Source organism: Pontibacter toksunensis, from assembly GCF_042686245.1.
GTDB lineage: Bacteria > Bacteroidota > Bacteroidia > Cytophagales > Hymenobacteraceae > Pontibacter > Pontibacter toksunensis.
Map to the genome: position 1 here is coordinate 1 of NZ_JBHUOX010000017.1, position 57275 is coordinate 57275.

General features: G+C 49.4%; 53 protein-coding genes, 1 tRNA gene and 1 pseudogene (1 of these 55 running past the window's edge). 28 read left to right on the plus strand and 27 right to left on the minus strand.

Translation table 11 applies throughout. The features are described from left to right. The 3 genes and pseudogenes from ACFS7Z_RS27430 to ACFS7Z_RS19020 all read left to right on the plus strand — a co-directional run. Nucleotides 1–114, plus strand: a pseudogene (locus tag ACFS7Z_RS27430) (IS1 family transposase); the annotation flags it as partial. A gap of 72 nt (nt 115–186) precedes the next feature. Next, entirely contained in the window at nt 187–870 is a 684-nt protein-coding gene (locus tag ACFS7Z_RS19015; protein WP_377487929.1) for a hypothetical protein, read from the plus strand. Nucleotides 871–1214: 344 nt separating this feature from the next. Further along, entirely contained in the window at nt 1215–2537 is a 1323-nt protein-coding gene (locus ACFS7Z_RS19020) for a hypothetical protein (RefSeq protein WP_377487931.1), read from the plus strand. Nucleotides 2538–2697: 160 nt separating this feature from the next. Here ACFS7Z_RS19020 and purE read toward each other — a convergent pair whose 3' ends face one another. Beyond that, entirely contained in the window at nt 2698–3225 is a 528-nt protein-coding gene (gene purE, locus ACFS7Z_RS19025) for a 5-(carboxyamino)imidazole ribonucleotide mutase (protein ID WP_377487933.1), read from the minus strand. A gap of 3 nt (nt 3226–3228) precedes the next feature. After that, nucleotides 3229–4359 (minus strand): 5-(carboxyamino)imidazole ribonucleotide synthase, encoded by a 1131-nt coding sequence (locus ACFS7Z_RS19030; protein WP_377487935.1) that lies wholly within the window; start codon nt 4357–4359, stop codon nt 3229–3231. A gap of 146 nt (nt 4360–4505) precedes the next feature. On the opposite strand from ACFS7Z_RS19030, the gene ACFS7Z_RS19035 reads away from it, so the two are divergent. Together ACFS7Z_RS19035 and ACFS7Z_RS19040 are read left to right on the plus strand one after the other, a co-directional pair. Beyond that, nucleotides 4506–4754, plus strand: coding sequence for a hypothetical protein (locus ACFS7Z_RS19035; protein ID WP_377487937.1), 249 nt, complete (start codon nt 4506–4508; stop codon nt 4752–4754). A gap of 39 nt (nt 4755–4793) precedes the next feature. After that, nucleotides 4794–5417, plus strand: a complete 624-nt coding sequence (locus ACFS7Z_RS19040; protein ID WP_377487939.1) for a MarC family protein — start codon at nt 4794–4796, stop codon at nt 5415–5417. Here the strand turns inward: ACFS7Z_RS19040 and ACFS7Z_RS19045 are convergent. After that, a complete protein-coding gene (locus ACFS7Z_RS19045) occupies nt 5389–5571 on the minus strand; it encodes a hypothetical protein (RefSeq protein ID WP_377487941.1) in 183 nt (60 codons plus the stop codon). The two genes, ACFS7Z_RS19040 and ACFS7Z_RS19045, sit on opposite strands and share 29 nt — an antisense overlap. On the opposite strand from ACFS7Z_RS19045, the gene hemE reads away from it, so the two are divergent. After that, on the plus strand, nt 5570–6619 hold the full coding sequence (gene hemE, locus ACFS7Z_RS19050; protein ID WP_377487943.1) for a uroporphyrinogen decarboxylase: 1050 nt from the start codon (nt 5570–5572) through the stop codon (nt 6617–6619). The two genes, ACFS7Z_RS19045 and hemE, sit on opposite strands and share 2 nt — an antisense overlap. Nucleotides 6620–6812: 193 nt before the next feature. On the opposite strand, the gene ACFS7Z_RS19055 is transcribed toward hemE, so the two are convergent. From ACFS7Z_RS19055 to ACFS7Z_RS19085, 7 genes are all read right to left on the minus strand, one after another. Next, on the minus strand, nt 6813–8612 hold the full coding sequence (locus tag ACFS7Z_RS19055) for a TrkH family potassium uptake protein (RefSeq protein ID WP_377487945.1): 1800 nt from the start codon (nt 8610–8612) through the stop codon (nt 6813–6815). Next, entirely contained in the window at nt 8590–9612 is a 1023-nt protein-coding gene (locus ACFS7Z_RS19060) for a bifunctional heptose 7-phosphate kinase/heptose 1-phosphate adenyltransferase (protein WP_377487947.1), read from the minus strand. The genes ACFS7Z_RS19055 and ACFS7Z_RS19060 overlap by 23 nt, the downstream gene beginning before the upstream one ends. Then, nucleotides 9613–10827, minus strand: coding sequence for a pyridoxal phosphate-dependent aminotransferase (locus ACFS7Z_RS19065; RefSeq protein WP_377487949.1), 1215 nt, complete (start codon nt 10825–10827; stop codon nt 9613–9615). It lies immediately after the preceding gene. Between the two features lie 194 nt (nt 10828–11021). Continuing rightward, nucleotides 11022–12023: a PorP/SprF family type IX secretion system membrane protein gene (locus ACFS7Z_RS19070; protein ID WP_377487951.1), complete on the minus strand. Its 1002-nt coding sequence runs from the start codon at nt 12021–12023 to the stop codon at nt 11022–11024. Between the two features lie 8 nt (nt 12024–12031). Then, the gene (locus ACFS7Z_RS19075; protein WP_377487953.1) at nt 12032–14038 is read right to left on the minus strand and encodes a lectin-like domain-containing protein; all 2007 of its coding nucleotides are present in this window, start codon (nt 14036–14038) and stop codon (nt 12032–12034) included. Between the two features lie 476 nt (nt 14039–14514). Further along, a complete protein-coding gene (gene recR / locus ACFS7Z_RS19080) occupies nt 14515–15123 on the minus strand; it encodes a recombination mediator RecR (RefSeq protein WP_377487955.1) in 609 nt (202 codons plus the stop codon). A 13-nt stretch (nt 15124–15136) separates the two neighbouring features. Continuing rightward, entirely contained in the window at nt 15137–15424 is a 288-nt protein-coding gene (locus ACFS7Z_RS19085) for an ATP-dependent Clp protease adaptor ClpS (RefSeq protein WP_377487957.1), read from the minus strand. 548 nt (nt 15425–15972) lie between these two features. Between ACFS7Z_RS19085 and ACFS7Z_RS19090 the strand changes: the two genes are divergently transcribed. Beyond that, the gene (locus ACFS7Z_RS19090; protein ID WP_377487959.1) at nt 15973–16518 is read left to right on the plus strand and encodes a hypothetical protein; all 546 of its coding nucleotides are present in this window, start codon (nt 15973–15975) and stop codon (nt 16516–16518) included. A 37-nt stretch (nt 16519–16555) separates the two neighbouring features. On the opposite strand, the gene ACFS7Z_RS19095 is transcribed toward ACFS7Z_RS19090, so the two are convergent. The 5 genes from ACFS7Z_RS19095 to ACFS7Z_RS19115 all read right to left on the minus strand — a co-directional run bounded on the left by ACFS7Z_RS19095 (nt 16556) and on the right by ACFS7Z_RS19115 (nt 20941). After that, a complete protein-coding gene (locus ACFS7Z_RS19095) occupies nt 16556–17320 on the minus strand; it encodes a DUF6503 family protein (RefSeq protein WP_377487961.1) in 765 nt (254 codons plus the stop codon). A 128-nt stretch (nt 17321–17448) separates the two neighbouring features. Further along, on the minus strand, nt 17449–18138 hold the full coding sequence (locus ACFS7Z_RS19100; RefSeq protein WP_377487963.1) for a YceI family protein: 690 nt from the start codon (nt 18136–18138) through the stop codon (nt 17449–17451). Nucleotides 18139–18599: 461 nt separating this feature from the next. Beyond that, nucleotides 18600–19283 (minus strand): YceI family protein, encoded by a 684-nt coding sequence (locus tag ACFS7Z_RS19105; RefSeq protein ID WP_377487965.1) that lies wholly within the window; start codon nt 19281–19283, stop codon nt 18600–18602. A 42-nt stretch (nt 19284–19325) separates the two neighbouring features. After that, nucleotides 19326–19775: a MarR family winged helix-turn-helix transcriptional regulator gene (locus tag ACFS7Z_RS19110; protein WP_377487967.1), complete on the minus strand. Its 450-nt coding sequence runs from the start codon at nt 19773–19775 to the stop codon at nt 19326–19328. Between the two features lie 176 nt (nt 19776–19951). Continuing rightward, nucleotides 19952–20941, minus strand: a complete 990-nt coding sequence (locus ACFS7Z_RS19115) for a dipeptide epimerase (protein WP_377487969.1) — start codon at nt 20939–20941, stop codon at nt 19952–19954. Between the two features lie 313 nt (nt 20942–21254). Between ACFS7Z_RS19115 and ACFS7Z_RS19120 the strand changes: the two genes are divergently transcribed. From ACFS7Z_RS19120 to ACFS7Z_RS19130, 3 genes are all read left to right on the plus strand, one after another. Then, on the plus strand, nt 21255–22694 hold the full coding sequence (locus ACFS7Z_RS19120; RefSeq protein ID WP_377487971.1) for a dicarboxylate/amino acid:cation symporter: 1440 nt from the start codon (nt 21255–21257) through the stop codon (nt 22692–22694). Nucleotides 22695–23201: 507 nt separating this feature from the next. After that, complete coding sequence (locus ACFS7Z_RS19125) at nt 23202–24140, plus strand: hypothetical protein (protein WP_377487973.1); 939 nt, start codon at nt 23202–23204, stop codon at nt 24138–24140. Between the two features lie 4 nt (nt 24141–24144). Next, the gene (locus ACFS7Z_RS19130) at nt 24145–25689 is read left to right on the plus strand and encodes a phosphatase PAP2 family protein (RefSeq protein WP_377487975.1); all 1545 of its coding nucleotides are present in this window, start codon (nt 24145–24147) and stop codon (nt 25687–25689) included. Nucleotides 25690–25801: 112 nt separating this feature from the next. On the opposite strand, the gene ACFS7Z_RS19135 is transcribed toward ACFS7Z_RS19130, so the two are convergent. Next, the gene (locus tag ACFS7Z_RS19135) at nt 25802–26080 is read right to left on the minus strand and encodes a hypothetical protein (RefSeq protein WP_377487977.1); all 279 of its coding nucleotides are present in this window, start codon (nt 26078–26080) and stop codon (nt 25802–25804) included. A gap of 460 nt (nt 26081–26540) precedes the next feature. Between ACFS7Z_RS19135 and ACFS7Z_RS19140 the strand changes: the two genes are divergently transcribed. From ACFS7Z_RS19140 to ACFS7Z_RS19165, 6 genes are all read left to right on the plus strand, one after another. Further along, on the plus strand, nt 26541–27491 hold the full coding sequence (locus tag ACFS7Z_RS19140) for an NmrA/HSCARG family protein (RefSeq protein ID WP_377487979.1): 951 nt from the start codon (nt 26541–26543) through the stop codon (nt 27489–27491). Nucleotides 27492–27715: 224 nt separating this feature from the next. Further along, nucleotides 27716–29071, plus strand: a complete 1356-nt coding sequence (locus tag ACFS7Z_RS19145) for a M16 family metallopeptidase (protein WP_377487981.1) — start codon at nt 27716–27718, stop codon at nt 29069–29071. 37 nt (nt 29072–29108) lie between these two features. Further along, nucleotides 29109–30761: a M16 family metallopeptidase gene (locus tag ACFS7Z_RS19150; protein ID WP_377487983.1), complete on the plus strand. Its 1653-nt coding sequence runs from the start codon at nt 29109–29111 to the stop codon at nt 30759–30761. 212 nt (nt 30762–30973) lie between these two features. Then, the gene (locus ACFS7Z_RS19155; protein ID WP_377487985.1) at nt 30974–31951 is read left to right on the plus strand and encodes a c-type cytochrome; all 978 of its coding nucleotides are present in this window, start codon (nt 30974–30976) and stop codon (nt 31949–31951) included. Nucleotides 31952–32063: 112 nt separating this feature from the next. Beyond that, a complete protein-coding gene (locus ACFS7Z_RS19160; protein ID WP_377487987.1) occupies nt 32064–32525 on the plus strand; it encodes an RDD family protein in 462 nt (153 codons plus the stop codon). A 180-nt stretch (nt 32526–32705) separates the two neighbouring features. Further along, nucleotides 32706–33134, plus strand: a complete 429-nt coding sequence (locus ACFS7Z_RS19165) for an RDD family protein (protein ID WP_377487989.1) — start codon at nt 32706–32708, stop codon at nt 33132–33134. Here ACFS7Z_RS19165 and ACFS7Z_RS19170 read toward each other — a convergent pair. From ACFS7Z_RS19170 to ACFS7Z_RS19190, 5 genes are all read right to left on the minus strand, one after another. Next, complete coding sequence (locus ACFS7Z_RS19170; RefSeq protein WP_377487991.1) at nt 33126–34412, minus strand: DUF389 domain-containing protein; 1287 nt, start codon at nt 34410–34412, stop codon at nt 33126–33128. The two genes, ACFS7Z_RS19165 and ACFS7Z_RS19170, sit on opposite strands and share 9 nt — an antisense overlap. Before the next feature lie 123 nt (nt 34413–34535). Then, nucleotides 34536–35120: a histidine phosphatase family protein gene (locus tag ACFS7Z_RS19175; protein ID WP_377487993.1), complete on the minus strand. Its 585-nt coding sequence runs from the start codon at nt 35118–35120 to the stop codon at nt 34536–34538. A 44-nt stretch (nt 35121–35164) separates the two neighbouring features. Next, on the minus strand, nt 35165–38026 hold the full coding sequence (locus ACFS7Z_RS19180) for a tetratricopeptide repeat protein (protein ID WP_377487995.1): 2862 nt from the start codon (nt 38024–38026) through the stop codon (nt 35165–35167). Nucleotides 38027–38461: 435 nt separating this feature from the next. Beyond that, nucleotides 38462–38543 (minus strand) — tRNA-Leu (locus ACFS7Z_RS19185). Between the two features lie 115 nt (nt 38544–38658). Further along, nucleotides 38659–39372 carry a phosphatase PAP2 family protein gene (locus ACFS7Z_RS19190; protein WP_377487997.1) on the minus strand — a complete coding sequence of 238 codons (714 nt, stop codon included), beginning with the start codon at nt 39370–39372 and terminating at the stop codon, nt 38659–38661. A 108-nt stretch (nt 39373–39480) separates the two neighbouring features. Here ACFS7Z_RS19190 and thpR point away from each other — a divergent pair, with 108 nt between their 5' ends. The 8 genes from thpR to ACFS7Z_RS19230 all read left to right on the plus strand — a co-directional run bounded on the left by thpR (nt 39481) and on the right by ACFS7Z_RS19230 (nt 48474). Further along, nucleotides 39481–40026, plus strand: a complete 546-nt coding sequence (gene thpR, locus ACFS7Z_RS19195) for an RNA 2',3'-cyclic phosphodiesterase (RefSeq protein WP_377487999.1) — start codon at nt 39481–39483, stop codon at nt 40024–40026. Between the two features lie 51 nt (nt 40027–40077). Continuing rightward, nucleotides 40078–40581 (plus strand): CinA family protein, encoded by a 504-nt coding sequence (locus ACFS7Z_RS19200; protein ID WP_377488001.1) that lies wholly within the window; start codon nt 40078–40080, stop codon nt 40579–40581. 37 nt (nt 40582–40618) lie between these two features. Further along, nucleotides 40619–41284, plus strand: coding sequence for a class I SAM-dependent methyltransferase (locus tag ACFS7Z_RS19205; protein WP_377488003.1), 666 nt, complete (start codon nt 40619–40621; stop codon nt 41282–41284). A 233-nt stretch (nt 41285–41517) separates the two neighbouring features. Beyond that, nucleotides 41518–43368, plus strand: a complete 1851-nt coding sequence (locus ACFS7Z_RS19210) for a M61 family metallopeptidase (RefSeq protein WP_377488005.1) — start codon at nt 41518–41520, stop codon at nt 43366–43368. Nucleotides 43369–43460: 92 nt separating this feature from the next. Then, a complete protein-coding gene (locus ACFS7Z_RS19215) occupies nt 43461–44135 on the plus strand; it encodes a hypothetical protein (protein ID WP_377488007.1) in 675 nt (224 codons plus the stop codon). 157 nt (nt 44136–44292) lie between these two features. Further along, nucleotides 44293–45306 (plus strand): MBL fold metallo-hydrolase, encoded by a 1014-nt coding sequence (locus ACFS7Z_RS19220; RefSeq protein WP_377488009.1) that lies wholly within the window; start codon nt 44293–44295, stop codon nt 45304–45306. Nucleotides 45307–45364: 58 nt separating this feature from the next. Next, a complete protein-coding gene (locus tag ACFS7Z_RS19225) occupies nt 45365–46825 on the plus strand; it encodes a sodium:solute symporter (RefSeq protein WP_377488011.1) in 1461 nt (486 codons plus the stop codon). A 41-nt stretch (nt 46826–46866) separates the two neighbouring features. After that, the gene (locus ACFS7Z_RS19230) at nt 46867–48474 is read left to right on the plus strand and encodes a S8 family serine peptidase (RefSeq protein WP_377488013.1); all 1608 of its coding nucleotides are present in this window, start codon (nt 46867–46869) and stop codon (nt 48472–48474) included. A gap of 159 nt (nt 48475–48633) precedes the next feature. Here the strand turns inward: ACFS7Z_RS19230 and ACFS7Z_RS19235 are convergent, their stop codons facing one another. Further along, nucleotides 48634–49278 (minus strand): fasciclin domain-containing protein, encoded by a 645-nt coding sequence (locus tag ACFS7Z_RS19235; protein WP_377488015.1) that lies wholly within the window; start codon nt 49276–49278, stop codon nt 48634–48636. 153 nt (nt 49279–49431) lie between these two features. On the opposite strand from ACFS7Z_RS19235, the gene ACFS7Z_RS19240 reads away from it, so the two are divergent. Together ACFS7Z_RS19240 and ACFS7Z_RS19245 are read left to right on the plus strand one after the other, a co-directional pair. Next, complete coding sequence (locus ACFS7Z_RS19240; RefSeq protein ID WP_377488017.1) at nt 49432–49890, plus strand: peptidylprolyl isomerase; 459 nt, start codon at nt 49432–49434, stop codon at nt 49888–49890. Nucleotides 49891–50172: 282 nt separating this feature from the next. Beyond that, nucleotides 50173–51477: a dicarboxylate/amino acid:cation symporter gene (locus ACFS7Z_RS19245; RefSeq protein WP_377488019.1), complete on the plus strand. Its 1305-nt coding sequence runs from the start codon at nt 50173–50175 to the stop codon at nt 51475–51477. On the opposite strand, the gene ACFS7Z_RS19250 is transcribed toward ACFS7Z_RS19245, so the two are convergent. Then, on the minus strand, nt 51455–52180 hold the full coding sequence (locus ACFS7Z_RS19250) for a hypothetical protein (protein ID WP_377488021.1): 726 nt from the start codon (nt 52178–52180) through the stop codon (nt 51455–51457). The genes ACFS7Z_RS19245 and ACFS7Z_RS19250 overlap by 23 nt on opposite strands. A gap of 211 nt (nt 52181–52391) precedes the next feature. Between ACFS7Z_RS19250 and ACFS7Z_RS19255 the strand changes: the two genes are divergently transcribed. Further along, entirely contained in the window at nt 52392–52682 is a 291-nt protein-coding gene (locus tag ACFS7Z_RS19255; RefSeq protein ID WP_377488024.1) for a hypothetical protein, read from the plus strand. 58 nt (nt 52683–52740) lie between these two features. On the opposite strand, the gene ACFS7Z_RS19260 is transcribed toward ACFS7Z_RS19255, so the two are convergent. The 3 genes from ACFS7Z_RS19260 to ACFS7Z_RS19270 form a co-directional block, all read right to left on the minus strand. Beyond that, entirely contained in the window at nt 52741–54264 is a 1524-nt protein-coding gene (locus ACFS7Z_RS19260) for a sigma 54-interacting transcriptional regulator (protein ID WP_377488027.1), read from the minus strand. Nucleotides 54265–54355: 91 nt separating this feature from the next. Beyond that, on the minus strand, nt 54356–54877 hold the full coding sequence (locus ACFS7Z_RS19265) for a hypothetical protein (protein ID WP_377488030.1): 522 nt from the start codon (nt 54875–54877) through the stop codon (nt 54356–54358). A gap of 6 nt (nt 54878–54883) precedes the next feature. Further along, nucleotides 54884–55984: a vWA domain-containing protein gene (locus ACFS7Z_RS19270; RefSeq protein ID WP_377488033.1), complete on the minus strand. Its 1101-nt coding sequence runs from the start codon at nt 55982–55984 to the stop codon at nt 54884–54886. A 178-nt stretch (nt 55985–56162) separates the two neighbouring features. Here ACFS7Z_RS19270 and ACFS7Z_RS19275 point away from each other — a divergent pair, with 178 nt between their 5' ends. Further along, nucleotides 56163–56444 (plus strand): DUF427 domain-containing protein, encoded by a 282-nt coding sequence (locus ACFS7Z_RS19275; protein ID WP_377488036.1) that lies wholly within the window; start codon nt 56163–56165, stop codon nt 56442–56444. Between the two features lie 210 nt (nt 56445–56654). Here ACFS7Z_RS19275 and ACFS7Z_RS19280 read toward each other — a convergent pair whose 3' ends face one another. Next, nucleotides 56655–57275 carry the 3' portion of an acyl-ACP desaturase gene (locus ACFS7Z_RS19280; RefSeq protein WP_377488039.1) on the minus strand. The gene runs 357 nt beyond the window's last position, so only the last 621 of its 978 coding nucleotides appear in the window; its start codon lies off the right edge, out of view; its stop codon occupies nt 56655–56657.

A 57275-nucleotide genomic window follows, 5' to 3' on the forward strand; every position in this document is an offset into this window, starting at 1 on the left:
AGGACCAGGAACAGAAGAATAGTGAGGAAAACAGCCTGCTTCTCCAAAAAAGAGCAGAATCACTACAATGCTATGAAGCTAATATTTTACTATAGAAACCATCATACATTATAGACCACAACCAAATTTTTTAGACCCTATATTTAATTCACTTTATATAAATATATTCACAGCAAATAATCTAAAATGAAAAGATACTATATTGCGATGGGTTTACTCTTGCTAGTAAGTCCGGCTTTTGCACAGCTAGCTCCTGGCAGAGTGTTTACAGGTGCTTATTTTGGAGGAAGTATGAAAAGGGATAACCCCTCTTCTAAAACCACCTCACTTAGTTTTTCGCCTGTCGCCGCTTATGTGGTTAGCCTGCATTGGATGCTTGGCCTGCAGGCCACAGGCAGTTTCTCCAAATCGGAGTCAGACCTGAGGAATTCGCTACCCATACCTTCAGGGTCTGGCTATACATATTATACTACACAACACACTGTTGATATAAAAACTACTGCCGTTGGCTTTGGCCCGGTGGCACGCTATTACAATACCCTAAGCCCCAAGCTTGCTTTCTTTGCTGAAGGTTCGGCAGGTTATCTGAACACGAAGTACAGGATGGAGAGCAGGATGGGGCAGTTTGTAGACCCAGGCGCCGGAACTACTATTGGTTCTCCTGTCAGTTGGAACCTGAGTTCAAGCGAGAACAGCCAGGGCAGCTTGCATGGTGCCTTTGCACCGGGCCTGTTGTACTTTGCTACGCCAAGACTTGGGCTTGAACTAAAGGCGAACTGGCTAAGCTATACCTACACGGATAAGGGAAGCGAATTTGATGTTGATTTGAGCCTAGCAAAGGCTGCAATAGGTGCTGGTTTCTATTTCTGATAACCTTAAAGGAACTGGGTAAAAAAGGAAGGCCGCTAAAAGAAAAATAGCGGCCTTCCTTTTTGAATTTGTATCAAGACCAGAACCACATCCTTCGCCTCATACTTAGATTCTCGGACTGCACTACGGTATCGCGCCTACTAATTGCATTTCCATAATCGGGCCTTGTTACGTGTATATAACACTTCCATAATATTTTTTTATTTATAATTAAACTTTATAATTTAGTAATAGTACAAGCTGCTTATTTAACATTGACTTAACATGAGCAGGCAGCGGAGATGAAGCGATAGGTATATAAGCAGGTTTTATGGTAAATCGATTCTTTTAGACACCCATCACATATGAAGAAATTTTTATTCATTATCCGCCTGTCACGCAATCAACTATGGTTGTGCCTGGGTGCAATGCTGGTTCTGAACCTGTTGGTGCTGGCAGGAACCTGGGTAGCCCGTACGCTACAGGTAACAGACCATGGCCTCCGATCAGGCCTACGACTGCTTGACCTGGCAAATGAAAATACCATTGCCACCTGGTATTCCTCTATGCTCCTGCTGTCTGTCGCGCTTATGTCGGCAATTTGCTTCAGAGCCGACTGGCAACGCTTTCAGCACTGGCGCGAAAAGTACCTCAGCTATGGGTGGCTTCTGTTCTGTATGATTTTTGTAACGCTCTCGCTGGATGAGGTCGGTTCTTTCCATGAAACAATTGGTAATACAGCAGCCTTCAAAGTCTTTGACAGCAACTCAGGGTGGATGCTCTTCTATGTAGTGATTTTACTGGTGGGAGGCTTCATGTTCACTTTCAGCTTTGTCAGGCTTATACGTTCGAAGTGGTCGGTGGCCTTTGCCGTAGCCGGACTGCTGCTGTTTCTGAGCAACCCGCTGCAGGAGCACTATGAGATTGCGGCCTACATGGCTGCCCCTGACCCTACACTTTGGGTAAGGCCTATTTCGCTGCTCCTGCTTGAGGAAGGATCAGAGATTTTTGCATCAAGCTGCTTTCTTGTCTCCACTGTAGCATATACACAATTCATTACAAAACAACAGACAAGCGATAAGTTGGGGGCTTCCTTACCTCAAATAAGCCTCAACTTTTCCTTCTCAAGAAGAACAGTTTTCGTAACGCTGCTTCTGGTTATTACTGTGCTGGCTGCTGTCTTTGCGGCAGTGGAGATAGGTATCACTGATACAGAGGGGCGCGATGCAGGTATACCGCAGAATTGGTTTCCGAGTGTTATTGCCTTTCTTGTCTTTGTAAGCAGCCTGTATATCTATTTTATAGCAGACCAGACAAATAACCATAACAGGTACTTTTACCTGTTACTAGCACTTGTAAGTGTCTCCATATCGATGTATTACGGCAGTAACCTTTATGCACACTATATATGGAAGACGGCAGCGGGAATACTACCTGCCAAGGCCCTTAAGGTATTCTTTTTGCTGGCTGCCACTATCTTGAGCCTCCGGCTGATTTTGGTGGTTAATGACAAGTGGAGCCGACTACGAACAGCCGCCTGGGCTATCTTTTTTTTCGCCTCTTTCAGCCTGCACCCTCTATATGCTGCCAAACTTGCGTTTGCGGCCTTTGCCTGCCTGCTGCTTGCCTTAACGGCACATGTTTATTTCTGGCAGGCCGCTCCACCCCAGGAACTGGTAAAGTCCTGAAACAGCTATAGCAGAACGGGCAGCTAAATCTTTAGCTAAAACCCCTGAGACCGCACCAATTTGGAACTGGTGCAGTCTCAGGGATTAAATGCAATAGTCCACTCTGGCTGGTGGTTTTGCAAAAGGGAGAGGTGCTGTTCTATCAGAAACCTACAAGGAATTAGTCCAGGTCTCTGTCCCCGCGCTTCAGTTCCTCTACCGAGCGCATCACTTTATCTTTCAGGCTGCTTTTATACTTCTCCAGCCTATCGGCCACTGCAGCATTGGTTGTGCCTAAAATCTGGGCGGCAAGTATACCGGCATTCTGAGCGCCATTTAGTGCTACAGTGGCTACCGGTATACCGCCGGGCATCTGCAAAATGGACAGTACAGAATCCCAGCCATCGATAGAGTTACTCGATTTTACCGGCACCCCTATAACAGGCAGCGTTGTAAGTGATGCCACCATGCCCGGTAAGTGGGCTGCTCCGCCTGCCCCGGCTACAATTACTTTAAGGCCTCGCTTGCGGGCATTCTCTGCATATTCGATCATGCGGTGCGGCGTGCGGTGCGCCGACACGATGGTCAGTTCATAAGGCACCCCAAGGGTTTCCAGTATCTCCGCAGCGGCATCCATCACCTTCAGGTCAGACTGGCTGCCCATGATAATGCCTACCAAAGGTTGTGTGGTCGTTTTTTCGTCGGCCATAGTTTATGCTTTAACTTTGATTATGTTTCTGATAGATGTTGCACGCTGCTGCGCCTCTTCAATGTTGTGCCCTAACACGGTAATGTGCCCCATTTTGCGGGCAGGGCGGGTATACTTTTTACCGTAAAGATGGATGTAAACCCCCGGCACGGCAAGTGCCTCCTGCAGCCCCTCATAAGCCGCCTCTCCGTCATAGCCGGGCTCCCCCAGCAGGTTCAGCATAACGGCCGCGCTCTGTATTTCTGTAGAGCCAAGGGGCAGGTTCAGGATAGCGCGCAGGTGCTGCTCATATTGTGAGGTGTAGTTAGCCTTAATGGTATGGTGCCCGCTGTTGTGCGGTCGCGGTGCTACTTCGTTTACCAGTATCTGCCCGTCTTTTGTCAGGAACATCTCCACGGCCAGTATTCCCACCATATCGAAAGCCTCGATTACGCGCGTTGCTATTTCGATGGCAAGTCGCTGCAACTTATAAGGAACATTGGCTGGCGCAAACAAGAAATCAACCAGATTATGTTCCGGATGAAAGCTTAGTTCCACCACCGGAAAAGCGGTAACCTCACCCGAGGCATTACGGGCCACAATCACCGATATCTCTTTCTCAAAATCCACCAGCTTTTCCAGCACAGATGGTGCCTCGAAGGCCTTGCCAAAATCTGCCTCGCCCGTAAGGCGCGTAACGCCACGGCCATCGTAGCCCTCGCGGCGCAGTTTCTGGAAGGCTGGCAGGAAAGAGAGGTTCTTCTCTAATTCCGACTTATCATTCAGCAGTAGAAAATCGGAAGAGGGAATACTGTGCTTTTTATAGAACTCCTTCTGCAGCCCTTTGTCCTGGATGGTGCGCACAGTACGGGCATCCGGATATACCTTTACCCCCTCCTGCTCCAACTTCTCCAGCGCATCCGCATTCACGTGTTCAATCTCAATGGTCACTATGTCGCACCTCTTTCCGAACGCATACACTGTGTCAAAATCGCGGAAGCTGCCGACATAGAACTCATGGCAAATGTCTTTGCAAGGGGCATTCTCATCAGGGTCCAATATTAACGTGTATATATTAAAATCGAGACCGGCCTGCATCAGCATTCGACCCAGTTGTCCGCCGCCCAGTATGCCCAGCTTTACTTCTCCTTTCATGTAGTCTTTTATTATGGTGGTCTGCTCAAAATTAAGGATTATGTCCGAATCTCAGCTCCTGTTGTTAATTTAATGCAGCTATTTCCGACAGAGTTTTGTTTTCTATCTAACAATACCTATATTGAACTAAACAAATGCATAGCGATATGTCAGAGAAGTTGGTGCGCAGCATGATGGTATTATTCCATGTTCCTTTGTTCTTAATATTCTTCAGAATGCTGTGGTATGCGGGCAGCCTGGCAGGCATAGATCTAAAGCTGGTGCCGTTCCAGTTGCTAAGCCTTTTGCTGGCCGGTTACCTGGTGCTCGGCGACAGTTCCCGCGATGAATACTACCTTACGCTGCTGGTCCTGCTGGTTTATGATCTGGTTTTGTACTGGTACATTTTAAATTAATTCTGAGTAGCTTGCGGCTTTTTAAGCCTCAACGCACCTATGGAAATCATACTGGCTACTTTTTCTGCCTTGTTCTCTGTTGTAAACCCTTTCGGGGCTATGCCTGTGTTTCTGACCCTAACACAGGACGATACCCCTGCACAACGAAACCAGCAGGCGCTGAAAGCATGCCTTTATATGGTTGGTATACTGGCTGTTTTTTTCCTGACGGGGCAGTACATCCTTAATTTCTTCGGCATCCGCATTCACGACCTCCGCATTGCCGGAGGGCTCATGATCATGAGGGCCGGTTTTGATTTAGTGACCCCGGGTGCAAACAAAAAGAAGATTTCCCCGGAGGTGGTGGAAGAAGGGCAGCAAAAAGATGACATTTCTTTCACGCCGCTGGCAATGCCGATGCTTTCAGGGCCTGGTGCCATTGCCATCAGCATCGGTCTTTTCACTACTTCCCTGTCTGTCCTGGACATGCTCTTTATTCTAATTGGCATCATTCTGCTGGCAGGCGTTTCTTACTTTATACTTCGCTCTTCATCCCAGCTTACACGCGTAATGGGTAAGTCTGGCTTGGCGGCGCTTTCCCGCATCATGGGCTTCATAGTGCTCTCTATTGGCGTTAACTTTATTGTGTCTGCCCTTACAGCCCTGTTTTTTGCAGAGCGGTAACCACTTTAAAATTATTGATTGTGAATTGTTGAATGGCTACATCGTTAATCGTTAAGGAAAAAAAAGCAGCTACAGCACCATTTAGCAGTTTAACTACTAAACCTACAGCAATCAACAATTCACAATCAACAACTTTGTCGTATCTTTGCGGCATGCAACTAAAGAACGATCTGCTTATAAGAGCTGCCAGAGGCGAGAAAGTAGAGCGCACCCCTGTGTGGCTCATGCGCCAGGCAGGACGCATTTTACCGGAATACCGTGCTGTCCGCAATAGCCTGAGCGGCTTTAAAGAGCTGGTGGAAACACCGGAGCTGGCCGCAGAGGTTACCATACAGCCTGTAGACATACTGGACGTAGACGCTGCCATCATTTTCTCTGATATTCTTGTGGTGCCCGAGGCGATGGGTTGCACCTATGAGATGATAGAGAAAAGAGGGCCGCTGTTCCCGAACACCATCCGCACTGAGGCAGACATGCGGAAGCTGCGCGTGGCGGATCCGCACGAGCACCTGAACTATGTGCTGGAGGCAATACGGGTAACGAAAAGAGCACTGAACGGCCGCGTGCCCCTGATTGGCTTTGCCGGTGCCCCCTGGACTATCCTGGCGTATATGGTAGAAGGCAGCGGTTCCAAAACGTTCTCGCATGCACGTGGCTTGCTATATACCAACCCGAAGCTGGCACACCAGCTGCTTCGCATGATTACCGATACCACCATCGCTTACCTGCAGGCACAGGTAGAAGCGGGTGCCAACCTCATTCAGGTATTTGATTCCTGGGCTGGCATTCTTTCGCCGGCACAGTACCGCGAGTTTGCCCTGCCATACATCAGCGAAATCTGTAATTCCATCCACAACGTGCCGGTAACGGTTTTTGCCAAGGGCGCTTTCTTTGCTTTAGAAGACTTCAGCAAGCTCAACTGCGCTACCATAGGCCTGGACTGGAACATGGAAATCAGGAAGGCCCGCCAGCAGGTAGGCCCTGACAAAACCCTTCAGGGGAATATGGACCCATGCCTCCTTTACAGCTCTTTTGACACTATACAGCATGAAACCATTAAAATGCTGAAAGAGTTTGGCCCTCAGCGCCACATCGCCAACCTTGGCCACGGCGTTTACCCTGACACTGACCCTGAGAAAGTAAAATGCTTTGTACAGACAGTAAAAGAATACGGAAGCATTGTTGGTGGTGAAGCTATCTGATAAAAAAAGTTTTACAGTCAAAGAGTTTTGAGTTTGACTCTTCACAAATACAGAAATAGAAAGGCCCGCCTAAACAGCGGGCCTTTCTATTTCTGTGATAAAGCCGTTCATTATTGATTGCAATCAGCTTTATAGTAGGTTTACCCTCACTTCCAACTCTCTAGCCCTCTAACTTCCGAACTTTCTAACTCTTTTAACCCACTGCCAGCTGCGTTTCCGGATACTTGTAGGCTGTAGAGGTAGCCCGTGTGCTGAGTGCGAGCGCTAGTGTAAGGGTACCTACCCTGCCCAAGTACATCGACAGGATGATAACACACTTCCCTAAATCAGAAAGCCCGGCCGTGATACCTGTGCTTATACCAACGGTTGCAAAAGCCGATACCTGCTCAAACGCAAGTTTGATGATATCGAACTGCGCGTCGGTGATGGATAGAATAAAGATGAACGCAATGTTGATGATAGCTGCGAACGTAAAAACTGAAAAGGCTTTGTAGGCCACTGAATGCGGGATGGTGCGGTGGCCGATTTCCATGTTGCGCTTGTTGCGGATAGTAGTGAGCACCGCAAAAAGGACGACAGTGAATGTAGTTGTTTTGATACCTCCCGCCGTTGAACCGGGAGAGCCGCCAATAAACATCAGGGCTATAAACATGAGCAAAGTGGGCACATTAAGCGCAGAAATATCTACTGTGTTAAAACCAGCCGTACGCGTGGTCACTGACTGGAAGAAGGAAGCAATTAGAGCCTCTACAAATCCCAGGCTGGAGAGGGTGTTGTAATACTCCAGCAAAAAGAAGCCAATCGTACCAACAGCCAGTAAAATGGCAGAAGTATAAATGGTAACGCGCGACGACATCTTCCAGTTTTTCCAGGGCTGCTCCATGCGCGCGCGCATGTTTCTGGGAGACAGCACATCCAGAATGGTAGGAAAACCAATGCCACCGAATATAATTAGCAGGGCGATAACCAGGTGCAGAATGTAGGAGAACCGGATGGGCTGGGTGTAAAGTCCTTCCGGGTAGAGCGAAAATCCTGCATTACAGAATGCTGACACAGAATGGAAAACAGAGAAGAAGATTTTACTGCCAAGGTTCGTAAACTGTGCTTCTGCCCCCCACGTCAGAAACACGGCCACGGCACCGATGGCCTCTATCGTCAGTGTCAGGAAAATAAGCTTGCGCATCAGGTTCTTGGTAGAGAAAAGTGACTCGCTCTCCAGCAGCTCGTGCATGGCTACGTGCTGCTTTATACCCACTCCCTGCCGCATCAGCGAGGCAAAGAAGGTGGCAAAAGTAAGTATACCCAAACCACCCATTTGTATGAGCATCAACAGCACCAGCTGTCCTCCAAAAGTAAAGTAAGTGCCCGGGTCTACCACCGCCAGGCCAGTCACGCAGGAGGCGCTGGTAGCCATAAAGAGTGCATCCAGAAAGCGGATACCGTCCGGGGCATTCGACATTTTAGGCAGCATAAAAAGCCCGGTACCTATCAGTATCAGCATGATAAAGCTGAGGAGAAAAGTGATGGAAGGCTTCAGCTGCATCGTTTTCAGGTGCACCTGGGTCTCCAGCAGCTCCACAACAAGCAGCAGCAGCATATACAGCGATACTGTTACCCGGTAAAACTCCACCGAAAGCGGGATACCTATTCCCTCGAAAATGTTGTAGATAAGCGGGAAACCCAGTATGTAGGTAAAGAACTGGTTCAGGAAGATGATACCCATCAGGATTCCCTCAAACCAAGTGCGCCTCAGGAACTTGACTCGCTCAAAGGTATACAGGATGCGCAGGAAATAGATGACTACGAATATAGCGAGAATACCATCTATAGCGTAAAACAACAACCGCAGGCGCACAGGGCTTTCTACTACTCCATGTGCGTAAACAAGAAATCCTATCGCCAATATTGTCAGCACATAAGTGGAGCGGCGCATGATAGTATACGCCGTTAACTTGCTGCCGTACAGAAACCTATTTAACGATTCTGTGTTCATTCTTTTCAAACAACCTAATGTGCGCAGCCTCTTCATACAGCCGCGACTTGTCTATGGGCACCACCCCCACCTGCTCGCACACTAACCCTCCGCCCAGGTTGCTAAGGCCGGCCATAAACTCTTTTGACGTTTGCAGGGCCACACACAGTGCCGCAATGCTGATGACCGTGTCGCCAGCACCTGATACATCGGAAATGGAGCGGCGGTGCGCCTCGATATACGTCTTTTCTTCCCCGTCAGCCACAAACACACCACGCTCCGACAAGGTAACTAATACCTGGTCCACTTGCAGGCGCTCCTGTAGTTCGGCCACTGCTGCTTCAAAAGCAGGCAAGTCCTCATCAGCAAAGTCTACCTTTAAGCCCTCTTTCAGCTCTTTCAGGTTTGGCTTGAACAAGGTGCAGCCAGTGTAGCTAAGGAAATTCTTCTTTTTGGGATCGATAACGCTGGGAATGTTACGCTCGTTAGCCAGCTGCAGAAAACGCCGGATGTTCTGCTCCGAGAAAACGCCTTTGTCGTAATCTTCGAAGATAACAACATCGGCCTTGTCCAGCAGCTTCAGGTAACGCTCCTCCAGGAGGCGTTCCTCTTGTCCGGTGAGGTTATGCTCAATCTCAGAGTCGACGCGCAACAGCTGCTGCCCCCCGGCTATAATGCGGTGTTTGATAGTGGTTACCCGCTCGGGGCTCTGCACAATGCCTTCTGTAGACAGCCTCTTTTCTTCCATCAGGCAGATGTAGTCCGCCCCATCCTGGTCAGCACCAATTACAGAACACAACAGCGGAATGGCTCCCATAGCCTCAATGTTGAGGGCTACGTTGGCAGCGCCACCAAGGCGCTTCTCCCGCTTTATTACATTAACTATAGGTACAGGTGCCTCAGGTGAGATGCGTGTTGATTTCCCCCATAGGTAAGAATCAATCATTACGTCTCCCACCACCAGCACCTGTAGCCCATTAAAGGCTTTGAAAAGAGCCTCTAAGCTAGAAACTTGAGTCATTTACTGTAGTTTTGCAAGGCTGCTCTTAATGCGGCGCATGGCCTCTGTCAGCTTTTCGTCTGATGTGGCAAAGGAGAAACGGATACACTGCGGAGCCCCGAAGGCCGCGCCATCTACTGTCGCCACGTGGGCATCTGCCAGCAGGAACATGCTCAGGTCATCAGAATCCACTATCGTTTTCCCCTCGTAGCTCTTGCCAAAATAATAACTCACGTCCGGGAAAATATAGAATGCGCCGGCTGGCAGGTATGTCTTAAAGCCCTCGATGTCGTTCATCATGTCGAGCACGAGGTCGCGGCGGCGGCGGTAAGCTTCCGTCATCTCCAGTGCAGCTCCCTTGCCTCCCTGTAGCGCAGCCGCTGCTGCTTTCTGTGAGATAGAGCTGGTGCCGGACGTAATCTGGCTTTGCAGCTTGTCGCAGGCAGACGCAATCTCTTTGTTTGCGGCCATATAGCCGACACGCCACCCGGTCATGGCATAGCCTTTGGAGAGACCGTTTACTGTTACCACGCGGTCTTTGATGGAGTCCACGCAAGCCAGGCTGAAGTGCTTTCCTTCGAAGTTTATGTACTCATATATCTCATCTGCAATTACATACACCTGTGGGTACTTCTCCAGCACCTTGGCAATGGCGCGCAGTTCATCCTCGTCCCACACAGCACCTGTTGGGTTGCTCGGAGAAGAGTACATCACCAACTTTGTGTCGGAGGTAATCGCCTGCTCCAACTGTGCAGCAGTCACTTTAAAATCATTCTCAAGGCTGCCCATCACCGGCACCGGGGTACCCTCGGCCAGCTTCACGATTTCCTCATAAGACACCCAGTAAGGAGAGAAAATAATCACTTCATCACCCGGGTTTACCAGGCACATCACCGCGTTGGCTATACTTTGCTTCGCACCGGTAGACACCACAATGTTTTCCGGCTTATAGTCCAGGTTGTTATCGCGCTTAAACTTATTCACGATCTCCTGCCGCAGTTCCGGGTAGCCCGGTACCGGCGTATAGAAAGTGAAGCCTTCGTCGATTGCCTTCTTGGCGGCATCTTTAATGTATTGCGGCGTCTGGAAATCAGGCTCTCCAAAACTTAGGTTTATTACATCAAACCCTTGAGAAGCCAATTCTCGCGCTTTTTTGGCCATGGCAATTGTCTGAGACTCAGACAGGGCTAAGATTCTGTCTGACAGTGCTGATCTTACTTCCTCTGTGTTTCGCATTTCTTTTAAGGTTAGGCTGGCAATTTAGTCATAATGCCACAGAATTCCAGCTTTACAATTTTTTGCTGCTGTTGCTGCGGCTTTAGCAGGTAAATTGGCAAGAAGGCTTGAGAATCAAAAAGAAAACAAGAGAAAAAAGACAGAAAGGCTAATAATAGAGGTGCCGTGGAAGTTTTAAAATTTGGAACCTTCCCCTACCACAGGTTCTGAGGGCATACTATTCTGTGTCTGTTTGGAATGCGCATTCCCAGCACTACCTCATGGCTTACGCCTCCCAGAGAACTCACACCTGCATCAAAGGAATAACCTAAATCAAAGACCTCGTTCCATGTAATACCACCCAGCAAAGCGAGGCTATCGTTTTGCCGGTAAGAAACACCAGCCCAGAGTTTATTGTCGTAGATAGCACGCAGGTTATAATCCACCGACAGCGGCAGCGGCTGCAGCAGTTTTACCATAACCGAGGGTATCACATCCAGGTTTCGGGTAGCGCTGATTTTATAGGCGGCTGTAGAAAAATAGTGGTTTTCGAAATTGATGTCTACGCCTCCCTCCTCTCCTACAGAGACTGTGTTGCTGATGAGTTCACTAGCGGAAAGGCCGGCGTAAAAGTTGGAGGAGTAGAGCCACATACCCAGCTTGAGGTTAGGCCGGTGCACTGTCCAGCCAGCACTGGCAGCATCAGCTGGGTTGGCGAAAACCAGTTTGTTTCCATTCAGGGAATGCTGTGAAATGCCTGCAGAGGCACCTGCACCCAGCTTTATCTCTTCCGTCAGTGGCATATGGTAGGCATACGACACGTTGGCTTCCAACCGGGTGAAAGGGCCAATCTTATCATGCAGCAGAATCAGGCCGATACCGTGGTGAGGCTGTGCACCAGCCCTCCTGTAAATGGTGCGCATTTCTTTTTCGCCCACAAAAGAGGGTGTCTTGCTCCCTGCTTCCGGAGCGATGGCCTTGTCTTTGGCCAGTTTGGTGTGGATGCTCAGATAAAAATTGTTAGGTGCGCCGTCTATGCCTGTCCATTGGTTTCTATAGCCGGATTTTATGTCCACATAATTCTCAATTCCCGCTATGGCAGGGTTTAGCAGGTAATTGTTGATCATGTACTGGCTATACTGCGGCTTCTGCTGCGAAAGCACCAGCAACGGTAAAAACATCAAAAGAAGAAATAGGGTAGAAGTTCTGACGCTCATAGTTGCCTTTAGTGAACAATGCTTACGGATCCTGTTACTTTTTCACCATATTTCGGAATGTTTTCATTTAGTATGATCACATAGAAATAAGTACTCACTGGTAACGGAGCACCTTTATATGTGCCGTTCCACTCGTTTACGTAGCGCGTTTTTTCATAGATCTTGCTTCCCCAACGGTCAAACACTTCCACACGGGCATTGGGGTAGTCTTCCAGGGTTTCTATCACCCAGGTTTCGTTTATGCCGTCGCCGTTCGGAGAAAAGGCATTGGGCACAACAATATCACGCCGCACAAAAACATGCACCTGCCCTGTTACCCGACAGCCCGCAGAAGTAGTTGCTACCACTGTATAGGTTATGGTTTCATTAGGGTTTGCACGCGGGCTGGCACTGTAGGGGTCATCAAGTCCCGTGGCTGGCGACCATTCGTAGCGGGTGCCGGGTATGTCCTTCCATTTCCCCAGCTTGACAGTTTGCCCTCTGCTAATTACAAATTCAGTGTAAGGGGCTATATCAGGTAAAACTACAATGACAGCCTGCACAGGAAAGCGTTTACTTTCGCATCCGTTCCCTCCTATTACAGACACGTAATATGTGGTGGTTACATTGAGATGCGGTGTGGTAAACGTGCTGCTGCTGGTGCCTGCCAAAGGAGCACCGCCCTCCGGAACGTCATACCATCTGTAGCTCCCTTCTTCCCCTCCCGTCGCCGTTAAGGTTACAGGGCCGGGCTCACACCGGTCGTTTCCTGTCACTGATTGGATCGTGGGCAAAGGTATGGTTGTAACAGTAATAACATTGGAAGTCACTTTGCCGCATATTGTTTCCACATCAACAGTATAGTCACCGGATGCTGTAGCCACCAGTTCTGGCTTATCTCCTTTGATGAGAATCCCGTTACGCTTCCAGGTAAATTTGGCATCCATTGCCTGTCCCAAAGCGCTTAGTACCACACTCCCTCCTTCGCAGAAGGTAGTATTGCCAGTGGCCGTCAGTTCTATTGTCGGCATAGAGCTTGGACAAGCCACCTCTATTATGACCTGCGCCGTTGCCACTTTGTTATAGCATTGGGTAGAACCTGCATCACTGATTTCATAGGTCAAGACATCTTTCCCAAGAAACCAGGCACTGGGGGTATAGACAATTTTATTTCCGGAGATAACGGCCGTTCCATTTCTAGGTCCCTTTACAATACGGGTTAAAGTGAGCGGGCTGCCAGTTGTATGTGTGTCGTTTTCCAAAACAGCTACTGTAACTGGTTTTCCTGGCGCTGCCTGAGCCACATCATCATTGGCAACAGGCTTACTGTTCCGGTCTAGCAGGCAAATAGTCTGTTCATTATAAAGCCCCCCGGTAGCTCCTGTAAACCCATAGTACACCATTGGGTCTCCATTGAATACATTCTTTATGATGTCATCTTTATGCGTGAATCGCTCTGCACCATCAAAAAGCAACTTCAGTTCCTGCGTAGCTGGGTTCCACAAAATAGTGTATGTGTGGCACTGGTTGTTTTCTACATCTTTGTTATTGGGGTCTATCTGAACAGGCGGAAACTCTGGAGCAGGCATATTCCCATTATAGAAAACAGTAGTATGATCTGCTGCTATGTCAGTTTTATTGTCGATATAACTTTTGTCAGTGTTATCATGCGTATCAAACTCTATTGCGACAGAGGGAGTGACAGGTTCCGGTGCTCCAACACCAAAGGCCTCCCCTAATCTACCTTTCGCCTCCAAACCCCGTGGGTCATTATGAAAGACGAAGGCAATACCATCTGCACCATCCAGATCTTTAGTACCAAGGTAAACGGTAAACTCAAGCTCCACAGGCTTTGAAAGGTCGATTTTCTCTTTCCACCAGATGTAGCCGTACCGCCATTCCCGGTCTTCTGTGATTTTGAAGCACTGGTCAGACAGTTTTACGGCATCACCGCGTGTAACGAACTGAGCTGAAGAGGTAAGCGGAGCTAGTATAAAGGCAAAGCAAAAGCAAAAGCATAATATTATATGGAGCATCTTATTTCTAAGATGAGTATAAGTTCTTTCATACCGAGGCAGAAGGCTCATAGGGCTATGTTAACGACAAAAAGACGAAACTATAAAAGGAAATTTTTCAACAACGTAACTGCCTTCAGAGCAGCAAGTTCAACCATCACAAATCAAAGCCTTCGATAATCAACGTGTGCTTTTTATTCGCGTAAGAGAATTAATATATAGAGTATAGTGACTAAACGAAAGTGCCAAAAAGTTGTTACTAAGTTCTACACTAAGTTTAATATATTCTCCACTAATACTTATAAACAATTTACCCTTGGCGGAGCATGTTATGATGCTCCGCCAAGGGTAAATTGTTTTAAATGCTGTATATTAACGCGCGCGTAAGAAGTTAACGCAGGAAAGTTGAAGGAAGGAGCAGTCTCCTGCCTTGCTGAAATACTATTCTGGATTTTTTACCGGATTTTTTATGCTCCTACTGCTTACCGCCAATCCGACTATACTTTGCCGTATGCGGTACGTTCCACTATGCTTCTGCCGAGCGTTACCTCATCCGTATACTCCAGCTCGCCGCCCACAGGCACACCCCGGGCAATGGTGGTGATACGCAGGTTATGGTCGCGGAGCTTACGGGTAAGGTAAAAGGCTGTGGTATCGCCCTCCATAGTTGGGCTTATAGCCAATAGGATTTCCCTCACCTCTGAGTCGGGCAAACGCTCCAGCAGTGACTCTATCTCTAAATCAGACGGACCGATTCCTTCTAAAGGCGAAATAACCCCACCCAACACGTGGTAAAGCCCCTTGTACTGCGAGGTATTCTCAATGGCAATCACATCCCGGATATCACTCACCACGCACAAAACTTTTTTGTCGCGCAACGGGTTGGAGCAGATATTGCAGATTTCTGTATCTGAGATGTTGTGGCACTGCTTGCAATGCTTCACATCGGTACGCATTTTCACCAGCGACTCAGCCAGCAAAAAGGTCTCTTCCGACTCTTCCTTTAACATATGCAGCGCCAGGCGCAGCGCAGTTTTCCTCCCTATGCCCGGAAGCTTTGCCAGCTCCTCCACGGCATTCTCAATCAACTTCGACGGGAAATTCATTCAGTCTCCTCTTCTACTCAATATCAGCTGACAGATCCTTTTGATGCAGGCTGGTGCACATGCCCATCAACTCCTCGTAAGAGCCTACCTTTACAGTGCATTTGCCTTTGTAATGAATCAGCATGGTGCACTGCTCCGCCTGCTCCTGCGTGTGGCGACACACTTTGATAAGCGTCTCTATCACATGGTCAAAGGTGTTGACGTCATCGTTGTAAACCACGAGGTTGCGCAGGTCTGTACTTTCCTCCAGCAACTCTACCTCAAACTCTTCTTTATGTAAAATTTCTCTCTCCCAATTCATAATGCAAAAGTACGAAAATTTAAGCACTTAACGAAGCTATGCGCTTAGCCCTGTGCCATTTCTTTTTGTCTCCAACCAGCTGGTTCAGCTGTATAATTCAACAATCCTGACGCCCGTTTGATTCCTGTTTCAGCTGAATTACCTGCTGCTATTTTACCCCGGGCAACGCAAAAAAGTGAAAGGAAAACAGGCCATCAAAGCTGCTACTGGTCTGCTGTGCGCCAAGAACCTATTGGGCTGAAGAGATAAAGTTTATACTTTTGTATACAGAAGCGGACATGGCAGCAGTCGCACCCTCCTACTACTGTATTTCTGCAGGCCTTGCCGCAGCCACCGTAAACGGAACTGTACTTTGAAAAAGATAAGGCCTCTCTGGCCAAACCGGCAGAGCGGTTAGCAGGAAAAGATTATCGGACAGCAACTATAATTTGTCGTACTGGGTAGCACTGCTCTCTGCTGCACGCATAGCGGGAGCGGAGCCCAAGAGCCTTGCCCGTACCTAATGCCACCCATTTTCGTTTTCAGGAATACCATTTAAACATGCACGTATGCCAGCCATCTCTCCGGCCTTTCGCCAGGCAGTAAAACAACTGAGTGACAAAGAAAAAGAAGCCATCATTCTGAAAGCTGCCCGCCGCGATGCCGAACTGTACGAACTGCTTTCGTTCGAACTAATAGAGGGAGTAACGCTGGAAGAGGTGTATGAGCAAAGTGCAGATAAGATTCATGAGCTGCTGCTGAATGCCAGCGGCCGGAGTTTGGCAAAGGCGCTTACCAAGGCCCTGCGCAAGTCGGTGAAAGAAATTGCCCGGTTCAAGCGTATCACCAAAAACCAGAAGGCCGAGATAGACTTGCACCTGTACACGCTGCGCCTCATCTTCGACAACTTCACCGGCCAGTTCGACAGCTACTACAAAGGCTTCTATACAGCCTCTGCCCGGCTGCTGCTCCGGACTACGCAGCTTATCCGCAAAAACCTGCACGAGGACTACCACCTCGAGTACAAATCAGAACTGGACAGCTTCCTGAGCCAGATTCACAGCCGCAGCAAACCCGTTCCCGTAGCCCTGCCCCAGGAGTTTGAGGTGGAGTAGTTAATTTTGAATGATTGAATATTCAGTTACTCAATATTTATTCAAGCTCCGTCACCTTCACATCCTCCAGGTTGATATCAGATACTTTTTCAAGTTTGCCTGCCTCAAAGGCTCTGTCGTAGTTTTCGAGGGGGAAATCTTCTTTCGAGGTATAGTTGATGTAGTCCTGGAAGCGGACGCCGCTTACTTCGCGCACATTGGTAGCCTCCCTGAAGCGGGTGCCTATACTCCCGTCCTCTTCTTTGAAATTGTAGGCGAGGTAATCCATGGTGTTGCGCTGCTGGTGAATCCAGTATACATACACGTCTTCATGATCTTCTCCCCCACCCTCAGCCGCAAATGTTACCTGTACTTCGTGATAAGGTTCTCCTTTTATAGTGGCCTCTCCTAAGTACTTCTTCTGCACGGCGGCGTCGTTCAAAAAGTAAGGAAGCAGGGCGAAGTATATTACAGAATTAACAGAGGCACTGAATGCTTCCTGCCGCTCCTGTGGCAGCTCCACTGGTTTATCGTCTGCTGTTCGTTTAAAGCCGCTGTTACTGAGTACATCGTGGATGCGCTGGCCAGTGGAGTCATCAGTGAAAGTGCGGCTGTAAACGTAGGCTCCGTTGTCGCGGAGGGCGCGGTATTGCCTGTCGCGCAACGTGAAGGTTACGATGCCCTGGTCTAAGTGCTTGCCTCCGTGTGCGGCAATGGCAGCGTCCACAATGGCTTGAACTTTCGGCTTTTCTTTTTCTGCGCAGCCTAAGGAGAACAAGGCCAGGAACAGCAGTACGGTGTATTTATGTAGTATCAGTTTCATCTTTACAAAAAAGTATTGGCGCTGCCAAAGATAAGTATTGCCGCTCAATAGACGGTATGCCTAAAACGAAAACCGCTCCGACTCTTCGGAAAGAGCGGAGCGGAAATCGAAATGAAAACAGGTATTGCTTACTGCTGTGCAGTTGCACCAGTTGTATTGTTCTGTGCCGTTACATCAAACGTAATGATGAAGTTGTCGTCGATAACTTTGTCCCCCAAGTCATCAAAGAAGCTTTTAGAACCATAACGTACATCAAACTTTGAGCGGTCTACAGTTACTTCAGCTTTAGCAGTGGCTGTTCCGTTGTTCACATTGATAACGGCCGGGAAAGTAACCTGCTCCGTTTTTTCTTTGATGGTCAGGTTACCTGTTACGTTATGAGTTGCCTCACCAGTAGGATCCGTAGCTGCCGTAACATTGGTAATTTCGAAAGTAGCCGTTGGGTACTTCTCTACACCAAAGAAATCATCAGACTTCAGGTGGCCTACAAGCTTCTGGTTGTCTTCTGCCGTTGTAATATCAGAATTCGTAATCGTGTTCATGTCGATTACCAACTTACCACCAACTACCTCGTTGTTGGCTACTACTAGTTCGCCGTCCTGAAGCTCAATGTTTCCGGTGTGCTCGCCACCAACTTTTGAGCCTTTCCAGTTTACTTCGCTTCTCTCCGCTACAACGTTGTAGCTTTCTCCATCAGCAGGAGTAGTTGCCTCTGTTGTTACTTCTGTTGTAGTTTCAGCAGTTTCAGTTGCGCTCTCGCTGCAAGCTGTGAATAAAAGTGCTGCTGCAAATGAAGCATAAATAGCTGTTTTTTTCATGGGTATGTTTTGTTTTTGGTTTTCTAAATATGAATCCTGAGCCTTTGCTCTGTGATACGTTGCAAATTTATGTATATACATTTAATGTACAAACATTTTAAGTATAATTTAGTTCACCAACTGATAGAAATCTTTTAGAAAGTACGTTTCACCTGTAAAACATTCATAAATAGACTCTTAACTAAATAATTGCATTATAATATGCAGTATAGGAAGTTAGTTTTTACAGGTATCCTTACCTGAGAGTTACAAAACCGACTTTTCAGAAATGAAGTAAGTAACAACTTTTGCACTGCTAAGTTGAAACAAACCATGTGTATAGCTGAATAAGCGGTTAACACCCTGAACTGTAAAATGTTTTCCTGTTAGCCAGCTGATGCCTTTTCCCCGGTTGGTATAAAGTAAAAGAAGCCGCCCCACAGCAACAATGTGTAGGGCGGCTTCTCGAGAAATCACTTCTGTTACTTGCTGGCAGTTACAGTAGACTGGCTTGCAGTTATATCAAGTGACACCACGAAATCATCATGGATGGCTTTATCACCCAGGTTCTCGAAAAAGTTAATGGAACGGTAGCGGATATCGAACTTCGTACGGTCTACCGTTACATCTGCTTTTGGGTTTGCCACACCGTCTTTCACAGTGACAGTAGCCGGGAAAGAAACTGGCTTTGTGATGCCTTTGATGGTCAGATCGCCGGTTACCGTTGTGTTAGGCGCGCCTGCAGCTGCTCCGGCTATTGGCTTCACGCTTGTGATTTTGAATGTTGCTGTCGGGTTTTTCTCTACGCTGAAAAAATCATCTGACTTCAGGTGGCCCACCAGCTTCTGGTTGTATTCTGCATCCTTTATGTCGGAGCAGGTAATGGAGTTCATGTCGAAGGCGAAAGTACCTCCTACAACTTTCTTACCCTGTACGTCCAGTAGGCCGCTGCTCAGGCTGATGTTTCCTATGTGCTCGCCGGTCACTTTTTTAGCATGCCACTTTACGTCGCTTTTCGCTACATCTACTTTGTAAGCACGCGCTTTAGCAGGTGTGGCTACCTCTGCAGTGTTTAAATTGGTGTTGATGCCGTTGTTTGTGTTGCCAGCATAAACCGTGAAGATCATGACGCCAACAAGTGAGGCAAGGACTGTAAACTTTTCCATTTTGGTCTTCGAGTGGGTCTTGTATAGTTGGTTTTTTTATACTTAGCTTCTGATTTTGTCGAGTAGCTCATTCAGCTGCTCTGCCTCCTGTTCTGTCAGGTTTGTGATACCGGTGCCGGTGCCGCTCTCTAGGACGTCCATTTCTTTGAGCAGGTTCAGACCCTTTTCTGTTATCAGCACATCAACGGTACGGCGGTCAGCGGGGCACTGCTTACGGGTTACAAGCTGTTTGGCCTCCAGTTTGTCTACAATGCGGGAAGCATTAGATGTTTTATCCAGCATGCGCTCTATAAGCAGACTGATGGTAGCCGGCTTCGGGTGCTGGCCACGCAGAATGCGCAGTACATTGTACTGCGGCAGCGTTACACCAAATGGCTTGAAGAGGCCTGCCTGTGCCTGCTGCACCCAACCCGAAGTAAAAATCAGGTTGATGTGTGCTTTCTGATGCTCGCTCTTAAAAGAACTTTGCTTGATTTCTTCTTCTATTTTCATTCTATGGCTACTGCTCTGAATAGTGTTAAAAATATGTGTACACACATTAAATGTACAAACAATTAATATATAAGCCTATAATTCTAATTTTATCGCTCTTGGTTAACAGGAATATACATCAAAAGTTAAGAATCATTGTTCAAACAAACAAAATTCGGCACCCGTTACCCTATTTATTACTTTAAGTACAGGATGCCATTCTGCTCCCGCACCAGCTCAAACGGGTCCTCCTCTACAATCAGAAACCCGTCGAGGTCTACGAAATCGAAGGCGCTGCTCAGTTGCATGGCCGACCAGATACCCAAGGATGTTTCCACCATACACCCCAGCATGGCCATCATTCCGTTCTTTCGCGTCTCCAGCAAAAGCCTCACTGCATTCAGGTATCCGCCGGCCTTCATCAATTTGATGTTTACGCCATGAAACTGCGTGCGCAGCAGTTGAAAGTCGGCTGTATCTGTTACAGACTCGTCGGCCACCAGCGGTATCGGGCTGGTTTCTTTTATATGGGCATAGGCCGCAACATGCGAGGCTGGCATTGGCTGCTCCACAAAAAGCACCTGCCCCTGGTCCAGGGCATTCAGGAAGTTCATTAGCTCATCCGGGTCCTGCCAGCTTTCGTTTCCGTCTATCACCACCTTGCGGGGTGTTGCTTTCAGCACCTCCTGCACCATTTCGAGCCCCTGCTCGTGGTTCACCTTTACCTTCAGGCTCTTGAAACGGTTCAGGTTGTTGGCCTGGATAAACTCCTGCACCAGCCCCGGATCCATAATAGGAAGCGAGTAGCAGGTAGCCTGCTGTCCCGGTGGCTGCTGGCCCAGCATGTGGTGTACGGCAATGCTTTTGTGCTGGCAAAAGTAATGGAGGAACGCAGACTCTACCGCGAAGCGCAGGGAGTTGACAGGGGGGTGCTCCTGCAGCAGTTGCAGCAGGTCCTCCATGCTGGTAATGTTAGCCAGGCCTGCCATCAGCAGCACCTGGTACTGCTGGAGCAGCAGCTCGGGTGTTTCGCCGTACCGGATGTTTGGCGCCGCCTCCCCAAAGCCACTGAAGGTGCCGTCAGTTACCTGCACCAGGAAGTTCAGCTTCTCGTCGCTGGCATTCCGGGCAATCTTCCAGGTATACTTTAGTTTGAGGTGCAATGCCTCAATGCGCCATGTCAGCATAGTAAGGGTGATTTAAAATAAATAAACAGGCACAAGATGCCACTTCTAAGCCTGATACGCTATTCGTATTACCTTCAACTTCAACGGTAGAATAAAGTTTGCCTGTCTGTCTCCTATTGTCTCTTAAAATTTAGTTTTGAAATCGGATCCTGTGTGTTTGCGGATGTGCATTTTGCCCCTATATTTGCTAAGCTAATGTAGCTGTGCCCTGTCCGCAAATCCTCTGATTGAAGGCTTTACAGGCGCATTTACTACAAAGGCTTTTTCCGGCGGCTGCCTTATACGGCAGGTTGCCTTTTACCTGATACCATTTATGAAAAAGTCTTTTTTACCTCTGGCCACGCTGTTGTGCATTACCATAGCGGCCATACTGACTGTGCTGCAGCAGTACAGCTTTATTTCATTACCGGTTGAAGCCCTGATGGCCGTGCGCTGGGCAGGCATTGGGGTGCTGCTGATGTACGGCCTGCAGAAACGCTCGCTAACCACCTGGATTCTCATCAGCATGGTAGTGGGTGCCGAAATAGGCTATGACTTCCCTGAATTCGCCACGAACCTGAACGTTCTGAGCAAGGTCTTCCTCAAGCTTATCAAAACCATTATTGCGCCGCTTATTTTTGCTACCCTGGTAGTGGGTATAGCGGGTCACTCTAACCTGAAGCAGGTAGGCAGCATGGGCTGGAAAGCCATTGTCTACTTCGAAATTGTGACAACGTTGGCTCTTTTCATTGGCCTTGCAGCCATCAACATCAGCAAGGCCGGCGAGGGCATCGACTCCAGTGTAATAGCGCAGGGTGAAGAAGAGATTGCGGCCCCGGCCAAGCAGTCTGCCGCCGACATTATCCTGCACGTGTTCCCGGAGAACATCGCCAAATCGGTGGTAGAAGGCCAAGTGCTCCAGATCGTGGTGTTCAGCGTGCTCTTTGCCATTGGCCTGGCCATGGTAACCGAGAAAAAGCGCAAGCCGATGCTGGAGTTCTGCGAGAGCCTCTCCGAGACCATGTTCAAGTTCACGAACATCATCATGTACTTTGCCCCTATCGGAGTGGGTGCCGCCATTGCCTATACTGTAGGCCATATGGGCTTCGGTATTCTCCTGAACCTGTTCCAGTTGCTGGCTACCCTGTATGTGGCACTCCTGGCTTTTGTGCTACTGGTACTGTTGCCTGTGGCCCTGATTGCCCGCATTCCCATCAGACGATTTCTTAAGGCTGTTTCCGGTCCGGTATCTATTGCCTTCGCCACTACCAGTTCTGAAGCTGCCCTGCCCCGTGCCATGGAAGAGATGGAGAAACTGGGCGTGCCGCGTAGAATTGTGGCTTTCGTTATGCCAACCGGCTACTCCTTTAACTTGGATGGCACTACCTTATACCTGGCGCTTGCTTCCGTGTTTGTGGCGCAGGCTGCTGGCGTTCCGTTGAGCTGGGAGCAGCAACTGGTGATGGTGTTCACGCTGATGCTGACAAGCAAGGGAGTGGCTGGTGTGCCGCGTGCTTCTTTGGTTATACTTTTAGGCACTGTCGCTTCCTTTAACCTGCCGGTGTGGCCGGTGTTCGCCATCCTGGGCATCGACGAGCTGATGGACATGGCCCGCACCTCCATTAATGTAACCGGAAATTGCCTTGCCACCGCCGTAGTAGCCCGCTGGGAAGGGGAGTTTGACCTGCAGCCGGAAACAGGCGTGGTAGAGACTACTATCCCTGAACTTGTACAGGATCAGCCGGAAGAGGACAGGGCTCCGGAACTGGTATAAGATTGATAGCAGAGAACTGCAGGTATGAATAACTACCCTCTCTAGTTTCGCGAAAGTTTCCGCTGCTTATGTAGAAGGGAGCTTAATAACTACCACTAATGACAAACTCTCAGGGCAGTTGATAAGCTTCCTTTTTCTTTTCTGACCAATTTTGCCTGTTATTCTGTTTGGTGATGCTGATAAGAATGTTCAAGAAATTCCTTAAATAAGAATTATTGCAGAAGCAGATACTACGCATTCATCCACATATCCTGATATTAATCTTTGTTCTTTATAAATATTTCCGAGGAAGCATTGCTAATATCAGCTTAAAGATTATATATTTAATCGTGGGATTAGAAACCTATGAAACAGAACACGTTAACTAGCAATTCTGGAGTCTATTTGGCTCCGTTCAATAAGTGACACTTCTATACTGCTCTACCCACTGTTAAGCACTTGATGGGTAGGCAGGAATTAACATCCCGCTTTTTACCGACTTTTCCTTACACCATAAATCAACCACTTATGAATAGAGTTTTCTACCCGCTCCTTCTGGGGTTTGCCACCCTCTGCATAAGTTTATTCCCTGTTCTTTCCTATGCCCAGACCGAGCAAGATGCCCTGATGATGGGCGAGCGGAAGCTCTGTGTGGCAGCTACTGTGCAGTACAGCAGTTGGACTGACTATTGGGAGGGTACCTTTAAACGGGACAATGAGAACATGGGCCGGGTTTCGACGAAAGCAGCCGCGCTCATGCTGAACTATGGGCTGAGGGAGAACCTGAACATAATGGCTACCCTCCCCTACATCAGAACAGCCTCCAGCAAGGGTACTTTAAGTGGCCTAAAGGGTTTCCAGGACCTCAGCCTAGCAGTTAAGTGGAGGGCTTTGCAATGGCAGGCCAATAGGCAGAAGGTGTCAGTATTTGCTGTTGGTGGCTTCTCTACCCCCACCAACCAATATAATGTTGAGTTTCTCCCTATGAGCGTTGGCCTAGGCAGTCAGGTTCTCAGCGGCAGGCTGATATCAGACCTGCAGGTGAATAAGTTCAGCTTAACCCTTTCGGGTGCTTACCTGCACCGGGGCAATGTAAAAATAGACCGGTCGGCATACTATACCGACCGCCTCATTAACTCAAATGAAGTGGACATGCCGGATGCTGGAAACTTTCAACTGCGCACCGGCTACCGGAGCAGCCGGGTTATTGCAGAGGTCTTTATCGATAACATGACCACTTTCGGTGGATTCGACATCCGCAGAAACGACATGCCTTTTGTAAGCAACCGGATGAACAGCACGAAGATAGGTCTTGAGGGGAAATATTATTTGGCAAACATGCCTGCGCTGGGTTTTCATGCGGCAGGCTGGCACACCCTGAAGGGCCGGAACGTTGGCCAGGTCACCGGTTTACTGGCTGGGGTAGATTATATCTTTGACTTTGCTTCTAACACCACAAAAAATTAATCACATGAAGAAGCCCTTTAACTTACTCTTGGCCTGCTTCTGTCTCCTGTACCTGGCATCCTGCGACAAAGACGTTGTGGAGACCAATGCTGGCTATCAGGCCCTGCAGCCAGCTCAGACTGACGCTGATGCAGGTACCTGGACTCCTCTTATCGTATCCTCCGCGGCCGATTTTTCAGTTCCAGCCCCGGAGCCTGCTGCTTCTGCTGCCTACCAGCAGGAACTGAAAGAACTCAAAGCACTGACAGCCAATTTAACAGCGGACCAGGTACGGGTTATTGATTACTGGAAAGTAGGCAGCGTGCTGCGGTGGAATGAGATTATGAGGGAGTTGGTAGCCAAGCATAACCTACCCCCTTATCAAAACCCAGATAACACTTACCCGGTACCAAGTGCCGCTAATCCGTTTGCTTACCCGGTATTCCCCTTTTCCAATCCGCCTTATGCAGCCAGAGCCTATGCTTATGTAAGCGCGGCGCAGTACGATGCACTCGTAATGGCTCATCATTTCAAAAACGAATACAAGCGGGCCGCTCCTTATCAGGTTGATGCATCCATCAAAACAGCGGTGCCTAAAAGCGATTTAGCCGCTTACCCTTCAGAAGATGCCGTGGTTGCAGGCGCTTCTCTTGAAATGATGAAGCTTTTGTTTCCGGCTGATATAGCCTACCTCACCAAAATGGCGGAAGAGGAAAAGAACTATCGCCTGTGGAGCGGTGCCAATGTGCGCAGTGATGTAGCGGCCGGAGACTCTCTGGGCAGATGGATAGCCCGGAAAGTTATTCAAAGAGCGAAGTCCGATGGCATGGGCGCATCAGTTGGCACGCCGGAGCTCTGGACGAAGCTGGAGGATGATTGCAATGCAAGAGGTGAAACACCTTGGATGTCTTTAGAAACGCCAAAGCGCCCGCCCATGCTACCGTTTTTTGGCAATGTAAAACCCTTGCTCTTCGATAGAGAGGATGTGCCTGCCTTGCGTCCCGGTCCTCCTCCATCTGCTACTTCTGAGCAGATGCGCAAAGAGCTGGATGAGGTATTAAGCTATACACTGCATCCTACCCGTGAGCGGATGCGCATTGTCAATTTCTGGGCAGATGGCGTGGGCACTTCCACACCACCAGGCCACTGGAATGCCATTGCCACTGAGGAATTTGTAAAGAAGCAGTACAGCGAGGTCCGGTGGGCACGCAACTACGCCTTGTTAAACGTCGCTCTGATGGATGCGGCTATTCTGTGCTGGAACACGAAGTTCTATTATTTTAATGCCCGGCCTTGTCAGCTGGACCCGAAAATAAAAACACTCACCGGCGTACCTAACTTCCCTGCTTACGTATCCGGACACTCTACTTTCAGTGGAGCGGCAGCCGCTGTATTAGGCCATCTTGTTCCGGAACGTGCAAATGCTTTTCAGGCGATGGCACAGGAAGCTTCTGATTCCCGCTTGTACGGTGGAATCCATTACCGCGCTGATTGTGAGGAAGGGCTTAAAGCCGGTAAGAGAGTAGGCGATTATGCTATCGCGCGCGCCAGAACAGATGGGGCAGACTAAAACTGAAAAGGAACCACTCCAGTGACCAGCTCTGCTAATCCGAGTACATGGAATACCTGCTTAAATTAGGTTTCCCTGTTATCATTTCCTGAAGTTTATATGACCATGAGAGCTACAAAACAAGAAAAGCCAGTCTTACTGACCGGCTTTTCTTGTTTTGCACCAGGATATTGTAATGCTTTATTTCGACATCCACACTCTTGGTTTTAACAGAACTACCGTCTGGCCCTATTTTTACCGATTTTACTTTCTGTTCCTCTAAAACAACCTTTGCAACTGGTGCTTCTACCACTTTAACTGTTTCTTTCTCTACAACAACTGTTTCCTTCTCTACTTCCTCTGCAGGCTGATTATTACAGCCAACTGTTAATGTTAATGCAAGTGCACTCAATACATAAATAAACTTTATACTATTATAGTATAACTAGTGTAGGACAAACATATATATATATCTAAAACCCTAAAATGGATTTAATTGAATATTACTTTCTTGCCTGATATAAGGTAACCACTTATAACGGGAGTAACTAATGAATACTAATATATAATAATACTTTAAATTAATATAAGTTTCTATGCCCTACTGTAGGTCAATCAGACTGAGCCGGAAGAATTGTATGTTAGCCAGATAAAGCACGGAGAAATCAGTAAGTTCATCATGTAACCACTAAAATAAATATGCCTGAGGATTAGGGTAACTATTTATCTCGCCTTCAAGCCGTGCAGCACAAAGTTCCCGTCAGTAGGAAGACAAATAAATTTATGCCTGTACATAAAGCTTCTGATGCTTACTACCGTATAAAGTATTCACTACACGTTTATACTATATACAGTTAATATAACTATACAAAATGTCAGAGAAGAAGGTAATCGTAGTATTTGGTGCAACCGGTGCCCAGGGTGGAGGTCTCGCGCGTGCCATCCTGCAAGACAAAAATAGCGACTTCGCGGTGCGTGCAGTTACCAGAAATGCAGCATCAGACAAGGCAAAGGAACTTGCCGGCATGGGAGCAGATGTAGTAACTGCTGATATCGACGATAAACAAAGCATGAAAAAGGCCCTGCAAGGGGCATACGGCGCTTACTTTGTTACTTTCTTCTGGGACCATTTCTCACCGGAAAAAGAAATCGCAGAGGCAAAGAGCATGGCCGAGGCATCCCGTGAAGCAGGTCTGAAGCACGTAATATGGTCAACATTGGAAGATACCAGGAAGTGGGTACCGCTCGAGGATGACCGTATGCCCACCCTGCAGGGCAAGTATAAGGTTCCGCATTTCGATGCCAAAGGAGAAGCGGATCATTTCTTTACCGATGCCGGTGTACCCACCACTTTTTTTCGTGCCTCTTTCTACTGGGATAATTTCATCTTCTTCGGGTCTGGACCTAAAAAAGGACCTGACGGCAAGCTATACCTTACCCTGCCCATGGACGATAAGAAAATGGCTGGCATAGCTGCCGAAGATATAGGCAAATGCGCCTACGGCATCTTTAAAAGAGGAGAAGAACTTATTGGCAAAACAGTTGGCGTAGCAGGGGAGCATTTAACAGGACAGGATATGGCTGATCAACTTTCAGAAGCCATCGGCCAGGAGGTGCTGTATAACAACATCACCCCGGAAGCATACCGCAACCTGGGTTTTCCCGGGGCAGACGATTTGGGAAATATGTTCCAGTTTTACCGCGACTTTGATGAAGTGTGCAATTCAGTGCGCGATGTCAGGTTTTCGAAAGAGCTGAACCCCGATTTGAAAGACTTCTCCATGTGGCTCTCTGAGAATGTAAAGCGCATACCGCTTGAATAGTACCAGCTTATAAGCAACTCTGTTATATATCAAAAACTCCACGGCCTGCCGCACCACAAGCGACAGGCCGTGGAGTTTTCTCCTGTTTCACCGACAAAAGCAGCGCTTTTATCGGGATTATATCCCTGTATAGGCACCTTTTTGCCCATGCGCATCATTTTTGCTACTTTTAATGAGGAAAGTGCCATATGGCATGCCTTAACTATAGCAAAAATAAAGACTATATGAGAAACAAATTCGTAGCACTGCTGCTCTTGCTGGCTTTTGCCTTTACCGCGGCAGTGGCGCAGGAAAGCCAGAAAGAGAAGATTCTCCCTTACCCTATTCACCAGGAAAAGCTGGACAACGGCCTGAATGTGGTCACGGTGCCTTACAACAGCCCGGGGCTGGCCGCGTTTTACATTGTGGTGCGGGCAGGCTCCCGCGAGGAAGTAGAGAAAGGCAAAACAGGATTCGCCCACTTCTTCGAGCACATGATGTTCCGGGGCACAGACAATTATTCCAAAGAAGCCTACGGTGATATCTTGAAAGCCATCGGGGCATCTGCCAACGCCAACACCTCCATCGACCGCACCGTGTACCACATGACGGGAAACGCCGAAATGCTGGACAAGATGTTTGAGATTGAAGCAGACCGTTTCCAGAACCTGAAATACAGTGTGCACGACTTTAAGACAGAGGCCGGTGCCGTAAAAGGTGAGTATACTAAAAACTCGGCCAGCCCCTACCAGCAGTTGTATGAGAAACTGGTAAGCACCGCCTTTAAAGACCACACCTACTCACACACCACCATGGGCTTTTTTGAGGATGTGGTAGACATGCCGAACCAGTATGACTACTCCCTTACCTTTTTCGACCGCTTCTACCGCCCAGAGTATACTACCATTGTGGTGGTGGGTGATGTACAGCCGGAACGCGTAAATGACCTGGCGAAGCAGTACTTTGGCGACTGGAAGCGCGGCACCTACAAACCGGAAATCCCGAAAGAGCCGAAGCAGACACAGACGCGTTATGCTCACGTGAAACAGGAAGGCTTCCCACCCTACCTCACCCTGGGCTTTAAAGGCCCTGCTTTCTCTGATAAGGACAAAGACCTGCCTGCGCTGAGCATTCTGTCTACCATTCTTTTTGCTGAAAACTCTGACCTGTACCGCAAGCTGGTGGTAGACGAGCAAAAGGCCCGGTTTATCGGCGGTGGACCACAGTTCTCCCGCGACCCGAACCTGATTTCTGTATCAGCCTCCCTTTTAAAAGCAGAAGACATGCAGTATGTAAAGGATGAGCTGATGAAGGCGCTAAACGAGGCGAAAACAAAGCCGGTAGATGCTCAGAAAATCGAGGATACCAAATCGCGCATCAAGTACTCTTTTGCCATGAGCATGGACAGCCCTGATGCCATCGCCAATTCGCTGGCCCGCTTCATCTGGCTATCCGGCGACCCGGAGTCGCTGAACAACCTTTACAGCGTGTTCGATACTATTACGGCGCAAGACCTGATGAACGTGGCGAAGAAATACTTCACCCCAGAAACGATGACCGTGGGCACCATTGCCCCAACAGAAAAGTCGCCGGTGAAGTAAGGCTGCGTTTTAATCAATACTAAAAGACATGAAGAACATGAGCATAAAAAGAATAGCTGCTTACATCCTGCCTGCTGCCCTTGTGGCTGCCTCCTGCACCCAACAGCCACAGGTGTCACAGCAAACCACAACAGAAACCACTACTACAGCCACCACTGCCACTCCTCCTGCTGCTGCCTATGATGCCAACCAGGCGTTCGGACCGGGAAAGGTAGTGGAACTGAAGCAACCGGAGTCGAACAAGGTTATCATTAAACTGATGTTTAAGAATGGCTCCATGACTGACCCGGAAGGCAAAGAAGGCCTGACCTACACTACAGCAGAGATGATAACAGAGTCTGGCACAAAAGACATGACGGTGTCGCAAATCAAAGACAAAATCTTTCCGTGGGCAGCAGAATATGGCGTGAACGTAGACAAGGAGGTGACCACCTTCACATTTGCCGTACATAAGGATTTTCTGAACGAGTTTTACCCGATTGTGCGCGGCCTGATGCTGAACCCGGCATTTGCGGAAGAGGATTTCAAGCGTGTAAAGTCGAACCAGCAAAACTTCGTGGACCAGGTTATCCGGGCATCATCAGACGAAGAGTACAGCAAGAAAGCACTGGAGGACCTGCTTTTCCGTGGCACCAACTACCAGCACGTGGTGGAAGGCACCTCCGCCAGCGTACCGAACATTACCCTGGAAGACGTAAAGAACCACTGGCGCAATTACTTTACCCAAAACAACGTGCTGATTGGTATTGCAGGAAACTATAACGATGCCTTCCTGAACCAGTTGAAAAGCGATATGGCACAGCTGTCTGACGCAAAGCCGAACATACCGATAGCAGGCGAACCAAACAGGCCAAACGGTATACAGGTGGAAATCATAAAAAAAGAGGATGCCCTGGGCTCAGCCATTTTCACGGGCAGGCCGATGCCGGTAACACGCTCCGCAGACGACTTCGCGGCCCTGATGGTAGCGAATTCATACCTGGGGGAGCACCGCAAAAGTTATGGCAAACTGTACGATAAAATCCGGACGACCCGCTCCATGAACTACGGCGACTACTCCTACATTGAGTGGTACGACCAGGGCGGCAGCTATCAGCTGCCGAACCCGGGCGTGCCCCGTTCTGCCAACTACCACGCCCTCTGGATTCGCCCGGTGCAGATTGCAGAAGGCCTGAAAAAGCAGTATGCAGAGCTAAGCGATATTAACGTGGGGCACGCGCATTTTGCCCTGCGCCTGGCGATGCGTGAGGTGGATAACCTGATACAAAACGGCATGACACAGGAGGAGTTTGAGCTGACACGGAAGTTCCTTCGCTCTTACATAAAGCTATACATCCAGACAACAGAAAAGCAGTTAGGCTTCCTGATGGACTCACGCTTCTATGGCCGCCAGAACTACGTTGAAGAAATGGACAGGCTCCTGGCCAAATTGACAGTGGAGGACGTGAACAATGCAGTGAAGAAATATTGGGGCACCGATAACCTCTTTGTCACCATCGTAACAGACGACAGCGAGGCGGAGCCACTGAAGCAGGCCCTGCTCAACAACACACCATCACCGATGAGCTACTCCAACCTGGTAAAAGAAGGGCTGCCACAGGAAGTACTGGCCGAGGATGATGAGGTGGCCAGCTACAAGCTGAACGTAACAGACGTGAAGATCGTGGACAGCAAAGACACCTTTAAGTAACTCGTTAACAGAAGCTAAACCTTTAAAAAGCAGCAGACTCATTAGTCTGCTGCTTTTTTTATACTGTCTACCACTCTAAAAAAGGCAACTGCTAAATTAAAATAGTGGAATAGAAATATATTTTTGATATAGTCATATTTAATATTGATATTTATCAAATTTACCTTTACTTAAAATTCCTAAATCAGAAGTTAACCTCTTTAGAAAAAAACATGAAAAAGGTATTAAAAATTACCGGATATGTGGTAGTTGCCTTGGTGGCAGTGGTTGGCGCCGGCATCATTTATCTGCAATACGCTTTCCCGAACGTGGATGCTGCCCCTGTCATAACGATTAAGAAAACACCGGCATTGGTGGAACGTGGTGATTATATTGCTAACCACGTAGCAGTTTGTATCGACTGCCATTCTACGCGTGACTTTTCCCGTTTCTCAGGACCACCTGACCCAAAAACAACTGGTAAAGGAGGCGATAAGTTTGATCACTCCCTTGGTTTTCCGGGCACCTTCTACGCCCGCAACATCACTTCTGATAAAGAAACAGGCATCGGCACCTGGACCGACGGGGAGGTGTATCGTGCCATCACAAGAGGCGTGAGCAAAGACGGCAACCCCCTGTTCCCGGTAATGCCGTACAAATCTTACAGCCAGATGACGACAGAGGATGCCTACGCTGTGGTGGCCTACATCCGAACTTTGGCGCCCATCAAGCACAAGGTACAAGCATCAGACCCTGACTTCCCTGTGAACCTTATCATGCGCACGATGCCTTCAAACGACACGCCTTCCATGCTGGTAAAAACGGCTCTGAATGATGATGTGTCGAAAGGAGAATACCTGCTGACTATTGCCGCCTGTAACGACTGCCATACACAGCAGGATAAAGAAGGAATGCGGCTAGCTGGTGGCATGGAGTTCCCGACTCCGGACGGTGGCAAATTACGTTCTGCCAATATTACCCCTGATAACGAAACCGGAATAGGCAAATGGACAGAAGAGGCTTTTGTGCAGCGCTTCAAGATGCATGAGAACCCGGCTGTGGTTCCTGCTGGTGGCCCGAACACAATTATGCCTTGGAGCATGTATGCCGGCATGAAAGAAGAAGACCTTCGCTCTATTTATAAGTACCTGAGAACGGTAGAACCAGTCAGTAACAAGATGGAGCGCTTTACACCTCCTGCCAAATCGTAAACTTTTTATACCTTAAGATATGTTGAAGAGCTATCCGGCAGAAGCCGGGTAGCTCTTTTTTGTACAGGTGCCCCGGATGTTGTATTATCGTTTGCCAAGGAAAAACCTATAAATGGAATTATATTCGCAGGAAGAAAGCAGAACCCCGGTCCGGCTAGGCTATGCAAACTTCTGGTCCCGCTTCGTCGCTTTTCTGATAGATTGGATATTATTGTCAGTTCTTGCCGCAATGGTTATTCTCTTAATGGGCCTGCCACTTGTTCCGGAAATCAAGGATTATGAGGCCCGCCTGAAGATTAACTTCATTAGCCTGGTGCTGGGCTGGTTGTACTATGCAGGCTTTGAAAGCTCGCCTTACCAGGCAACACCGGGCAAGCAGGTAATGGGTATATTTGTAACAGATACCGAAGGATACGATATCACCTTTTACCGTGCCACCGGCCGTTTTTTCGGGAGGATCCTGTCAGGTCTTATCCTGCTCTTTGGCTACATTATGGCCGTCTTCACAGAACGCCGCCAAACTCTGCACGACATACTGGCTAAGACGCTGGTACTGAAGCATCCTGGCAGGTAAGTAGTTTATGATTTCTCCTTCATCACAAAACCTTACTACTACAGCTGCTGTCTGGAAAGTATAGAATGTGTTTTATTGAATAATCTCAAGTTTTAAGAAAAAAACTAGTATAAATGTAACCTTGTTCAGCCTGCTCAGTATAAAATTCGCCGGATCTAAATTAATACGTATTTATACGCCATGCAGGCTAGCTACTCCCATTCAGAAAGTAAGACAGCGCTTGCAAGCCTGGGAACAAGGCTCGCTGCCTTTGCCCTTGATGCACTGCTTATTCTGACTTTGATTGGTTTAGCTGATTTTTTTACATTTAGCAGCGACGACACAGCGCTGCTGCTTAAACCGGAGAGGATGTTGCACGTGCTGCTGGGCTGGCTTTATTTTGCAGGTTCTGAAACCTGCTCTGCCCAGGCTACCTTAGGAAAATACCTCCTGCATATACGCGTAACCAACACAGCAAACCAACGCATTTCGATTAGAGCAGCCAGCTTACGCTACTTTGCTAAGCTACTAACTCCACTTGTGCTCCTAAAGCAGCTTCTCACAGAACCTTATCTTACCCGCCGCACTTTTCACGACAGGCTGACTAATTCACAAGTGGTATTACGGTAAAGTTGATTTATTGCCCTGATAATCCAGCATCGTTATATTGAACATTGGATCGGCATCCCAGTTCTGGGCCTTGATGCGTTTGTACAGCAGGTTGCTCACCAGTTTCTTTACCTCTTCATCCGTCAGGATTTCGCTTCGGTTATAAAGGTACAACTCGCAGATAACAGGGTTCAGGTTGGGTAGTGTGCCACGGGTAAATCGGGCGTTTATTTCAATTGTCTCCACTTCGTCCAGTTCCTCCAGGGCTGTATGCATCACCTCTGTTATTTGTGTGTTTAAGCTTGACTTCTGCAGCCCCGGCTGGCTAGAGAACTGCCAGTACAGCAATCCCGCCACTATTAGCGTTGACAACGCTATCGATAAGTTGAACACGTAACCTTTCCCACTCGCAAAACGTACCCCATGTACGGTTACTTTTCCCATAAACCGGAATATCAAAGCAGCAGACAACTGGATACCGGCAAGTTGTATAATGAGTAGAAATATTCCGCTCCGTATCAGCTGCCAGTTCCCGAAATTTAGCGCCATCCCGATCAATCCGGTTGGAGGAGCCAGCGAAGCTGCCACCAGTATACCCACAGCAGCACCGGGCACCAGACTATCCCGCTCTGAGGAAATAATGTTCACACCACCAGCTATACCTGCCACGATAGGCAAGAGAACAGACACCTGCGAAATCTGGCTCACAGACACCATCAAAGGCGTAGCATGCTGCTGATTAACGAAGAAAGAAAGTAGGAACGTAACAAAAACAGCCGTACCAATAGCCATAAAATAACGCATCAGGCTTTGCCTCAGCAGTCCCATTTTGCCTGCCGCGGCGGCAAGGGCAGCATTCATAGCCGGCCCCGCAAACGGCGACACCAGCATGGCTGCCACCAGCAGAAAGCTGGTGCCGGTGTAGAGGCCAATCCAAACCAGTATGGCCCCGGCCACCGAATAGATGAGCATGCCTTTTTTGGAGCCAACGCTTTGTATGCCTCCCAGAAATATTTCGATAGGGCTCCGTAACGACACATCGGCCACCTGGTCGGGTGCCTCGCCCTGTGGCGGGTACAGTGTGATGATGCCACGCGGTATGAGGCTTATCTCTGCGTGCTCATATTCACTGATGTTTTCTATAAAGCTGCTGACCTTCTGGTTGTTCAGGTGTATCGTCACCAGCTCACCTCCGCCTACCAGCGACTGTACCATCAGGTTTTTACCGTTGTTCTCTTTTGCTATTCTCTTTATCTCCTCTCCCTCTCCCTCCTTTACTTTTACTGTTAATCTGCGCATAGTTCTTTTATTTTCATTTTATACTACGGAGACAGCAGCAACAAGTGTTGGCAGAAAAAGCAGAAGCCCCTGCAGTTATGAACTGCAGGGGCTTCCAACGCTATGAAGGCTTAAGGGTACTTCTTAATTACTGACAGCTCCAAACTGGCTGGATTCTACAGTAGCAGTTCCATCGGGCGCCACCGTTACTTTGAAAAGGAAGTCATACTTATTATCTGAGATCTCCGGCACGGGCCTTTTCGCTCCAAGGGCTTCCACAATAGGTAAAACGGTATTGGAATGGCCGGCTACCACCACTGTCTCCCCCCGGTGGTTTTGCAGGATTTGCTGCTTCAGGTTATTGAAATCATGTGCCTCATACTGCCGCACCTCCAGTTGGCGTGCATCAGCCAAAGGCTTGAGCGTATTTATAGTACGGATGTACTTGGTGGCATAAAGGGCATCTACGTCCTGCCCCTCCAGCAGCGTTAGCAGCGCCTCCGCCCGTGCCTGTCCGGCTGGTGTTAAGCCGGGGTCCTGGTTGGCAGGGTCAGAAATGTCCTTTTCCGCATGGCGCACAAGGTACACCACCACAGGTGCGGCGGCCTTGCTGTCAGCATTTTCAGCCATCGCCGCTTCTGTTGCATTCGTGTTGCTACGGCAGGCAACCGTGCTGAATACCAGGAGCAACAACCATAATTTCAATAGTAAATTCAACTTAGTGTTCATAAAGGTGTTAGTTGGTTGTATAGTTGGCATGAGTTAGCTTCCAATTATAACAGTTTTTCTCCGGAAGCCCTAACCCGCGCTGCCCGCTTCTGCTTCCCCTGCCGCTCCAGTAGCTGCACCAGCCTCTCCCGCGCTGCTGCATGATAAGGGTTCGCCTGCAGTGCTGCTTCATAAGCTTTAACAGCTTTCCTGTTCTTTTGCTTTGCCTCCCGCAGTTGCCCGCTGGCATAATGTTTTTTAGACCACTCCAACACCGTAACAGGGGCAGCCTGCTGGGCTAACACCGCCTCAGCCTGCTCTAGATTACCTAAATCTGCCAATACGCCAGCTAACAGGTACTGCTCCCCACGTAGCTTCACTTTATTTCGCAGTATCGGCTGCATGAGCGCTTCGGCAGCAGCTTTGTTATTGAGTTGTAACTGGTAAGCCGCCATCCGCACCATAAATTCCGGGCGGGCACCGCCGGAGGCCTCCAGGATGCGTTGCGCCTCTTCCAGCGTTTTATATGCCGCTGCATAATCTCTCTGCGCGGCCAGCACATCAGCATATTGCCCCCGGAGCGTATAGTTCTGCGGCTTCGTGGCTACCAGTTTTGCCAATGCCTGTACCGCTTCCGGAGCCTGCTGGCTGGTACCTTTAAGCCAGTTGGCATAGGCAAGGGCCTCATCGCGCTGGTCCCGGAGGTACGTGGAAATGGTGGGTGCCTGCTGCACATAAGCTTCTGCTGTGGCAATGGCTTTCGGAATCATAGCATAGCTTTCATACAACTCCCGGAAACGCTGGTTGATGTAGGCGCGCTGCAACAAGTCATCCTCTAACTCCAGCGCTTTGCTGTAAAGCGCAACCTGATCAGTAAGTGCCACCTTCGAAGCCAAACTACCATTCCGCTTCTGTGCCTCCAGTAGTTCTGCTTCGGCCACATAGATAGGAGCATAACTGGCGTTTATATTTCTAGACTTCTGCAGCCAGTCTTTTGCGGCGGCATACTCCTTTTGCTGCTGTTTCACGTTGGCATACGCAATCAGGGCGGGCTGATACTGTGCATCATAGGTGAGGGCAGTATCCAGCAAAGCCAGCGCCTTCGGCAAGTCCTTTTCCTGCTCTGCCAGATTCAGGTACACCTGAGCCCAATTACTAGCCATGGCGCTTTTATCACCGGCCAGGTACGCCCGCTGCCGCTGCACCAGCCCATCCAGAAACCTGTACAGTTCCGGGTCTTTTGCCTGGAGGTCGGAGGTGGTGTTGATAGACTTGTGGTTGAGCGGGTGCACTTTTACGGGCTCAAAGTATGCCGGATACGTCTGTGCGAGGTACTCGTGCTCGTTATTGGCAGAATAGTAATCGAGGGTGCGGCCCTCCTTCATGGCGTTGTGATAAAGGCGGCGCACTTCCCTTTTCTCCGCATCCGTAAACACGCTCTGGTGAAACAGGTGCACATACTCGTGCAGGACCACGTTCCGCTCCAGGTACGAGCCGCGCACCACGTACTCAATGGCCGCCGCACCGCTGCCCACTCCCCTGATGTCCATCCACTGCCGGTTATCAAACGTCGTAGCCTGCCGGAAGTAAGGAGAGTTCATAGCGGTAGCCAGGTCTTTGTGCAGGGGCGGAATCAGGAACTTCTCCCCCTGCCTTGACAGGAACGGGAAATATACGATGCTCTCGTACAGTTGCGACCACACCATCTGCTGCACCTCCTTGCCGGGGTAATAGCTGGCGTCCGGAAACACTTCCGCAAAGTTTACCGGGTCCTGAATCAACGTCTGTGCCACCACCTGCTGCAATGAATCATAGTTGTGCAGGTAAGTCAACTGCTTTTGTTTGATGACAGCTGCCAGGGCATTATGCGCAGGTCCGTAGTGCTTTTTCTTTTGGAGGATGCGCTGGAAAATGGCCTGTGCAGAATCGAGCCGGGCCTGGCGGTTCATATCGAAAGCCATGTAATAGGTGGAACCACGCAGCATAGCGGGCAATACAGAAGCCGGGTACTTTTGCTGTACTTCCTTTGCCATCGTGAGCGCCTCCTGCAGTTTGTTTTCTGAGATAAGCGTATCAGCGGCTTTCAGGGCCTCCCGCACTTCCTCATCCTCCGGCTGGGCATAATCGGCATAGGTAAGGTTGGTGTGGCCGTTGCCCCAGTGCCAGTGCGTGACGTAGTGCAGCGGGTTCAGTTCCAGCGCCAGCTCCCACTGCGCTGCCATGTCGTTTAGCTGCGTGGCATCCACGCGTCGCCAGATGGCGTAGCCATAGTTAAAGCGGGCATCAGCATTGAAGGGGTCGAGGATGAGACTGGTGATGAGAGGCTTCTCTGCTAGTTCCGGCTTCTGATTCCAGAAATGCACATCCGACTCCAGCAGATAGGCTCCGGCATTCTTGGGATTCCATCCCTGCACTTTCTGTGCCCACGCCAGCGCGTCTTCGTACTTTTTCTGCAGCATCAGCACCCGCCCAACTGTTAAAGCGGCTGCCTCATCTTTCGGGTTTGCCTGCAGCAACTGCTGTGCAGTAGCCATTGCCTTCGCTAACTCCCATGCCTGTATCTGTAATTTACTTTGCAGCAGCAGCGCCTCCCGGTGGCCTGGGTTTTCCTTCAGCACCTCCTGCACGAGGGCCTCTGCCTGCGTAAATTCGTTCTGCAGCATCGCCAGCCTTGCTTTAGCCAGCTTTACAGGTATACCTGGTTTAGCACTATGCAGTACCTGCTTCGCCTCCTGCCATTCGCCCAACTCCAGCAGCTTGTTTGCTTTGGTTGCCGAATCTGTGGTTTGCGCCTGCCTTGCCTCCTGCCGCTCCTGCTGTAGCTTCTGCCGGACCGCCGCCACATCATCGGGGTGCTGGGCAAGCGCAGGTACAGCCGAAAGCAGGCTGAAGGTATAAAGCAGCAGTTTTTGAAAAGTAGAATGCATGGGTGAATGAAGCATTTTTAAAGCACAGTTGTCAATTTGTAACAATGCGCGATTTCAATATAATAATTTACACAGTCACCTAGCCGTGTCCTCTAACCAAGTGCTGTTGGTGAAAATATCATAGTTTTTATGCCAAAGTATAAATATATACTTTTTGTACTTCGTATTCCGAACATTCCGGAGGCGGGAGCAGAAAAGGCTCAGCGGATTGGAGATAAGTATGTATTCTAAAGCTCACTTTAATGGGCCAATTGTCACCTTTTGTTCAAGATGAAAATGATGTGTGTAGTTTTCCAATAAGTGTGGGTGGAAACACAAACTCAGGCTTGCTCCTGCTCTACCTTAGATGTACGGCTTTGCTGTGATGCTTGCTAGTCAGGGACAGGACTGAAAACACAAAAGCCAGTCCGAAGACTGGCTTTTGATGAGTTGATGTGCGCACGGGGAGATTCGAACTCCCACACCCGAAGGCACAGGCTTCTGAGACCTGCACGTCTACCAGTTTCGCCACGTGCGCGAAACTCACTATAAAATTTAATGTCCCAAAACCCTTAACCCTTAATGATTGGGATTGCAAAGGTAACAGCTAGATTTTAATTTGCAAGAAGGGTCCAAAAAAAACTGAAGAAATTTTATACCGGTGTCTCCTCCTCCACTACCGGGTTGAGCTCTTTCTTAGACAGCCGTTCCAAGCGGCGCAAAGACCACAAGCCTATGACGACCCAAATAAAACCGGCAGAGAAACCCGCCAGCACATCGGTAGCGTAATGCACCCGCAGGTAAATCCGGCTAAACCCAATCAGTAGCACAAAAACCACCAGCAGCGCCACGAGTAGATTACGCCACACTACCGGTTGCACGTGCTTCCAGACAAGGTAAATAATCAGCCCATAAAAAGATGCCGCCACCATAGAGTGCCCGCTCGGGAAGCTCAGGCCAGAGGCCTCTACTAAGGGCATCAGGGGCCGTGGCCGGTCAAAGAAATACTTGAGCACAATGTTAAGGGTAATGCTGCCGAGTGCCACCACCGGCACCTTCAGCGAATACCACCGGTGCCTGCGCACAAACAGGAAATAGGCCACAAGCAGCAGGGCGGCCGGAGTGAGAAACTGCCTGGAGGCAAAAAATGTAATAAACTTGATAAAGCTGTCCAGAGCCGGACTGGCAATGTCTTTCGCAAAACTAAAGGCGGCTTCGTCTACACCGACTTTATCTCCCTGCAGTATTTCGGCACCGATATACAGAAAGCAGATGATGCAAGCCAGGAACAACAGCCATACCAGCACCAGCTCCACTGTGAACAAGGCTGTGCCAGCCACTATTCTTTTGAAAACTCGTTGTATCATAAAGTTGGCGTTTCATTTACAAATTATGTCTGAGTTTGTACCAAGGCACTCTCTCCTCGTACGTACACCGAGTGGTAAAGGCAAACTTTACCCTTACATCCTAAAACTATGAAAGACGCCATCAGGTTGTTTGTAGCTGCTACTCTACCCGAAGCCCTGAAACAGGAACTGCAGGAACAGCTGCAGGTATATAACCATCCGTCTGTCCGGCCTGTGCCTCACCAGAACCTTCACCTGACACTCTTTTTCCTTGGCAATGTGCCCGTGCAGCAGCTCCCGGACATTAAACAGACAATACGGGAGGTGGCGCAGCGGCATCAGCCTTTTGTGCTGGACTTTGGGTGCACAGAGCCTGGCCCAAAGCCTAAGAGCCCCCGCCTGATATGGGCACGCTTTGCAGAGCTCCTCGCTTTCGAGCAACTGAGCCACGACCTGGCACAGGCACTCTCGGCTGAGCCACCCAAAAAGCAAAAAGCCATTCCGCATGTCACTGTCGCCCGTTTCAAAAAAGACAAATCCGTTCCGAACAACCTGTTCACTATAACAGCCAAGGAGCCGCTGCAGCTGCATGTTCCGGCAATTGCCTTGTGGCAGTCAGAGCTGGCGTCACCGCACCCGGTGTATTCTGTGCTGGAAACTTACCCGCTGGGCTAAAACCTGCTGCTGCTGTTTTCAGTATGATAAGCCTGTGTCAAAAATATAACGATGACAAAAGCTATGAAGCAGGACGACCTGACAAAATTGGTGTTGGATTTAAAAGACAGGGGCCTGACGGTGGCCTTTGCGGAGAGTTGTACGGCGGGTTTGCTTGCCTCTGAGTTTGTAAGAGCCACAGGCAGTAGCGATGTGTTGCTCGGAAGCCTGGTGGTGTATCACCCCAAAGTGAAACAGAAGCTGCTGGGTGTCAGCAAAAGTACGCTAAAGTTGTATACTGCCGAATCGCAGCAGGTGACGAACGAGATGGTGATGGGACTTAAGAAGCAACTGGACGCTGACATCAGTATTGCTACCACCGGATTGGCTGGTGAAGGCGGCTCCGAGACTACCGAAAAGCCTGTGGGCACCATGTTCGTGTCCATCCTGTTTGACGACAAGGCAGAGGAGTTCCGCGAAGTGTTTGAAGGAGACACCGACAGCATCCGGAAGCAACTGGTAGATTATATTTTCGGAAAATTACGTGGCATCATAGAACAGCATTACAACCGCTGATTTCTACTTTAGTGGCCATACGTTCCTGCTTTCATTCTTGCCAAACCTCCCCGACAGCGGCTTTCACCGTGTAGCCTCCTTTTATGACAGGCTGGCCCACCTCGTGTACGGCAATGCACTGGAACGGGCACAGGAAAGTTTGCTTCCGCACCTGCCCAATAAAGGCCGCGTGCTGGTAATTGGCGGGGGCAGCGGCTGGATTTTAGAGCAGCTTTTGATAACCGGAAAGCAGCTGGATATTTTATATTTGGATGCCGCCCCTGCGATGCTGCAGCGGGCCCGGCACAGGTTCGATTGCTTCCAGCAGCCACACCACTGTTCTGTTTCTTTCAGGCTGGGCACCGAAGAGGCGCTGCAGCCCCATGAACAATTTGAGAGAATCATCACGCCTTTCCTACTCGACCTCTTTCCTCCTTCCCGCCTGCAACAGCTCATGCAAACGCTGGCAGCTGCGCTTACACCTCATGGCTACTGGCTCTTTGCTGACTTCTGGCCCTTGCAGCAGCCTCCTCCGCTCAGGCAACAGCTTCTAATCCGGGGCATGTACACTTTCTTCGGATTGATTAGTGGCGTAAAAGCCAAGCAACTCCCGGATTACGCCTCCCATTTCAGGAGCTTAAGTTTAGAAGAAACATGTAGCAGTAGCTTTTATGGAGGAATGGTACAGGCGAAGGTCTATTACCTCTCCCCGGCCCTCTCCTAAAAACAGGAGAGGGTGTTAATTCTTGTATCATATAAAGTTATCGAGTTTAGTAATTCTAACAGCTTTAACACCCACATTATAAGCAGTTATATTATGCATACTTTGCTAACATAATAGTGAACTCCCTCTCCTATTCTTAGGAGAGGGTTGGGCAGAGGTAAGAAGCCAGAATTGTTCCTCACCCCCACAACTACTATATTTATACTTCAAAATTATTTTCAGAAACAGGATAAATGAAAAACAAACTATACTCCTTGCTGGGTCTGGCACTGGGGCTGATAGCGCAGCCGGTGCTGGCGCAGCAAAAGGTGGACTACAGGCTCTCTTTCCCCAATGCGGTACACCATGAGGCAGAAATTCAGGTAACCTTCTCCGATATAACCTCCGACACACTAAAAATACTGATGCCACGCACCTCGCCGGGCCGCTACGCCATCCATGAGTTTGCAAAAAATATATATAACGTACGAGCGACCGATGCCCAGGGCAAACCGTTGCAGATTTTCCGCCCCAGCACAAATGAATGGGACGTGCTGGGCCACAAGGGCACTGTAACGGTGAGCTATACTTTGTTTGCGGATCATGCGGATGGGACTTACGCCGGCGTAGATGAAACGCACGCACACCTGAACATGCCCGCCACCCTGCTATATGCCGAAGCGTTTGAGAAATCGCCTGCCTATGTTACGTTTAATATTCCGCAGGGCAAGAACTGGAAAGTGGCTACGCAGCTGAAGCAGCAGCAGGGAAACACTTATTTCGCGCCGGATTTCCAGTACCTGATGGACAGCCCGACCGAGCTAAGTGATTTTGACCTGGCAGAGTGGACGGTGCAGGAAAATGGCAAAACTAAAACAATACAGGTAGCGCTGCACCACCCGGGCAGCCCGGAGCAGTTCCAGGAGTATGTGGCGAAGACAAAGAAGATTGTGGCAGAGCAGCGCGCGGTGTTCGGGCAGTTACCGGATTACGATTACGACCGCTATACTTTTATAGGTTGCTATATGCCGCAGGCCGTAGGTGATGGGATGGAGCACCGCAACTCCACTATTCTCACCAGTTCCCGCCCTTTAGGCGCAGCGATGGATGCTTTGTTGAACACAGTGTCTCATGAGAAATTCCATGCCTGGAACGTGGAGCGCATCCGTCCAAAGAGCCTGGAGCCGTTCAACTTTCAGGAGGCGAACATGTCGGAGGCGCTCTGGCTGGCTGAAGGCTTTACAAGTTACTACGGTGACCTGACCATGGCCCGCAGTGGCATTTATAATGTAAAAAAATATGCTTCCGACTTAGCAGGCGATTTAAACTACGTGCTGCTGTCTCCCGGCCGGGAGTATCACAGTCTGGTGGAGATGAGCATGCAGGCACCTTACGTGGATGCCGCCCGCTCTGTAGACCCTGTGAACCGCCACAACACGTTTATCTCCTACTACACCTACGGCAGTATGACAGGACTGGCCCTGGACATGATTTTACGGCAGAACTACAACAAGACCCTGGACGATTACATGCTGGCGCTCTGGCGCAAGTACGGGCAACCGGAGAAGCCTTACACCTTAGCTGATCTGGAAGAGACATTGGCAGAGGTTTCCGGCAATAAGGCTTGGGCAAGCCAGTTCTTCCGAAACAGCGTAAACGGGAGCCAACTGCCAGATTTCACGCCACTCCTGGCAAAAGCAGGCTTTGAATTGCGCAAGGCTAAGCCAGGTGAAGCGACCCTTGCCATGGTATCGTTAAAACATGGTGAGGAAGGCGCTGAGCTATTGTCAGGCACGTTTGTAAACTCTGGTGCTTACAAGGCTGGCCTGGACCGTACGGATGTGATCCTGACACTGGATGGTCAGAAAATCAAGCGGGAAAAAGACCTCCAGAAAGTACTGAGCAAACACAAGCCAGGCGATTCAATTCCGGTAACATTCAACCGCCTCGGCCAGACCCGCAGCACCACACTGGTGCTGGACGAGGTGCCTACGCTGGAGGTTGTGCCTTACGAAACCATCGGCAAACAACTAACACCGGAGATGCAGCAGTACCGCCAGGCATGGCTGGGTTCTAAGGCAAATGGCAGCGCCACAACAAACTAAATTTAAAGTCGTTGTGTGCCTGGGCGGGTATGTTTTGATTTGAACTACTTTCCGCGTAACTTAGTATATAGAGATACACAAAGCCATTTCACGTGAAAAATATATTTACAACCATACTGGCAGCCGGTCTGCTCTGGACCTCTCAGGCCATGGCACAGGATGTGAAGCCAAGCCTGGACGCAGCACCAGCACCTGCTGTTTCTGCTGAACCGGCATTGACAGAGGCAGCTATTGCCCCTGTGGCAACTGCAACTGCAGATGAAAAGCCAGCCTGGACAGGGCCAAAACTAAGCTATAGCCTCTCTACAGGCGCCAGCTTCAGTAACGGCTTTGGCAATGCGCAGTTCATGACACCTTCTGTGCGCTACCACCTGAACAACCGCTTTCGGGTTAATGCCAGCATGACGTACATGAACGTGTCGTCTTATAACACACCTGCTTTTATTCCGGAAGGCACCACTGTGATGTACCGCAACAGCGGTGGCAGCCACTATATTGCCAGTGTGGGCGTAGATTACCTCGCCAGCGACAGGCTGATTCTGAGCGGCAATATCTGGAAAGATTTCTCGAACCTGCCAGCACAGAACATGAACTATGGTCTGTACAGCCCCGGTCGCCTGGGTGCTGACTTGCAGGCAACTTATAAGATAACAGAAAATTTCTCCGTGTCAGGTGGAATCCGGTATCGGGAAGGTGGATCTCCGTTTGCGAGTCCGTTTTACAACCCCGGCTTCGGCACTTATAACCGGAATGGTTTTGGGTACTAACTAAAGCATTTCGTTATAACAAAAAGCGCTTCTTCGGTAAACGGAGAAGCGCTTTTTCATTGCTGCGGGCCTGGAATAATCTCAACCCATTTCTATGCCCTCCCTAACCTTCGCCGCCGTTCTGCTGTTATTATAGCAGGACAAATTGAAATTTACTTTGCAGCAGAAAAATCACATACGCCACATCAGAAACGAACGCCTTGAAACGATAAAGAAGGACTACCGGGGCAACAAAACAATTGACGGGCGCTTTGCCAACGGTGATACGTTGTACAACCCGCCCTTCAGCAAGGTTTTGAGCTGGCAGTTGAGCCGGAACCCGCAGCGTGAGGAGAAGAAGCAGGATGATTTTGTTCCTCCCATCTTCGAAGGAAGTGAATTTATAGAATCAGACAAGGACATGGTGGTGTGGCTGGGGCACTGCAGTTTCTTCATCAGGCTGGGGGGTGTTACGTTCCTGACTGACCCGGTTTTATTTGATGTGCCGCTGCTGCCACGGCGCGTGGGGTTGCCTTGCCCGCCAGAGCAACTGCGCAACATCAGTTTCCTGCTGCTCTCCCACGGCCACCGCGACCACCTCGATAAGAAGAGCATTCGTGCGGTCTTCGAGAGTAACCCGCAGCTAAAGGCGCTGATCCCGCTGCGCGCCGGAGACATTCTGCGTGCCGTAAACCCACACCTGCCCTACCAGGAAGCAGGCTGGTACCAGAAGTTTGATTTACTGCCGGAGGGTGTGGAGGTATACTTTATGCCCGCTTCCCATTGGCACCGCCGTGGTTTGCTGGATATGAACAAGGTATTGTGGGGCAGTTTTGTCATCAAAACGCCCACCTTGAGTCTGTACTTTGCCGGGGATTCGGCCATGGGGCCGCATTTCGAAGAGATCGAGGACCTACTGGGCCCCATGGATGTGTGCCTGATGCCGGTAGGTGCCTACAAGCCGGCCTTTCTGATGGCAAAGAGCCACATGAACCCGCACGAGTCTGTTAAGGCCTTCAACCTGCTGCGCGGCGGCACCTTTGTTCCGATGCACTACGGCACCTTCGACCTTTCGGATGAGCCGCCAGGTGAGCCGGTGCGCCTGTTGCGGCAGATTGCTGCCGGGGGAATGCTGCCGGGGCTCAGGATACCTGCCATCGGTGAGCCAGTGCTGCTACAGGACTTGTACTAAAGGCCATCGGTTAGAGCATACTTTTGCTATATTTGTATAGTTTACTGAATGCTTTGCTATGTCTCCAACCCTTATCATCGGCTTAATTGTAGCCTATTTCTTTATTCTGATTTTTATTTCTTACCTCACCAGTAAGAACACCGACTCCGAAACCTTCTTCCTGGCTAACCGGCAGTCGCCGTGGTACGTGGTGGCCTTTGGTATGATTGGCACCTCGCTCTCAGGGGTTACCTTTGTTTCTATACCGGGCATGGTGCAGAAGGCACAGTTCTCTTACCTGCAACTGGTGCTGGGCTACCTGCTCGGCTACTTCGTCATTGCCACGGTGCTGATGCCGCTGTACTACCGCCTTAACCTTGTCTCTATCTATACTTACCTGGAGCAGCGCTTCGGTTACTGGTCTTATAAGACAGGAGCTGGCTTTTTCCTGCTTTCCCGTACGCTAGGGGCGGCTATCCGCCTCTTCCTGGTGGCCGGGGTACTGCAACTGGCCGTATTCGATAGTTTAGGCGTGCCTTTTGCCGTTTCTGTTATTATCACCATTGCGCTTATCTGGGTTTACACGTTCCGGGGCGGTATGAAAACCATTATCTGGACCGACACTTTCCAGACTACGGCTATGCTACTGGCGGTGGGCATCAGTATCTGGCTTATCTCGAAGGAGTTGAATGTTGGCTTCCAGGGCATGGTGAACCTCATCAGCGAGAGCGACTACTCCCAAGTGTTCTTCTGGGATGTGAAGGACAGCAAGTATTTCCTGAAGCAGTTCTTTGCCGGTACCTTCATCGCCATCGTGATGACGGGCTTGGACCAGGACATGATGCAGAAGAACCTGAGCTGTAAGAACATCGGGGAGGCACAGAAAAACATGTTCTGGTTCAGCACCATTCTGGTGTTCGTGAACATCCTGTTCCTGTCGCTGGGGGCTTTGCTGTACATATACGCCGACACGAAAGGCATTGCGTTGCCAGCCAAAGGCGACGATGTTTTCCCCTTCCTTGCCCTGGGCTACTTCCCGCAGGTGGTAGGTGTCGTGTTTATCCTGGGTATTATTGCCATCACCTACGCCTCCGCCGACTCTGCCCTGACGGCTCTCACCACTTCCTTCTGTGTTGATTTTCTCAATTTTAAGGAAAGAAGTGAACACGAGCGGGTGCGCCTGCGTTACATCGTGCACGTTGGCTTCTCCGTGCTCATGGTGCTGGTTATACTTGCCTTTGATGTGCTGAACAGCGACAATGTGATTACAGCGGTGTTCAAGGTGGCAGGGTATACGTATGGTCCCCTTCTGGGGCTTTACAGCTTCGGGCTTTACACCACGCGCAGGGTGCGCGACCAGTTTGTGCCGGCTATCTGCATCGTGGCTCCGCTGCTCACCTTCCTTATCAGCTACAACTCCGTTGAATGGCTGTGGGGGTATGAATTTGGATTTGAAGTACTTATACTAAATGGCTTCCTGACCTTTACCGGCCTGATGGCTATCTCCAGTAAAGCAGAAAAACTGGAATTGGCACAGTAATGGTATAAGAAGGATAAAACTTGTTACACACATTCTATAGCATGAAGAAAATAGTTGCAGCCTTTGCATTCGTCTTGTCAACGGGAGTTGCTTTTGGCCAGAACGCACAAACGGTGCCGCAGAACTGGCACCTGCTCGACCAGCAAACTGACGGCGTATACGGCATCAGCATTGAGAAGGCATACCAGGAGCTACTAAAGAATAAACAACCTGAACCGGTACTGGTCGCTGTTATTGACAGTGGCATTGATACCCTGCACGAAGACCTCCGCTCTGTTTTATGGCGCAACCGCCTCGAAATGGCTGGCGGTTCTGTAGACCCGGACAGGAATGGCTATGCCGGAGACACATACGGGTGGAACTTCTTGGGAGCAGACGACCCTAACAAAAACGTAACGAAGGACTCTTACGAAAGTGAGCGGATATACTTTAAGTACAGGGACAAGTTTAAGAATGTGACCTCCGAAAAAAAGGTAAAAAGGAAAGACCGGCAACTCTACCAGGTCTGGCTGAAGAGCAAGGTTCACGCAACTGAGGTGTCAGAGGCGGGCAAGGAGGTAGAGATGATGTACAGCCTGTTAGAGGTTTTGCCACGCGTAGATGCTTTCTTTCAGATGGTTCTTCAGAAAGACACTTATACAGCGCAGGACCTTGACTCGCTTAAGGCAGAAGACCCCAGGATAGCGCAAGGGAAAAGGCTCTATGGGATGATCTTTGAGCAAGTGAAGCCGGGTGCAACCAACCAACAGCTTCCTGAGCTGTTTCAGCAGCATGCTGATAGCCTGAAAGCGAACTTGACGGCACCGGAAACACCTCCTGCCGATTACCGCGGAATGGTGGTAGAAGATGATTACAGCAGCTTCAAGGACCGCTACTATGGCAACAACAACATTATGGCCGGAGACCCATCGCACGGGACGCACGTGGCCGGTATCATTGGTGCTGCGCGTGGAAACGGGTTGGGTGTAGATGGTATAGCCAGCGCCGTAAAGATCATGATGATCAGGGCGGTGCCTGACGGCGATGAGCATGACAAGGACATAGCCATGGCTATTCGCTATGCTGTAGACAACGGTGCGAAAATCATTAACATGAGCTTCGGAAAATCTTTCTCTCCTCAGCGCCAGTGGGTGGAAGACGCTATCAAGTATGCAGAGGAAAAAGATGTGCTGATAGTTCGGGCTGCCGGAAATGAAAGCAAGAACATTGATGTAGAACCTTATTTCCCGAACCCCTATACCATCAAAGGAAATAAAAAAGCGCCTAACGTAATTACGGTTGGTGCCACAGGTCCTACTCAGAATACATTAGTTGCTCCCTTTTCAAACTATGGCAAAGAAGTGGTAGATGTTTTTGCTCCGGGAGATAACATCTATTCAACTGTTCCGGGTGGTAACCAGTATGCGCCATTCAGCGGAACAAGCATGGCTTCGCCGGTAGTGGCTGGTCTTGCGGCTGTCATCAAGTCGTACTACCCTCATTTGTCAGCCACGCAGATTAAGTCTGTTATTGAAAATTCTGTAACAAAGATTACGGTGCCTGTTCTAAACCCTGGTACTGGCGAAAAAGTGACAATGTCGGAACTTAGCCGCACTGGAGGCGTCGTGAATGCATACGAGGCAATAAAGCTGGCGGGCACACTGCAGTAGCTAACAACCATCATATCGGGTATGTGTGCTGCACTCATGACAAGTAGAAGCCCAGGGCTTACCTCTCCGGCTGTAGAGATACTGATATGTATATGGATATAAAAAGAAAGGCAGGTGAGGATATCACCTGCCTTTCTTTTTATGGATGTTTTAACGTTATTATTTCGGCACCATTACTTTATTAACAACGTGAATCACACCGTTTTCGCTGACAATGTTTGCCTCTACTACCTCGGCACCATTAACAGTTACCACGTTGTTTCGATTTGTCACCTTCAACTCCGCGCCTCCCACAGTTTTCAGCATAGCTCCATCCTGCAGGTCGCTGGCAGAAAGTGCCCCAGCCACTACGTGGTTGTTTATAACCTGCATCAGCCGCTGCTTGTTTTCAGGCTTCATCAGGTCTTCCAGCGTATTATCAGGAAGTACCTCGAAAGCATCATTGGATGGTGCAAATACGGTGTAGGGTCCGGGGCTGCTGAGTTCGTCCACTACCTCTGCATGTCGGATAATGGAAGCAAATGTAGTGAGGTTTATACCTGAGGTAATATTTTCGGTAATTAGCTGTGTTGGCATCATCTCATGCCCTCCAAGATCCGGGTCAGTGTGGCTAAGGGAGGCTTCATCTTCCTTAGCGACTGAAGAGGAAGGTTCTAAACCTCTGCCATAAGCCTCTCTGCGGGCAGTAGGCTCCGTGCTCTCTTCCTGCATTTCATTCTGGGCATGGTCATCCTGTCCGCAGCTCATGAGGCTGCAGCTTAAGAGTATGGTAAAACCGAATGCCATTATTTTATTTTTCTTCATAGCGCTTATTGCTGGTTGTATTAAATATAAATTCGATGTGCCGGCATAGCGCCAGCAAACCTGGGCGCTGGAAAACGACAGCCTTTAGCCTTATTAAACTAGAAAATCAGTACTTTTGTTATCAACATTGTTTCACAAGAAAAATATCAAACCATGAAAACTGCAGAAATACATACTGGTAAAGGTGTAATGAAAGTTGAGTTCTTTGAGAAAGATGCTCCTAAAACAGTACAAAATTTTATAGATCTTGCCAAGAAAGGCTTTTACGATGGACTTACTTTCCACCGTGTTATTCCTGATTTCGTGATACAGGGTGGCTGCCCCAACTCACGCGAGGGAGCAAAAGGTGTTCCTGGCACAGGCGGACCAGGTTACAAAATTGATTGCGAGCTGACGGGCGAGAACCAGTACCATGACCGCGGCGTGCTTTCTATGGCCCATGCCGGCCGTAATACAGGAGGCTCCCAGTTCTTTATTGTGCACAGCCGCAAAAACACAGCGCACCTAGACCGTAACCACACCGTTTTCGGCAAGGTAGTGGAAGGCGATGAGGTGATTGACCAAATAAAAGCAAATGACAGAATTGAGAAAATTGTTGTTAACGAGGAATAGTCCTGTTACTGAACATCAATAAAACAGAAGAAGCCGCTCCGGGAGCGGCTTCTTCTGTTTTACGCGAAGCGTTCCGATGGATTTTTAGCAGTTGTAGCGGCATCTTTCCAACTTTAACCCTGCTACCTGAGTATTTATGCGTAGTTTTACCTAAGAGCTGTTCTGTGCCCAAAGGGATTTATCTGCTTTGCCTGTCCCGGCTTCATGGTACTAAGCTCCTTTAAACATTGTCATTCTTTACGGAATAAGGCGCTGCCCGCGCAGCGCAGCACAAAACTACGTATGAAGAAACTTGCTTTACACTGGCAAATCCTGATTGGCATGGCCCTGGGTGTACTGTGGGGGATACTTGCCAGTTCCCTTGGCCTTGTGGACTTTATAAAAAGCTGGATCCAGCCTTTCGGAACCATCTTTATCAACCTACTCAAGCTCATTGCGGTGCCGCTGGTACTCGTGTCGCTGATTACGGGCGTCTCCAGTCTTAGTGATGTGAGCAGGCTCTCCCGTATCGGCTCTAAAACAATAGGCATCTACCTGCTCACAACGGTGCTGGCAGTGGTACTGGGGCTGCTGCTCGTGAATATCGCAGAACCCGGCAAAGCCTTTTCAGCAGAAAAGCGGGAAGAATTTAACCAGCAGTTTGCCGCCACCACTACCCAAAAATCTACGGATGCCGCCGCAGTGGAACAGCAGGGGCCACTACAACCACTTGTAGACATTGTGCCGGATAACATCTTCGGCTCGCTCACCAACAACGGCGCCATGCTGCAGGTTATCTTCTTTGCGCTCCTGTTCGGCATTGCCCTTATCATGATTCCAGCGGATAAAGCCGCACCTGTCAATGACTTCTTTGAAGGTGTAAACCTCGTCATCCTCAAGATTGTGGACATTATCATGAAAACGGCTCCTTATGGTGTGTTTGCCCTTTTAGCTGGCCTGGTGGTAGAGTTTGCCGGCGATGACCCGGGGTCTGCGGTAGAACTGCTGCTGGTGCTGGGCTACTACTGTCTGGTGGTTATTGCTGGTCTGGCCATCATGATATTTATCGTGTACCCGCTACTGGCCGTGTCCGTAGGCAAAACAAAGTATAAAGACTTTTTCAGAGGCATATTCCCGGCACAGATGCTGGCTTTCTCCACCTCCTCCAGCGCGGCCACGTTGCCTGTTACGATGGAGTGTGCTGAAAAGAACCTGGGTATCAACAGGGAAATCACCAGCTTCGTGCTGCCACTAGGCGCCACCATCAACATGGACGGTACCAGTCTTTATCAGGCTGTGGCGGCGGTCTTTATTGCTCAGGCCTATGGCATTGACCTGGACCTGATGGCGCAACTGGGGATCGTGATGACAGCCACGCTGGCTTCCATTGGTGCTGCTGCCGTACCCGGTGCCGGTACTGTGATGCTCGTGATTGTGCTGCAGCAGGCAGGAATTCCGGTGGAGGGTATTGCCCTTATACTGGCCCCTGATAGGATTCTGGACATGTGCCGCACCACGGTGAACGTAACCGGCGATGCCACGGTATCGATGATGGTGGCCCGCACGGAGGGTCAGTTGCACCCACCTACAGAGACAGCAAGAGTATAGCATAGGAGCCTGCCCCGAGCAAGAAGGCCCAGTAGCGGCTTTTCCGCTGCTCGGGCAGCTCCTCCTTCAGCACATTCAGCACCACACCGCCCCCGATAAAGGCCATTACAAGCGCTACTGCAGCCTCTGATACTTCCAGAAGATATCCTATCGCCCAACCTAAAATAATGGCCAACACCAACACCCAGCGCCCCACACGCCTGTAGCGGCCATGATGATGCTCCTGCAGCCCAAAGTCGTTCACTATAAAATGCAGGGCCATGGCGACAGAGAAAAGAATGAGTTTATCCAGAGGGCCTTCTTCCCGCTGAAAAAGGAGGTATCCGATCAGCGCATTGTAGACGGCAAAAGACCCGATATGGACCCAGAACAAACCTGCGGCCCTGTCTTCATTCCCAGACTGTTCTGCCTCTTCTTTATTGTCAGCCACATAGCGCTCCAGCCCATAGAAAAAGACCAGGCCTACCAGCGCCATCAGGTAGATATGATGCTCTAAAAAAGTAATTGCCTCAAGGGCTTCTTTTACCTCTTTCTGCCCTTCGCTCAGCTCAGGGAACAGGTGCAGAAAGACGTATGCCACAGATACGCCACCAGCGCATGATAACCAGATGCTACGGGGCAAACCTGCTAAAAATCGTAGCCTGCCTCCAAAGAAGTGTATCAGCGCCAGCACCAGCACCGGCCAAATTGAAACGTGTCCCATGTTCTTAGGCTACATTGTTTTCAGAACCAAGGTTACCGATTCATGAGGATGGCGTGCATAGCGAGGCAAGTTCAATGCCTACAATTAATGGCCAGGGAAAGAAAGAGTGGGCACAAACCAATTATCTGAACCCGACGTAGCCTAAATGAAGGTGAGCTATACTTCCTGCCAAAATAATTCCAATCTATCGCCTTCAAAACAAAACTAAATCATGGATTTACAGACATTCCAACAAAGCTTAAATGCTAGTTCACCACCCGCAGATGCATCTGTATACCTGCAGGCGCTGTGGTATGATGGGAAAGGGAACTGGGACAAATCGCATGAGCTGATACAGGATTTGCCTGACCAGGATGCAGCCTGGATACATGCCTACCTGCACCGCAAGGAAGGCGACACCTGGAACGCAGACTACTGGTACCGCAAAGCAGGCAGAAAGCGCCCGTCTGTTTCTTTAGACGAGGAGTGGGAACAGATTTCAGCAGAACTTATTGCGCAATAAAAAAGGCAGGAGCGTTAACACTCCTGCCTTTTGGTATAAGTCGGATACCAGCTTCTCGCTAGTAGTTATCGTCATCCTCTTCCTCGTCGCCAAAGCTTGGCATGGAGAACATCCCGCTGAGCAGGTCTTTGAACTGAAGGCCGGTGCTGAGGCGGTTTTTGCTGAGCTGGCTGTGCTCTGCCAGGCCATGCAAGGCAAACTCCATCAGGAAGAGCTTTTCATCGCCTTTGGCATCCGGCTGGTACTTCTCCACCACCCCTTTCAGGCCCGGCACACTTTGTATGGCTTTCTTGTATTCGGCTTCAGAAGCATCATTTAAGATATCCACGGTATTGCCATCGCCGAACCACTCCGTGATGCTCTTGTACGGGCTGCCCTGCTTCGACTTTTTGCCTTTATCGGGATTCGGGAAGTACTTCAGGAACTGCGAACGGATAGCTTTGCCCATCAGCACCTGCGCCACGTGTCCCGCACCTTCCTGCTCCCCCTCATACACCAGTTCTACTTTACCCGTTACTGCCGGAATGGTATTCAGGAAATCAGCAACACGCACATACGTAGCATTTTCCCCATTCATCAACGCACGGCGCTCAGCAGCACTAACCAGGTTTTCAAAAGCAGAGATCGTTAAACGGGCCGACACACCGCTTTTGGCATCCACATACTCACTCTCACGTGCCTCAAAAGCTACCTGCTCTATCAGGTCACCAATAATGTCATTGGTTTTCACCAGTTGCCTCTGCTCTTCTTTGATGTGCGCTTCCTGGTTCGTTATCTTCTTACCCGTTTCAATGTCCTTTGGATAGTGGGTGATGATTTGGGAGTCGATACGGTCTTTCAGCGGTGTTACAATGGAGCCACGGTTGGTATAGTCTTCCGGGTTTGCCGTGAACACAAACTGAATGTCCAGTGGCATGCGCACCTTAAAGCCGCGTATCTGTATATCGCCTTCCTGCAGAATATTGAAGAGCGATACCTGTATGCGCGCCTGTAAATCGGGTAATTCATTAATAACGAAGATGCCCCGGTGCGAACGTGGAATCAAGCCAAAGTGAATGACACGCTCATCTGAATAAGGCAGCTTCATGGTTGCGGCTTTGATAGGATCTGCATCACCAATCAGGTCAGCAACGGAAACATCCGGAGTGGCCAGCTTTTCAGTATAGCGATCAGAGCGATGCATCCAGCTAACTTGGGTATCGTCGCCATGTTCATGCACCATGTCTTTGGCAAAGCGTGAGAGCGGCTGCAGCGGATCATCGTTCAGCTCCGAGCCTTTTACTACCGGGATGTATTCATCCAGCAGGTCCACCATCTGGCGGGCAATGCGTGTTTTTGCCTGCCCCCGCAAACCCAGCAGGTTAATGTGGTGCATCGACAGGATAGCACGCTGCATGTCCGGAATAACGGTTTCCTCATAGCCCCAGATGCCCGGGAAAACCTCTTCCTTGTTCTGGAGCTTCTTAATCAGGTTAGCGCGAAGCTCCTGCTTCACCGACTGCGGCTCATAGCCGGCGGCTTTCAGCTGGCCCAATGTTTTTATTTGTAAAAGCTTCTCGGCTGGTATGTTTTTGTAGTTCATGTATCTTTAGCATGTATCAGTTCACAAGAAGTAACTGACTTGTTTTGAAGTATAAAATCTGTTTTGTGGCTGAAATGTTTTGTACGTATGCTCAGCCCCATGTGGTAAAGTATGTGCTTAATTGCCTTTTCCATTGCTTCAGAAACGGGAAGAACTGCCGGAGTGCTTCTCCTGACAACCCAAGCCACACCATGACTGGCACCAGCGACAGCACTGCACTGTTCCAGTCAAAGTAAAAGCCTCTTCCGCTACCCTGGTTATACACTTCGGAAAAGCACCACTGAAACAGCCACCAGAACAGGAGGCAAAAGGCCGTCATGCCCAGCACAATAAAGGCTGACTGCACCACCTTCGTTATAGTCTGAAGTGATTTAACAGGTATAGCCTTTACATAGCTGTTGGTGGATTTAATGAAAAAGTGCAGGCACACCTGAAAGAGCAGGAACAGCACTCCGAATATAAGACCGGACCATTGCGAGAAAGCCATCAATATAAAACCGCCTGAGGCAGTGAGAAGGGCAACGAGCTGCACCAGAAGATGCGGCATAAAGGTGGCCATCACACCACTTGGTAGTGCTTCCTGTTGGTTTGCTTCCGCTCTTTGGCTAATCATGAGTTTTTAGAGGTTCTTTCTGCGGTTCTGCTTATAGTCCTGGAACACAAGATGTCCTAAACCTTTCAGGCTGCTATAGTAGGCCTGGCCATTATTCACTTTGGTAAACTCATCCACAAAAGCCTTCAGGTATGGGTCTGAGGCAATCATAAAGGTGGTAACAGGTATTTTGATGCGGCGGCACTGTGCAGCTAGGTTCAACGTTTTGTTCACCACCTTGCGGTCGAGGCCAAAGCTATTCTTATAGTAATGGATTCCCTCTTTCAGGCAGGTTGGCTTCCCGTCCGTTATCATAAAGATCTGCTTGTTCGGCGTTTTGCGCTTGCGCAGGATGTCCATCGCCAGTTCAAGACCCGCTACGGTATTGGTATGGTAAGGGCCAACTTCCAGGTAAGGCAAGTCTTTTATTTCAATCTGCCAGGCATCGTTTCCAAATACCAGCACATCGAGCGTATCTTTCGGGTACTTCTGCTTGATGAGTTCGGCTAAAGCCATCGCTACTTTTTTGGCTGGCGTAATGCGGTCTTCGCCGTAGAGAATCATGGAATGCGAGATGTCGATCATCAGCACGGTAGCCGACTGCGTTTTGTGCTCTGTCTCCGTCACTTCCAGGTCCTGCTCCGTCAGCCGCAAATCGCCGATGCCGTGGTTGATCTGGGCATTGCGCAGCGACTCCGTCATCGAAATCTGGTCCAGCGAATCACCGAAGCGGTACTCACGGCGGTCAGAACTGGCTTCGTCGCCTGTGCCTGTGTGCGGAGTGGCATGGCTGCCCTTGCCGCCTTTCTTCAGCTTTCCGAAAATTTCCTCTAAAGCACTCTTGCGTATGCTCTGCTCGCTTTTGGCAGTGAGTTTAAAGCTTCCCTGCTGCTGCTTGTCCTCGTCGAGGTATCCTTTCTTCCGGAGGTCATCAATAAAATCGCCAATGCCATACTCGTCGCCGGTCAGGTTATACTGTTTGTCGAGGGAGCTAAGCCAGCTAAGCGCCTCTCCTACGTCGCCGGAGGTAATGGTAACCAGTTGCATGAAAATTTTCAGCAGCGATTCAAATCCCGGTTTGTCGTCCTGAGGGGGTATATATTCTGTAAATCTGTATCCTATTGCCATAGTAGATGGGTTTGTTCTTTACAACACAAATTGCGGGTGCATTGTTCTGTGCATCCAGGTTAAAATGCCGCTGCTGCGGTACATACTTAAGATGTAGTACGAACAAGCTTTTAAACTTTGCAGCAGGTATTCAAGTAGGTTAGATAAATATACTACATCTAAACTAAAACGAAAACGAATGAAAGCGATATGGAATGACATTGTGATTGCCGACAGCGACCGGACAGTTGAAATAGAAGGCAACCATTACTTCCCCCCAAACACAGTAGACAACCGGTATTTAGAAGAAAGCCGCACCCACACCACCTGCCCCTGGAAAGGCGAGGCCTCTTATTACCATGTGCAGGTAAACGGGAAGGTTAACCTGGATGCCGCCTGGTATTACCCTGATCCAAAAGATGCTGCCAGTGAAATACGAGGCTATGTCGCCTTCTGGAAAGGAGTAGAAATAAAAGAATAAGTAGCTTTGGACTACTTGTTGCAAATGAAAAGTATTGTGCCGGTGCGAGCTTGTAACCCACACTTATAAGTAGTCAAGGGTACGAGCTACAAGCTCGCACCAGCAATTTCCAGGCACAGGAAGGAACTCAATAACAAAGGCGAAGGCCGAAGCTAAATATAAGCTTCGGCCTTCGCCTTTGTTATTTTATGAATGAATTAAGCTACAGGCTTAAGCAATCCAACGGAATTTATATTCTAAAGAAGGTGCTTTCATGCGTTCTGCTACTCGTTTCAAGCGGGCGGGCAGGGCCATGACATAGTCACGGGCACGTTCGCCGGCTTCATTCAGGTCTGTTAGGGCCTCAATTTTCCACTCGTCAATCAGCCCTTCCAGAATATCAGTATAGTCGGCGGAGGTATACACCCCAATTCGCTGTGCTGCGTCGGTAAAGTGGCCGAAAGTTTTGCCAATGTCTACACCCAACTCACGCATATAATGCGCCGGCATCACAATCTTCTTGCGCATCATATCTTCAAAAGCCAGCATCATTTCGTTTGGATCAGCCTCAAAAATTTTACTTACAAAGGCTTTGTAGGCCTTGGCGTGGCGGGCCTCGTCAGCAGCTACGTGGCCGCAAAGCTTTGCCAGCATGTTGTCGCCCTGCTTCTTGGCTATCTGTGCCACGCGGCGGTGTGAAATATTAGTGGCTGTCTCCTGGAAGCTGGTGTAAACAAAAGAACGGTACGGGTCCATGTCTGTCTGCAAGTCGAAACCATCTGCCAGCAGGTACTGAGTAGAAGCCTCCATCTCGCGCATGTTAATACGGCCGCTCAGGTAAAGGTAGCGGTT

Bases quoted from the DNA above. Each gene is read 5' to 3' on its own strand.
- ACFS7Z_RS19015 (WP_377487929.1), top strand. From the start codon at position 187: ATGAAAAGATACTATATTGCGATGGGTTTACTCTTGCTAGTAAGTCCG.
- ACFS7Z_RS19020 (WP_377487931.1), top strand. From the start codon at position 1,215: ATGAAGAAATTTTTATTCATTATCCGCCTGTCACGCAATCAACTATGG.
- purE (WP_377487933.1), bottom strand. From the start codon at position 3,225: ATGGCCGACGAAAAAACGACCACACAACCTTTGGTAGGCATTATCATG.
- ACFS7Z_RS19030 (WP_377487935.1), bottom strand. From the start codon at position 4,359: ATGAAAGGAGAAGTAAAGCTGGGCATACTGGGCGGCGGACAACTGGGT.
- ACFS7Z_RS19035 (WP_377487937.1), top strand. From the start codon at position 4,506: ATGTCAGAGAAGTTGGTGCGCAGCATGATGGTATTATTCCATGTTCCT.
- ACFS7Z_RS19040 (WP_377487939.1), top strand. From the start codon at position 4,794: ATGGAAATCATACTGGCTACTTTTTCTGCCTTGTTCTCTGTTGTAAAC.
- hemE (WP_377487943.1), top strand. From the start codon at position 5,570: ATGCAACTAAAGAACGATCTGCTTATAAGAGCTGCCAGAGGCGAGAAA.
- ACFS7Z_RS19045 (WP_377487941.1), bottom strand. From the start codon at position 5,571: ATGCCGCAAAGATACGACAAAGTTGTTGATTGTGAATTGTTGATTGCT.
- ACFS7Z_RS19055 (WP_377487945.1), bottom strand. From the start codon at position 8,612: ATGAACACAGAATCGTTAAATAGGTTTCTGTACGGCAGCAAGTTAACG.
- ACFS7Z_RS19060 (WP_377487947.1), bottom strand. From the start codon at position 9,612: ATGACTCAAGTTTCTAGCTTAGAGGCTCTTTTCAAAGCCTTTAATGGG.
- ACFS7Z_RS19065 (WP_377487949.1), bottom strand. From the start codon at position 10,827: ATGCGAAACACAGAGGAAGTAAGATCAGCACTGTCAGACAGAATCTTA.
- ACFS7Z_RS19070 (WP_377487951.1), bottom strand. From the start codon at position 12,023: ATGAGCGTCAGAACTTCTACCCTATTTCTTCTTTTGATGTTTTTACCG.
- ACFS7Z_RS19075 (WP_377487953.1), bottom strand. From the start codon at position 14,038: ATGCTCCATATAATATTATGCTTTTGCTTTTGCTTTGCCTTTATACTA.
- recR (WP_377487955.1), bottom strand. From the start codon at position 15,123: ATGAATTTCCCGTCGAAGTTGATTGAGAATGCCGTGGAGGAGCTGGCA.
- ACFS7Z_RS19085 (WP_377487957.1), bottom strand. From the start codon at position 15,424: ATGAATTGGGAGAGAGAAATTTTACATAAAGAAGAGTTTGAGGTAGAG.
- ACFS7Z_RS19090 (WP_377487959.1), top strand. From the start codon at position 15,973: ATGCCAGCCATCTCTCCGGCCTTTCGCCAGGCAGTAAAACAACTGAGT.
- ACFS7Z_RS19095 (WP_377487961.1), bottom strand. From the start codon at position 17,320: ATGAAACTGATACTACATAAATACACCGTACTGCTGTTCCTGGCCTTG.
- ACFS7Z_RS19100 (WP_377487963.1), bottom strand. From the start codon at position 18,138: ATGAAAAAAACAGCTATTTATGCTTCATTTGCAGCAGCACTTTTATTC.
- ACFS7Z_RS19105 (WP_377487965.1), bottom strand. From the start codon at position 19,283: ATGGAAAAGTTTACAGTCCTTGCCTCACTTGTTGGCGTCATGATCTTC.
- ACFS7Z_RS19110 (WP_377487967.1), bottom strand. From the start codon at position 19,775: ATGAAAATAGAAGAAGAAATCAAGCAAAGTTCTTTTAAGAGCGAGCAT.
- ACFS7Z_RS19115 (WP_377487969.1), bottom strand. From the start codon at position 20,941: ATGCTGACATGGCGCATTGAGGCATTGCACCTCAAACTAAAGTATACC.
- ACFS7Z_RS19120 (WP_377487971.1), top strand. From the start codon at position 21,255: ATGAAAAAGTCTTTTTTACCTCTGGCCACGCTGTTGTGCATTACCATA.
- ACFS7Z_RS19125 (WP_377487973.1), top strand. From the start codon at position 23,202: ATGAATAGAGTTTTCTACCCGCTCCTTCTGGGGTTTGCCACCCTCTGC.
- ACFS7Z_RS19130 (WP_377487975.1), top strand. From the start codon at position 24,145: ATGAAGAAGCCCTTTAACTTACTCTTGGCCTGCTTCTGTCTCCTGTAC.
- ACFS7Z_RS19140 (WP_377487979.1), top strand. From the start codon at position 26,541: ATGTCAGAGAAGAAGGTAATCGTAGTATTTGGTGCAACCGGTGCCCAG.
- ACFS7Z_RS19145 (WP_377487981.1), top strand. From the start codon at position 27,716: ATGAGAAACAAATTCGTAGCACTGCTGCTCTTGCTGGCTTTTGCCTTT.
- ACFS7Z_RS19150 (WP_377487983.1), top strand. From the start codon at position 29,109: ATGAGCATAAAAAGAATAGCTGCTTACATCCTGCCTGCTGCCCTTGTG.
- ACFS7Z_RS19155 (WP_377487985.1), top strand. From the start codon at position 30,974: ATGAAAAAGGTATTAAAAATTACCGGATATGTGGTAGTTGCCTTGGTG.
- ACFS7Z_RS19160 (WP_377487987.1), top strand. From the start codon at position 32,064: ATGGAATTATATTCGCAGGAAGAAAGCAGAACCCCGGTCCGGCTAGGC.
- ACFS7Z_RS19165 (WP_377487989.1), top strand. From the start codon at position 32,706: ATGCAGGCTAGCTACTCCCATTCAGAAAGTAAGACAGCGCTTGCAAGC.
- ACFS7Z_RS19170 (WP_377487991.1), bottom strand. From the start codon at position 34,412: ATGCGCAGATTAACAGTAAAAGTAAAGGAGGGAGAGGGAGAGGAGATA.
- ACFS7Z_RS19175 (WP_377487993.1), bottom strand. From the start codon at position 35,120: ATGAACACTAAGTTGAATTTACTATTGAAATTATGGTTGTTGCTCCTG.
- ACFS7Z_RS19180 (WP_377487995.1), bottom strand. From the start codon at position 38,026: ATGCATTCTACTTTTCAAAAACTGCTGCTTTATACCTTCAGCCTGCTT.
- ACFS7Z_RS19190 (WP_377487997.1), bottom strand. From the start codon at position 39,372: ATGATACAACGAGTTTTCAAAAGAATAGTGGCTGGCACAGCCTTGTTC.
- thpR (WP_377487999.1), top strand. From the start codon at position 39,481: ATGAAAGACGCCATCAGGTTGTTTGTAGCTGCTACTCTACCCGAAGCC.
- ACFS7Z_RS19200 (WP_377488001.1), top strand. From the start codon at position 40,078: ATGACAAAAGCTATGAAGCAGGACGACCTGACAAAATTGGTGTTGGAT.
- ACFS7Z_RS19210 (WP_377488005.1), top strand. From the start codon at position 41,518: ATGAAAAACAAACTATACTCCTTGCTGGGTCTGGCACTGGGGCTGATA.
- ACFS7Z_RS19225 (WP_377488011.1), top strand. From the start codon at position 45,365: ATGTCTCCAACCCTTATCATCGGCTTAATTGTAGCCTATTTCTTTATT.
- ACFS7Z_RS19230 (WP_377488013.1), top strand. From the start codon at position 46,867: ATGAAGAAAATAGTTGCAGCCTTTGCATTCGTCTTGTCAACGGGAGTT.
- ACFS7Z_RS19235 (WP_377488015.1), bottom strand. From the start codon at position 49,278: ATGAAGAAAAATAAAATAATGGCATTCGGTTTTACCATACTCTTAAGC.
- ACFS7Z_RS19240 (WP_377488017.1), top strand. From the start codon at position 49,432: ATGAAAACTGCAGAAATACATACTGGTAAAGGTGTAATGAAAGTTGAG.
- ACFS7Z_RS19245 (WP_377488019.1), top strand. From the start codon at position 50,173: ATGAAGAAACTTGCTTTACACTGGCAAATCCTGATTGGCATGGCCCTG.
- ACFS7Z_RS19250 (WP_377488021.1), bottom strand. From the start codon at position 52,180: ATGGGACACGTTTCAATTTGGCCGGTGCTGGTGCTGGCGCTGATACAC.
- ACFS7Z_RS19255 (WP_377488024.1), top strand. From the start codon at position 52,392: ATGGATTTACAGACATTCCAACAAAGCTTAAATGCTAGTTCACCACCC.
- ACFS7Z_RS19260 (WP_377488027.1), bottom strand. From the start codon at position 54,264: ATGAACTACAAAAACATACCAGCCGAGAAGCTTTTACAAATAAAAACA.
- ACFS7Z_RS19265 (WP_377488030.1), bottom strand. From the start codon at position 54,877: ATGATTAGCCAAAGAGCGGAAGCAAACCAACAGGAAGCACTACCAAGT.
- ACFS7Z_RS19270 (WP_377488033.1), bottom strand. From the start codon at position 55,984: ATGGCAATAGGATACAGATTTACAGAATATATACCCCCTCAGGACGAC.
- ACFS7Z_RS19275 (WP_377488036.1), top strand. From the start codon at position 56,163: ATGAAAGCGATATGGAATGACATTGTGATTGCCGACAGCGACCGGACA.